Origin of the sequence: Rhizobium sp. AG207R (assembly GCF_027109195.1) — a bacterium.
Lineage (GTDB): Bacteria > Pseudomonadota > Alphaproteobacteria > Rhizobiales > Rhizobiaceae > Rhizobium > Rhizobium dioscoreae.
Map to the genome: position 1 here is coordinate 57121 of NZ_JAEPVT010000009.1, position 56073 is coordinate 113193.

Sequence of the window (56073 nt, forward strand, 5' to 3'; positions counted from 1 at the left end):
AGCAGCATGTGGAGCACGAGGCGGAAGCGCCCGATGTAGACGATCGTCGGCTGAGCGAGGCCGAGCGGATTGCCGAAGCGCTGGTCTTCGCCTCAGCGCAGCCGGTTTCCGAGGCCTTCATTGCGGAGCGCGTGGCGCGTGGGGTCGAAATTCCCGCCATCATGCAGAAACTCAAGGCCGATTACGCCATGCGCGGCGTCAATCTCGTCCAGGTGGATGGCGCCTGGGCCTTTCGCACGGCTGCGGATCTCTCCTTCGTGATCCGGCGTGACGAGAGCGAGGTGCGCAAGCTGTCGCGTGCGGCGCTGGAGGTGCTGGCCATTATCGCTTACCATCAGCCTGTCACACGCGCCGAGATCGAGGATATCAGAGGCGTGCAGACCTCCAAGGGCACGCTTGACGTTCTTATGGAGTCTGGTTGGGTCCGCTTCCGTGGCCGTCGCCGCACGCCGGGGCGACCGGTGACCCTTGGCACGACGCGCGATTTCCTCGATCATTTCGGTCTCGAAGAGCTGCGCGATCTGCCCGGTCTCGAAGAGTTGAAGGGGGCGGGGTTGTTGTCAGGCCGGATTCCGGCCAATTTCAACATTCCCTCGCCGTTGATGAGCGACGAGTTGACCGAAGACGAAGATCCGATCACGCAGATGGATCTGGAGGAACTCGGCATCCTGCCGCCGAGCGGCGCAAGCTCCAGCGATTGAGCGTTGGCCGGCTCGTTCAAGGGGTTGCAACCCTATCTGCGGATTTTCGCGAAACTGCCGGCAAAGTCTCTCTTTCGCCATCAGCGGGTGCGAATATAACAATCATCCTCTCGGCTTGGAGACGCTTGATCGCCCGCATCGGCGCTTGTCATCCCGATATGCGTGGATGCATTGCATTTTGGTGTTTGAAAAACATCCGCAAACGTCTTACATCGAAAAGACACTGTAATTGGGAGTTAAAGCAATGGGTTCTCTAAGCATATGGCACTGGCTCATCGTCCTGGCCATCGCGCTGTTGTTGTTCGGCCGTGGAAAGATCCCGGAGCTGATGGGTGATGTCGCCAAGGGCATCAAGAGCTTCAAGAAGGGCATGAACGACGACGAAGATACGTCGACATCCGCGTCGACGGCGTCCCGTACGGTCGAGCATAAGGCTGACGAAACGAAGTAATCATGTCGGGCAGGCGCAAGCTGAAAGGCTTGCCGTTAGCCCAGGAGCCTTTGCATGTTCGATATAGGCTGGTCCGAGCTGGTGGTTATTGGCGTCGTGGCCTTGGTGGTGATCGGCCCCAAGGAGTTGCCGTCGACATTGCGGACCATCGGTAAGATGACGGCGCGGGCCAGGAAGGTCGCTGGCGAATTCCGCGCTCAGTTCGACGAAGCCATGCGCGAGGCGGATCTGGATGATGTGCGCCAGACGATCGCCGATGCGCAGAAGCTCAATCCGGTCAATTCGTTGCGGGAAGCCATGAACCCGCTGCGAGAAATGGGCAATGAGATAAAGGCTGATCTGCAGCGTGCGGCAACACCGGACAAAGCAGCCCCGGCCGCGACACCATTGCCGTCCGAGCCGGTTTCGGGTGTGACGTCCGGCCTGCCGGAAGCACTTGCGGCCACATCCACAATGCCTGCCGTTTCGAGCAATCCGTCGCCAGCGGCGGCTCCAGAGGCGGTGGCAGCAGTCGTCCCTCAGCCGATGGCCGCTGTGAATGACGCAGTAGAGAAGCCGAAGGCCGCTCGTAAACCTCGCGCTAAAGCCCCGGCGAAGACCGAGGATGTTGCGGCTGCCGCCGTCCAGACGCCCGTCGTCACGGAAAAACCAAAGCGAGCCCCGCGCAAGGTCGCGGTCGCTGCTGCCGTAGAGAAGACGCCCCCAGCTCCCAGGAAGCGTCCGACCGCTACAGCCAGCAAGGCGACGCCTAAAACGCCCAAGAAGAAGGACCAGGCATGACGGGTGACATCGACGATAAGCCGCAACCGCTTATCGAACACCTTATGGAATTGCGCACACGGCTCATCTGGTCGCTCGTGGCTTTTTTCATTGCCTTCATTGGCTGTTTCGCAGTGGCGAAGCATCTCTTCAATTATCTGGTCTATCCTTATAAATGGGCCGTCGAATGGGCTCATCTCGATCTCGCGAAGTCAGAGCTGATCTACACCGCGCCACAGGAGTTCTTCTTCACCCAGGTGAAGGTCGCCATGTTCGGCGCCTTGGTAATTTCCTTCCCGATCATCGCTTCGCAGATCTACAAGTTCGTCGCGCCCGGCCTCTATAAGAACGAGCGTAATGCCTTTCTGCCGTTTTTGATCGCTTCGCCCGTACTTTTCCTCATGGGGGCAGCACTCGTCTATTTCTTCTTCACGCCCATGGTGATGTGGTTCTTCCTGAAGATGCAGCAGACGGGTGGCGACGGTCAGATCGGCATTGCGCTGATGCCGAAGGTCTCGGAATATCTGAGCCTCATCATGACGCTGGTCTTCTCTTTCGGGCTCGTCTTCCAGCTTCCCGTCATTACCACGCTGCTGGCACGTGTCGGCTTGCTGACGTCGGCCTGGCTCGCGGAAAAGCGCAAGTTTGCCATTGTTTTCGCCTTCATCGTCGCTGCTGTGCTGACGCCGCCGGACCCGATGTCCCAGATCGGCCTTGCACTGCCGACAATCCTTCTCTACGAGATTTCCATCTACGCGGCGCGACTCGTAGAACGCCAGCGTACCCGGCAAGCGCTCGAAGAGAGTGGCGGAAGTTCCGATATCGCCAAGACGGATTAACGTCCAGGCGGGGAGGCCTTCGCCTCGTTTCTCAGGTATTTGCCGGTTCGACCTCCGACCGAAGCCTCGGTCGGAGCTGTACTTATGTCAAACGACCTGGAACGAAGATGCTTGATATCAGATGGATTCGTGAGAATGCCGAGGCTTTTGATGCAGCGCTTGCCAAGCGCGGTGCGGAGCCTCTGTCGCAAAGCCTCATAGCGCTCGACGAGAAGCGCCGATCCGTCATTCAGTCCGTCCAGGATATGCAATCCCGCCGCAACGCCGCCTCCAAGGAGATCGGCGCGGCGATGGCGCAGAAAAACAGCGAGCTTGCCGAGAAGCTGAAGGCGGAGGTTGCCGACCTCAAGCTGTCGCTTCCGGCTGCGGAGGAAGAAGAGCGCACGCTGACGGCCGAGCTCAATGATGCGCTGTCACGCATTCCGAACATACCGCTCGAAGACGTGCCCGTCGGCAAGGACGAGCACGACAATGTCGTCAAGCATGTCTGGGGCGCCAAGCCGACCTGGAACCATCAGCCGAAAGAGCATTTCGAGATTGGCGAAGAACTCGGCTATATGGATTTCGAACGCGCGGCAAAACTGTCCGGCTCGCGCTTCACGGTGCTGACCTCGCAGCTTGCTCGTCTTGAACGCGCACTCGGTCAGTTCATGCTCGATCTGCACACAAGCGAGCACGGCTATACCGAAGTTAGCGCGCCGCTGATGGTACGCGACGAGACGATGTTCGGAACAGGTCAACTGCCGAAATTCGCAGAAGATTCGTTCAAGACCACGGACGGTCGCTGGCTGATCCCGACGGCTGAGGTTTCGCTGACCAATCTCGTCTCCGGCGAAATTCTCGATCAGGAGAAGCTGCCACTGCGCTTCACCGCACTCACGCCGTCCTTCCGTTCGGAAGCAGGCTCGGCCGGTCGCGATACCCGCGGCATGCTGCGCCAGCATCAGTTCTGGAAATGCGAGCTGGTGTCGATCACCGACGCCGAAAGCTCCATTGCCGAGCATGAGCGGATGACGGCTTGCGCAGAAGAAGTGCTGAAGCGCCTCGGCCTGCATTACCGCGTCATGACGCTTTCGACCGGAGACATGGGCTTTGGCGCGCGCAAGACCTATGATCTCGAAGTCTGGCTGCCGGGACAGGATACTTATCGAGAGATTTCCTCCTGCTCCGTCTGTGGTGATTTCCAGGCCCGGCGCATGAATGCGCGCTATCGCGGCAAGGACGACAAGAACACAAAGTTCGTTCACACGCTGAACGGCTCGGGAACGGCCGTCGGCCGCTGCCTGATCGCCGTGCTTGAGAATTATCTCAATGCTGACGGCTCGGTCACTATCCCCGACGTACTCCTGCCATATATGGGTGGTCTGAAGAGGATCGAAAAAGCAGCATAATCAGGTGGTGGGGCGATGCGTATTCTTTTGACCAATGATGACGGCATTCACGCCGAAGGTCTGGCGGCATTAGAGCGCATCGCCCTCACGCTGTCTGATGATGTCTGGGTCGTTGCGCCTGAGACGGATCAGAGCGGCCTTGCTCACTCATTAAGCCTTTCCGAACCGTTGCGCATGCGCAAGGTTTCCGACAGGCATTATGCGTTGCGGGGAACGCCGACCGATTGCGTCATCATGGCGATCCGCAAGGTTCTGGATATCAAGCCGGATCTCGTGCTCTCCGGCGTCAATTCCGGATCGAATGTCGCTGACGACGTCACCTATTCCGGCACCATCGCCGGAGCCATCGAGGGCACGCTGCAAGGCGTGCGCTCCTTTGCTTTGAGCCAGGCCTATCTCTATGAAAACGGCGCGCGCGTCGTGCCCTGGGAAGTGGCAGAAGCACATGCTCCGGCTTTGCTTAACAAGCTCATGAACGTCGATCTGTCTGACGGTACCTTCCTCAATCTGAATTTTCCGAATTGCCGCCCCGAAGAGGTCGACGGAGCGGAAGTGACCGCACAGGGCAATCTTGCCTTCAACGTGCAGGTCGAGGAGCGGGCCGATGGCCGCGGCTTCCCTTACTATTGGCTTCGCTTCGGTGAGCGGAGCGGCATCTTCCGTCCAGGGACCGATATTCAGGCGTTGAAACAAAATCGTATTTCGGTAACGCCTTTGAAACTCGATCTGACGGATTATTCGGCGCAAGACCGCGTGGCGCGGGCGCTCGGTATGGAGTAGCGGATTGACACCTCGTTTGGTGGAAAAGGAAGGCTTTGCGGCCGTGGTGTTGCGGCTGCGGGCGGAAGGCATATTGGACATCGATCTGATGACGGCGGTCGAGCAGACGCCGCGCCTGCCTTTCGTGCCGGCGCAATTTGCCGATGATGCCTATTCCAGCCGCACGATTCCGATCGATTGCGGTGCCTTCATGGAAGGCATCGATCTCGTAGTGCGTATTCTCCATGGCTTGAAGATCAAACCTGGCCATCGCGTTCTTGAGATCGGCACGGGAAGCGGTTTCACTGCTGCCGTCATGGGGCGGATCGTCGAGCGCGTGCTGACGGTCGATCGCTACAAGACGCTGACGACATCGGCGCAGCAGCGCATGGATACGCTCGGGCTGCGCAATGTCATCATCCGTCAGGCTGATGGCAGCGCCGGTTTGCCGGGCGAAGGCACCTTCGATCGCATCCTGGTGACGGCAGCTTTCACGACAATGCCGCGCTTTTATGCCGAACAGCTGGTGTCCGGCGGTTCGATGATAGCCCCGCTTATTATTGATGAGCGCACATGTCGCTTGGTGCGACTGACGAAGACGGGAAGCCGATTCGAGCGCGAAGAATTGTTCGACGTTCCCTATCAGCCCATCGTGCCGATGCTCGCCTCCTATCTTTGAGGCTCAATTCGGGCTGATGCCCCTATGAAACGGGCGCATTTGCGCCGTTTCATTCTCTATGGTTAGCAATTCCTCAAAAAAACACATGCCGCACCAGTGCTTTAACCGCATGGTAAGATTAACGCGCTTTAATCGACCCATAATCGGTTGCGTCTTAAGTGGGTCGAGTCATGGGTTTCAGTCTTTCTTCAAACGTCAGCAAATCGGCAGGGAAAGTCCTGGTGGCCATTCTTCTGGCGAGTACGGCCACAGCTTGTAGTTCGGACACGACCCGTTTCAGCGGTCTCTTCAATAAAACGGACAATGTAACGACCGGCTCGATCAATCGTCGCAGCCTGAATGGTCCGAACGGTGATCCCGTGCCGCGCGCAGACGTTGCTCAAGCAGGCGGTTACGGCCAGCAGGATTATTCGCAGCAGAGCGCACCGGTGACGCAACCTTACCCGAATTCGCCGGCTCGCTATAACCCGTCCTATTCTAGCGCACGGGCTTCGACCGCCCCCGTCGCAATTCAGCGCACCGATCTCGCTCCTCCGAGTGCTTCCGCCAGCAATTCTCGTCGGATGCCGCAGGCGGAATCTGAGGCAATGGCGCAGCCGTTCCCCGCATCTCGCAACAATAACGGCTCCCGCGCCGCGCCGGCACTTGCTCCCGACACCATGTCGACGGGCACGATCAAGACTGCCGCCGCGCAGCAGATGTCTCCCGGCTGGACCACGGTCAATGCTCCGAGCGTGACGCTGCATCAGGGTGAAAATATTGCGCTGTTGTCGCGCCGCTATGGCGTTCCGGAAAAGGAAATTCTGCGTGCGAATGGCCTGCGCAATGGCGCTGCCGCGCAGCCCGGCCAGCAGATCGTCATACCGACGATGAATGGGGCAGGTGTTTCAGGCCCGGCCAAGATGGCCGCTGAAGCGACTGATCTTTCCAAGGGCGGCAAGATGCCTGGTCCTGCCAAGGCGCCGCAGCAGGAAGCGCTCGCATTGCCCTCCGGCAACCAGATGCGCGGCAAGTCCCAAGCTGGCCTCGCTGACCCCAATAAGCTCGCAGCCGGTAATGGCAAGGGGCCGACGCCGAAGGGCACCTATGTCGTCAAGCCGGGTGACTCGCTGGCAAGAATCGCCAAGGAAAGCGGCGTGAGCGTCGCCGAACTGAAGCGTGCGAACAACATGCAGGCCGGCGATAGCATTCGCATCGGACAGGCACTCGCGTTGCCACACGGCTCCGTCGCCGCTGCAGACCCGGTCAAGACCGCCTCGATAGAGCCTCAGAAGGCTTCCGCCAAGCCGGGCGCGTTGCCTGTGGAGCCGAAGCAGGCCGCCGCAGACCCGATCGCCAAGCAGGCACCCAAGGCGGTTGCCCATACCGACGCGGCAGCTGATGCCCCTGCCAAGCCGAAGGAAGTTGCCTCCGCTTCGCCGAGCCAGTCCATCAACGATGCCGCAAAGTCGGATGCGCAGGCCGATGCGCCCGAGGCGACCGGTATTGGCAAATATCGCTGGCCGGTTCGCGGCGCTGTCGTCGCCGGCTATGGCGCCAACGTCAACGGCAGCCGCAACGACGGCATCGACATCTCCGTTCCCGAGGGCACGCCGATCAAGGCGGCCGAAAACGGCGTCGTCATCTATGCCGGCAATGGCTTGAAGGAACTCGGCAACACGGTTCTCGTCCGCCACGACGACGGTACCGTCACGGTCTACGGTCATGCGGACGCACTCAGCGTCACTCGCGGCCAGAAGGTCCAGCGTGGTCAGACGCTCGCGACGTCGGGCATGAGCGGCAATGTCAACCAGCCGCAGCTGCACTTCGAAGTCCGCAAGAATTCGGCTCCGGTCAACCCAATGACGTTCCTTGAATAGGTAGTGCGTCTCAAGGACTCTGCAAAAAGCCCGGTCACAGCCGGGCTTTTTGTCGTTTATGGCGAGTTGATCGAAGATCAATCACGCTCCAGCACGATGCGCAGCCGGCCGGCGAGATCCTGGATATATTGCCAGGCGACACGGCCGGAACGGGCGCCGCGGGTCGTTGCCCATTCCAAGGCTTCGTGATGCATCTGGGCGCGATCCAGATCAAACTTGAAGTGATCGGCATAGGCGTCGATCATCTGCAGATAGTCTTCCTGGCTGCACTTGTGGAAGCCGAGCCAGAGGCCGAAGCGATCGGAGAGCGATACCTTTTCCTCAACGGCTTCCGAGGGATTGATCGCGGTCGATTGCTCGTTTTCCATCATGTGGCGCGGCAGCAGGTGGCGACGGTTGGATGTGGCATAGAACAGCACATTATCAGGCCGACCTTCGACGCCGCCGTCCAATGCCGCCTTCAGCGACTTGTAGGCGGTATCGTCATGATCGAAGGAAAGGTCGTCGCAGAAGATGATGATGCGATGCGGCGTTGCCTTCAATATATCGAGCAGCACCGGCAGCGAGGAAATATCCTCGCGATGCACTTCGATCAGCTTCAGCGACACGCCGGTCGCCCGACGCACGTCTTCATGCACCGCCTTGACCAGCGAGGATTTGCCCATGCCGCGCGCGCCCCACAGTAGCACGTTGTTGGCGGCGAAACCTTCGGCAAAACGAAGCGTGTTCTCGTGCAGAATGTCGCGCACGTGATCGACGCCGCGGATGAGGGTCAGCGCCACACGGTTCGGCCGTGGCACCGGTTGCAGATGAAGTCGGGCAGGGGCCCAGACGAAGCAGTCGGCGGCATTCCAGTCATTGACGGCAGGGGCCGGGCCGGCCAGACGTTCGACAGCGTCGGCAAGGCGACGGACTTCGGCAAGGATCAGGGCGTTTTGGTCTTCAGTCACCGTTTCCTCCTGAATATTGAACAAGAAAGTCGTAAAATGCGCGCGCTGTCTTGCCGGGTATCATGCTCCTTTAGGGGCTGAAAGGCTAACAGACCGGGAAAACGGTACGGTTGACGGCTGTTTTTGTTGCATTCGCCATACGCGTAACTATATTCCGGCCACCTGACGCGGGGCCCGTTCCCGCTCGGAATTCAAGGGAGTTCTCGATGTTTATCACCAACGCATATGCGCAGAGCGCGACAGATTCGGCCGCGAGTGCCTTCGGCGGTTCCGGCTTTGAAATGATCATCCTGTTTGTGCCGCTGATGGTCGTTTGGTATTTCCTCCTCATCCGTCCGCAGCGCGCGCAGGCGAAGAAGCGTGACGAGATCCTGAAGAACATCCGCCGCGGCGATCAGATCGTCACCAGCGGCATCGTCGGCAAGGTCACCAAGGTCATCGACGAAAAGGAACTGGAAGTCGAGATCGCTGAAGGCGTGCGCATCCGCGTTGTCCGCAGCGCCATTTCCGAGGTTCGCGTCAAGGGCGAACCCGTCAAGGCGGACGCCGCGTAAGGCTCCTCCCGAGAGGCGGCGCCTGCCGCCGCTGCGCATCTTCGAAATTCGAGATCGACTTTCTTGAAGGACTGTGCACAAATTCAAGGTGTTACTGCGCCCTTTGCATTTTCCGTCGAAAGGGAGGGCGCGGTAGGGAAGCCCTAATTCGAGAGAGCGATGCTGCACGTCTCCTGGTGGAAGACCGCCCTGATCTGGTTCGTCGTTCTCTTGAGCGTGCTTCTGGCCGCTCCCAACCTGCTTGGTGAGCGCTCGCTTTCATCGTTTCCAGCATGGTGGGCACATCGAAAGATCGAGCTTGGCCTTGATCTTCGCGGCGGATCGCATCTGCTGCTTAAGATCGAACGGGGTGACGTCGACAAGGATCGCCTGGAAAGCATTGTCGGCGATATCGCCACCCGGTTGCGCACCGTCAATGTCGCCTATTCGGGCCTCACCGGCACCGGCCGAAAAATCCAGCTTCGCATCGGCGATCCCTCGCAGGTTCAGGCCGCTTTGACGGCATTGCGGCCGCTGACGGCGGGATCCGATCAGCCGTCCGTTGTTCTGTCTCAAGGTGACAATGGTGCGCTGACGCTCGATATCACCGATGCGGATATCAACAGCCATGTCTCATCGGCGATCGCACGCGCGATCAAGGTCATTCATGCCCGTATTGCGCAACTCGGTGTTGGAGAACCACTGATCCGCCGGCAGGGATCCGATCGTATCATCGTTCAGGTGCCCGACCTTGCCGATGCGCAGCGGCTGAAAAACCTTCTCGGCCAGCCCGCTAAGCTCAGCTTCCGCCTGATCGATCAGTCGATGTCGGTTCAGGACGCCATGGACAAGCAGCCGCCGGCCGGATCCGACGTGCTGTTTTCCGAAGATGATCCGCCCGTTGGCTATCTCGTACAGCGGCAGCCACTGCTCTCGAACGTCGATTTTTCCGATGCCGTCGCGGTCGTTGACAATCAGAAAGGCGAAGGCACCGTTTCCGTCAAGCTGACGCCGGAGGCAACTCACCGCTTCGCGCAATCGACGGCCAGCAATCTCGGCAAGATCATCGTCGTCGTGCTTGACGATCAGGTCATCTCCGCTGCCTCTCTGAAGACGGTCATCGCAACAGGCGAGATCGACGTTCCCGGAGATTTCACCGCCCAGGGCGCGCAGGATCTGACCGTCATGGTCAAGAGCGGTCCGCTGCCGGCAACCCTGACGACGGTCGAAGAGCGCACCATTCAGCCGGGCCTTGGCGGCGAAACGGCGCATTATGGTCTGATTGCCTGCATTGCGGCCGCCGTCTTCGTTGCGGCCCTGATGATCGGCTTCTACCGCCTGCTCGGCATCATCGCGACCATCTCGCTCGTCATCAACATGATCATGGTCGCGGCCCTCATGGGCCTGCTCGGCATTACGCTCACCCTGCCGGGTGTCGCTGCCATCGTCCTCATTATCGGCATTGGTCTCGATGCGCTGGTGCTGATCTACGAGCGCGTGCGCGAAGAGGAGAAGAAGACCCATCTTCTCGTCGATGCGCTGCGCCACGGCTTCAACCGGGCAGCTGCGACTGTCGCCGACGCCAATCTGACGGTTCTGATCGTCGCGGCCATTCTCTTTTATGCAAGCACCGGCGCGGTGCGCGGCTTTGCCGCCACGTTGATGGTGGGTGTCGTCACCACCTTCTTCACTTCCTGCTTCGTCACACGGTCGCTGGTGAATATGTGGATCTCGCGCCGCAAGCCGCGCACTTTGCTTGTTGGTGTGCGCAGCGGCATTTTCGACAATGCCAATATCCGCTTCATGGGCATCCGCCGCTATACTTTTACGGTCTCTGCGGCTCTTTCGGTCGTCACTCTCATTGCCTTCGCGACTGTCGGCATGCACCTCGGCATCGATTTTGCCGGCGGATCGATCATCGAGGTCCGGGCCAAACAGGGCGTTGCAGATCCCGTCGACATTCAAACCCGTCTTGACGCCGTCATTCCGGGCGACGTGCGCGTCGAACGGCTCGCCGATCGTCTTGGCGCAGTGGTTCGCGTTCATGCTCAGGAGGGCGGTGAAAACGCCGAACAATCCGCCGTCTCGCTCGTTCAGGACGAGCTGAGCAAGGATTACAATTTCGCCCGCGTCGAAGTGGTCGGTCCAGCCGTATCGGGCGAGATCACCACTACGGCTTCCCTTGCCGTCCTTGCGGCTCTGGCGGCAATCCTGATCTACATATGGGTACGGTTCGAATGGCAGTTTGCCGTCGGCGCGATCATTGCGACGCTGCACGATGTCATCCTGACGCTCGGCCTCTTCGTGCTATCAGGCATGGAATTCAACATGACGAGCATCGCCGCGATCCTCACCATCGTCGGCTATTCGCTGAACGACACGGTCGTCGTCTATGACCGCATGCGCGAGAATCTGAAGCGCTATTCACAGATGCCGCTGCCGATTCTGATCGATGCTTCCATCAATCAGACACTATCTCGTACCATTCTGACATCGGCGACGACGCTTTTGGCGCTGCTTGCCCTCTACATCTTCGGCGGCGAGGTGATCCGTGCCTTCACCTTCGTCCTGCTTTTCGGCGTCGCTGTCGGCACTTTCTCGTCGATTTATATTGCGGCGCCCGTGCTGATCCTGTTCAAGCTGCGGCCGGACAAGTTTCAGACCGGCGGCGAAAACAATGGACCCGCGGCCGGCAACATCCAGTCAGGCAAACCAGCGGTGTGATACAGTGGCTAAAGGTATAGAAATCCGAAACGCGCATTTCCCCGGACGCGCACCGATCGACGCTTACGGCAATGGCGGCTTTCGCTTCGCCGACATGTCGCATCGCGGTTCGCTGCTATGCCTGCCTTCGGGCATCTACGGCTGGGATATGCTGCAGGGCGATGCACTGACGCCGGATCGCTTCCAGAAGGTTCTCGATGAAGCCGCCGAGATCGAAGTGCTGCTCGTCGGCACCGGCATGGAGCTGCGACCGCTTCCCGCCGAGCTGAAGGCCGCCCTGCGTGGAAAGCAGATTTCCTCCGACCCGATGAGCACGGGGGCAGCGGTGCGCACCTTCAACATCATGCTTTCTGAATCGCGTGCCGTGGCCGCGGCGCTGATCGCCGTCTGACCTTCGGATCCAAGCGTATGACAACACCAGCTGCGCCTCGGAGCAACCGGGACATCTGCCTCGCCACGCTTCGCGACACCGATCGCGATCGCTATCTCGCCTGCCTGCTGGCCCCGGAGGATAAGCGCCCGGCACTTGCCGCGCTCTATGCCTTCAACGCCGAGCTGGCGCGCGTACGCGATCTCGTGCATGAGCCGCTGCCCGGCGAAGTGCGGATGCAATACTGGCGCGATCTCCTCGAAGGGCAGTCCCACGGCTCGAGCGAGGCCAATCCGCTAGCTTCCGAACTTCTCACCGCGATTGAAGAGTATCGCCTGCCGCGCCAGACGCTGATCGACATGATCGATGCGCGCATATTCGATCTCTACGATGACCCTATGGAAAGCCGCAGCAGTCTGGAAGGCTATGCCGGCGAGACGGCTTCGGCCGTCATCCAGCTTGCGAGCCTGGTCTTGTCCGCCGACGAGGCGAAGCGCTCGGCCGATGCCGCCGGCCATGCCGGTGTCGCGCAGGCAATTGCCGGTCTGCTGCTCCTAATGCCGCTGCACCGCCATCGCGGCCAGCTCTATCTACCGCTGGAGATCCTGGCGGCAACCGGGCTCGATCGCGACGGTTTTCTCGCCGGCGAGGACAAGCCACGCATTTCGGCGGCGATCGAGGCCTTCGCCGGTCTCGGTCGCGAGCATCTCGCCAAGGCGAGGGCGGCAGGCGCCATACCGCAGGCCATATTCCCAGCCTTTCTGCCTGTCACCTTGGCCGAGCCTGTGTTGCAGAAGACACAGAAGCTCGGAGCCGGCATCTTCGATCAATCGCTGGTGCTGCCGCAATGGCGCCGGCAGCTGCGCATGGCGATAGCGTCGATCACAAAGAAAATCTAAAATACACCAAGCTCGCGCAAGTCTCGGCGTCTATGGAGATGGCGGCACTTGATTTGCATTTCAGGGGGATCTGCCGTGGGTATTGTCGTCTGGTGCATACTGTTTGCGATTGTCATCTTCATTGCCTATTACGCGACGCGCATGGCATCGCAGAACAAGGAAGACGGCCTGCACGATACCGGCCTTGCGATTCTGGAATTCGGCCGCGCTTTTCCGACGGAGGCCATTCGCCAGCTGCAGACGACCGCCGACGGGCAGGCGGTCTTCGTGCGTCTGCATGACGACAAGGCGGGGTTCATGCGCAATGTGCGCAATCATTTCAGTGTTCATCTGATCGAGCCGGGCAGGGCGCGTGCCAAGATTTCGGCAACCGGACGCGGCTTGATCGTCGATTTTCTGGATGTGCCCCACCACAACGGCACATTCGAATTCAAGACACCTGCCGAAGCCGCGGAAGTGTCGCTCTGGCTGCTCGGCAATTATGTCGCCGGCGAGGACGCGAAGCTGGAGCACCACGCGCCGCCGGCAACAAGCTGAAGATCACGAAAGCGCTGAAGTCAGGCGCTTTCCGCGAACACGGGCGCTTGCACACCAAGCCATCCGGCGCAATCGGCAAGCGCACGCTTGGCGATGAGCTGGCGCTTCATGATGGTCTTGTCCTTGCCGCGAAAGCGCTTGACGCCTTCCGGCTTGACGATCGAACCCGGCTCCAGCTCCGGGAAAAGCCCGAAATTGATGTTCATCGGCTGGAAGGAGCGTTTGCCCGGCTCCTCGTCGGAGACGATGTGGCCGCCGGTGATGTGGTTCAGCAATGAGCCGAGCGCCGTGGTGGACGGCGGCAGCAGGGGTGCTTCGTCCTTGCGCTCCGCAGCGGCGAAGCGGCCGGCGAGCAGGCCGATGCTGGCGCTTTCGACATAACCTTCGCAGCCGGTGATCTGGCCGGCGAAACGCAGCCCCGGGCGCGACTTCAAGACCAGCGAGCGGTCGAGCAGGGTCGGGGAGTTGATGTAGGTATTGCGGTGCAGGCCGCCGAGGCGGGCGAATTCTGCATTTTCGAGGCCGGGAATCAGGCGGAAGATCTCCGCCTGCGCGCCGTATTTCAGCTTGGTCTGGAAACCGACCATGTTATAGAGCGTGCCGAGCGCATTATCCTGGCGCAGCTGTACGACGGCATAGGCCTTGACCGTGGGATTATGGGCATTGGTGAGCCCCATCGGCTTCATCGGCCCGTGGCGCAGTGTTTCGCGCCCGCGCTCCGCCATGACTTCGATCGGCAGGCAGCCGTCGAAATAGGGCGTGCCTTCCCATTCCTTGAAGCCGACGGCATCGCCGGCGATCAGCGCATCGACGAAGGCATTGTATTGGGCCTCGTCCATCGGGCAGTTGATATAATCCTTGCCGGTGCCGCCGGGGCCGACCTTGTCGTAGCGCGACTGATACCAGCAAATGTCCATGTTGATGCTGTCGCGATAGACGATCGGCGCGATGGCATCGAAGAAGGCGAGCGCATCGGCACCGGTTTCGGCCTGGATGGCGCTGGCAAGTCCGGGCGCGGTCAGTGGGCCGGTGGCGATGATCGCCTGATCCCATTCCCTTGGCGGCAGCCCCTGGATTTCTTCTCGGACGACGGTGATCAACGGATGATTTGCAATCGCGTGTGTTACGGCTGCCGAGAAGCCGTCCCGATCGACAGCAAGCGCTCCGCCGGCCGGTACCTGATGCTTATCCGCGCATGTCATGATAAGCGAACCCGCCATGCGCATTTCCGCATGGATGACGCCGACAGCATTGCTGGTGGCATCGTCGGAGCGGAACGAATTGGAGCACACCAACTCGGCAAGATCGTCCGTCTTGTGTGCTTCGGTGCCGCGCACGCCGCGCATTTCATGCAGAATGACCGGAACGCCGGCATTGGCGATCTGCCATGCGGCTTCCGAGCCGGCGAGGCCGCCACCGATGACGTGGATAGGGGAGTAAGAAGTGATCTGTGTCATGCGCGCGTCATTATCACGGGCAGGCCGGCGATCCAATGCTTTGCTAAAGCATGCCGCTCAAAACTGCGCAGCGGTCTTACGGCAAACTTAGTCTCTGGTCCGCCAGCTTAGTGCGAGCTACCTATCGAAAGGTCTTGAGGGCGGTTCTGCAAGAGTGATGCGGTTTCCGTCCGGGTCAATCAATTGGGCGATCTTTCCATAGTTGCCTTGCGATTCACCCGTGAGCTTTACGCCAAAGTCTTCGAGCAATTTGCGGGCTTCATCCATTTTCGGCACCACAATGGTTAGTCTGCCGTGCCCCGCATTCTCCCTATCATGGAAGATTTGAATGTTCGCGCCTGCGACATTGCGCCATTGGATCAACCCATCCATGGGACGATCGTCAGGTCCTCGGTCGAAAAGTTGAGTATAGAACGTTTCCGCCCTGTCCATGCTGGCCGTCGCGATCGCGGCGTAAACTCCTTGGATTTGCATTCTCCGCCTCCCTGCTAAAAGATCTCCACCTGTAAATGAGAGAGCGGCGGTTCCGTTCCAATACCGCGCGTGATGGCGGCAGGGGCTATCTTCGCCTGCTGTGCACGGGCTGCTGCGAGGCTGGGCGGGTGGCAGCATTGATGTCCGATAAGGGCGAGCGACTCGCCAGTGATCAACGGAAGCTCTGCGAGACGGTTAAATTGTACGGGGCTTCTAATCGCCAGAATCAAAAACGGCGCCAAAAGGCGCCGTCTTGAAGCAGTCTGCCCAGTCCGTTCCTATTAACGGAAAGAACGAGCAGCGATGTTGCGGATTTCGTAGCGGCTAACGCCGATGTCCGAAAGGGTCTGGCTGGAGAGGTTGCCAAGTTCGTTCAGAGTGCGGCGGTAGCTGATCCAGTTCTTTGCAATGCGAATCGGGTTCATGATCTTTTCCTCGGTATCTTGTTTGCGGGCGGTGTGATTACCGCCTCAGCGCTTGCACTCTATATAGGCGCGAAGAGGTTGATTGTGCAGTGCAAAGAAGATGCGTCTGCTATGCATTTGTGCAATATGACGCCCAAAAAGCAGTCGATGCTCAAAATTTGTGTGCTTTGCAGATAAGGAATAGCTCGCGGCGGATCGGTTATGCTGCGCTTGCTCAGTCGGAAGGCAAAAAAGAACGCCCGCCGCGGAGGTCCGCAACGGGCGTTGAGAGGCTTTCGCGAGTGGCGAAGCCTATCCGGCGATTAGCGGCCGGTGGCTTCGCGAGCAACGCGATGGATGTCGGCGCGGTCGATGCCGAGGTCGTGCAGTTCACGAGCGCTCATGCGGCCGAGTTCGTTAACGGTCTGACGATACTTGCGCCAGTTGTTGAAAGAGCGGGTCAGGTTCATTGTAGTCCCTTTCGAGGATCAAGGGATCGAGCAGTTCCGTGATTGGTTCCGTCGTCGATCTAATGGATTTAAATATATGCTGCGCCGCGAAAACTAAAAGCGCGAAAGCTTCATGCCACCTATGCATAAGGCGCAAGTCTTGTGGGGGCTTTGCCTAAGATGGTGGCTGCTTTGTGTGCATATCGCGGCCAAAGCTGGTCCGTCGCCGGAAGTCAATTCCGCGCCAGTGTCAGCCATTCCGAAGCGTTTGCCGGTAGCCGCCCGCTTTTAGCCACCTTTTCGCCAGCCCTGCTGTTTTGGAGGGGCCGATGTTGCCGCGAACTGCCGTGCGGCGGTTCAGAAGTGAGCTTGATACTCTTCCCATACTGGCAATTGCCGGCTGATGGCCGGCATGGGCATCCGTTCAGCATAAACCGATTTAGAGGGGATAAAAAATAACGCCCACCGCGGGAGGAGGATGCGGTGGGCGTCATTTGAGATGATTGACGACTGGGAGGAGGAGTGTCGTCAATCTATCGAAGCGCACTGGGAGGAGGAGTGTGCGGCTCCGAATATCGTGTCGGGATGCTATCCCCAGGCTTGGTCCGATCTGCATCGGTCCGGCGCGCCACCGCCGTCTTGTTGCTTGATAAATAGTATGACTTTTCGAATTTGTGCAGCGCAATAATTTCATGGGAGGCATGAGCTGCGCGCATATCTTTAATCGGTATCTCTTTACCGGCCGTGAGGATACTGCAGATCCCTTAATTCCGTATTAATATGGCACACATTCCTGTGAGCCGAAGCCTCTGCCAGAACCGCTCGGCTCGCATCGATTGGGCGGCGATTTGTGCTAACTCTGTCGCGAGCAGAATCGCAGCGAGGGGAGCCGGGCATGTACAGGGGCAGGCTGGAGCGGGATCTCAAGATCTGGACCGACAAGGGGCTGGTCGACGCGGGGACGGCGAAAGCCATCCTCAGCGAGTATGACGGTCGTCAGACGAGTTTCAGCGCCGGCCGGGTGCTAACCATCATCGCCGCCGTGCTTCTCGGCCTTGCCATCTTGCTGTTCATCTCCGCAAACTGGGAGGCTCTTCCGAGAATTGCCCGTCTGCTGGGGCTGGTTGCGATGATATGGGCCTTCTATCTCGCGGCGGCATATTTATTAGCTCAGGGTCGCTCCATCCTCGCCGCCGCAATGTTGATCCTCGGCACCTTGAGTTTCGGCGGCGCCATGGCGCTGGTTGGCCAGATGTACAATCTGTCCGGCGACGAACTCAGAATGATGCTCGTCTGGTACGCCGCGGCCTGCATTGTTGCGGCGTTGTTTCGTTCCTCGGCGCAGGTCGGGCTCGCCGGTTTTCTCGCCTGGGCATTTTGCGGCGTCTATCTCTGGGGCCATTTCGACGAATGGTATGGGATCATGCCCTGGATGCCGCCTCTGATGGCTGTGTTCCTGATCGCGCTTGTCCGCTATGCCGATGCGCCCATGGCTCGGCATCTGGCCTATCTCATGCTCGTCGGCTGGCTTACATGGCTATTTGGCCGTCATGAGGGATTGAATACCGCGATCCTGTTTGCCGCTCTCGGCATGGCGGCGTTTCTCGTCGTTAGTGTTCCCGCGTCGCCGCTGATGCCTTTTGCCCGCACAGCTGGTGCCGCGCCGGCCTTCTACACCTTTCTGATCGCATCGATCGGCTTCTTCCTGGTTCATGCCGAGATCAGCAACGGGTCCTTTGAGAACAATGTCTGGGTGGAAGACAAATTGCCGCTCGTCATCGTGGCGGCAGCGACACTGGCGAGTTGCGTGATCGCAATCGCGCTCAGTGGCCGCGACAACGGCGCGGTGCGCTATCTGGCCTATTTCGTCTTTTCCTGCGAGATTCTTTACCTCGCCAGCGAGACGATCGGCTCGATCATCGGCACGGCCGGGTTCTTCCTCGTTGCCGGCTTGCTGGTGGCGATTGCCGCCTGGCTGGTCATCCAGCTGGAACGGCGTTTTTCCGATAATCGCGGGCAGGGGACGCGGGCATGACCGATATCGCTGAGAGGAGTCTGAGCATGGGTTCCCGCCGCCTGTGGATTGCCGCTATCGTCGTTGCCGCTCTGCAGACGGCGGTTCTTGGCTACATGGTTGGCGAGCGGGCCTGGGGCTTGCGGAGCGGCGTCGAGATTCTTTTGAAGACTGCGCCAGTCGATCCGCGCGATCTTTTGCGCGGCGACTACGTGACCTTAAACTACGACATCTCGCGGGTTCCGTTCTCGACGATGGTTGAAGGACCGCCGAAAGCGAGCCGAAGTGGCGCGCTATTGTCCGTTCGCCTGAAGAAGCAGGACGACGGTTACTGGGGGATCGTCGAATCATCATTTGGAAAGCTCGATCCGAAGCCCGATACGGTCGTGCTCAAAAGCTTGCCTGTCGACTATGTTTTCTATGGCGATGCCGCCGACCCGTCGCAGGCGATTGTCGGGGTCGCTTATGGCATCGAGCGCTACTACGTGCCCGAAGGGCAGGGACACGATATCGAAAGCGCCCGCAACGCCAATCGCGTCGCCATTGCGGCGCGGGTGTCTTCGGATGGCGTTGCCCATATCAGAAGCCTGCTTCTAGACGGCAAATCCGTCTACGAGGAGCCGCTTTACTGACGATATCTGCGCTAATGGCTCCGATAAGCTTTAAGCGTTGTCGCGGAGCCGTCATTTTTCCTTTGCGTGGTTTAAAACGGGTGATATAGAGACGCCGCGCTCCGGAAGGCCCCATGGGCAGGCATCGCCATGCGGTTTTGGGAACGCGGGTATGGTGAAATTGGTAGACACGCCAGATTTAGGTTCTGGTGCCGCAAGGCGTGGGAGTTCAAGTCTCTCTACCCGCACCAACACTGTCTTGTGGACGGGGGGAGGCTCACGAAGCCTGTCTTCCGATATGCCGCAGGACGCGCATCTTGCCCAAAGCATCCCGCTTTCGATGAGGAAAGTGGATAAGATGTTTTGGCTCGTGACGGGATAGAGCTGCCTTTTGCGCGTTCATTCGAAGGCGCGGCGCTCTTGCAAGATGAAAGAGAATTGCATCCAAGCCACGCTCGGGATTTTCCGGCGTCGTGCTCATCGAAACGAACGGCAGGCTGGGCACGGCCGCCATGAATGAAGGTAGGACAATGCAGGTTATCGAAACGCTCGCTGAAGGGCTGAAGCGCGAAATCAAGGTGGTCATCCCGGCCAAGGACATGGAAGTGCGCATGAACGAGCGCCTGGCCGAGGTCAAGGACAAGGTCCGCATCAACGGCTTCCGTCCCGGCAAGGTTCCGGTCTCGCACCTGAAGAAGGTCTACGGCAAGTCGATCATGGCTGACCTCGTCAACGAAATCGTTCGCGACCAGCCGCCGGCGATCCTGACCGAGCGCGGCGAGAAGTCGGCCACCCAGCCGGAAATCGCGATGACGGAAGACCAGGACGAGGCAGAAAAGATCCTCTCCGCTCAGGCCGATTTCGAATTCACGCTGTCTTATGAAGTCATCCCGGCGATCGAACTGAAGCCGGTCAATGGCATCAAGGTTACCCGCGAAGTCGCTGAAATCAGTGAAGACGAAGTGACCGAGCAGATCCTCAAGATCGCTGAAAGCGCTCGTAGCTACGAGACCAAGAAGGGCAAGGCTGCCAACGGCGACCGCGTCACCATCGATTACCTCGGCAAGGTCGACGGCGTTGCCTTCGACGGCGGCAAGGACGAAGACGCACAGCTCGTTCTCGGCTCGAACCGCTTCATCCCGGGCTTCGAAGAGCAGCTCGTCGGCCTCAAGGCTGGCGATGAGAAGGTCATCACCGTAACTTTCCCGGCCGACTATCCGGCCAAGAACCTCGCTGGCAAGGAAGCCACCTTCGACATCAACGTCAAGGAAGTTGCAGCTCCCGGTGAAATCGAAATCAACGACGAACTCGCTTCCAAGCTCGGCATCGAATCCGCCGATCGCCTGAAGGAGATCGTTCGCGGTCAGATCGAAAGCCAGTACGGCTCTGTCACCCGCCAGAAAGTCAAGCGTCAGATCCTCGACCAGCTCGACGAAATGTATCAGTTCGACACGCCGCAGAAGCTCGTCGACGCCGAATTCGCCAGCATCTGGCGCCAGATCGAAACCGATCTCAGCGAATCTGGCAAGACCTTCGAAGACGAAGACACGACCGAAGAAAAGGCTCGCGAGGAATACCGCAAGCTCGCCGAGCGTCGCGTTCGCCTCGGCCTCGTTCTCTCCGAAATCGGCGAAAAGGCCGGCGTCGAAGTCAGCGAAGACGAACTGCAGCGCGCTCTCTACGCACAGCTCCAGCAGTTCCCGGGCCAGGAAAAGGAAATCCTCGAATTCTTCCGCAAGACGCCGGGCGCCTCCGCCAACCTGCGCGCCCCGATCTTCGAAGAAAAGGTCATCGACCATCTGCTGACCGAGGTCAACGTCACGGACAAGACCGTTTCCAAGGAAGCGCTGCTGGCTGACGACGAAGAAGAAGACAAGCCGGCTGCCAAGAAGGCCGCTCCGAAGAAGAAGGCTGCTGCCAAGGCTGAAGCAACCGAAGCTGCCGCTGAAGGCGAAGAAGCAGCGGCTCCGAAGAAGAAGGCCGCTCCGAAGAAGAAGGCTGCTGAAGACAGCGCCGAATAATCGTCTTTCTTCTGGACTGACATTGAGCCCTACCGGAAACGGTGGGGCTTTTGTTGTTTCGTCATAATGCTTCCTCTCCCCGCAAGCGGAGAGAGGGCTGGGGCGAGAGGCCCCAGGCTATCAGCAATCAGTTCGGCGCGATTATTCCTTACCCAAAGCGCGGCGAATGGCTGTCTCGACCGGGCTATAGGCATTATCCGGCCGTTCCAATCGATAGGGCTCAGCAAGGCCGATCGAAGGCTGCGCCATAAATCGCGGCGTGGCGCCTCGATGCTTCTGGGCGGCGTGGATTATGAAGGGATGGCAGATGTAGACCGTACCAGCCTTTCCCGTTGCCAGTGCGTGAGGGCGGTCGGCTCCCATCTGCTCGAGCATCATATGAGAACGCCCGTGCTCTCCGGCAGGCTCGAGATAGCGCGCCATATCCATGTGAGAGCTGACGCGGATGCGGGTCGGCGCATCGTCTTCGCCAACATCGGAAAACAGGAATAGCGTAAGCAGAGCGCGCCCTCGCGAGGTGACATTCACGCGCCAGGCGGAGAAGTCGCTTTGCTCATTCGGATCGCAATCGTCCCCAGGAAAGCTGAGGTCGACATGCCAGCCGGCGTCGCCGGGATCGTCCGGATGCGGGAAACGCACGGGGAAGGTCCCAAGCCCATCTCTTGGCAGCCATCGCCCACGCCCGACCAGTTGATCGAAAGCAGCGTGCAAAATGGGCATATTAGCGATGGCACGGAATGGCTCGCCGCCATAGCCTGGCAGCCTCACGACCGGAAATCTCCAACTTGCCGGATCGTGCTCGCGACATGGAATATCGCGCCACATGATGGCGCGGGCTTCGGCAGCCTGTTCCTGTGAAAACGCATCATCGATGCGTATAAAGCCATGTTCAATGAAATCGTTCACCTGCGCGTCGGAAAGCGCAGCCGGATACTGTTTTTGGGATGGCATGAAATCTCTCTCGATCATCGCGCCGTTTTTCACCCTTCCTGTGCGGGCATCACGGCTGTTTCGGCAAAGACCTACCCGCGGCCTCGCGGCCGTTGAGGCGGTCTCGTCTTCATTTGGCTGAAAGCCTAGGGATTAGCGGCTTATGAAGAAGACCGAAGCGATGTTGAGAATGTTCATCATGCCGGCAGAGTAGTGAGCTCCGCCGGCATGGTCAATATTGACCTATTAGAGTTCCGACTTGATATCGCCCATGCGGTTCCAGGCGTCGAGGCCGGCGATCTTGTAGGCTTCGGCAAGCGTCGGATAGTTGAAGGTGTTTTCGACGAAATATTCGACGGTGCCCTTAAGGTTCAGCACGGCCTGTCCGATGTGCACGAGCTCGGTGGCGCCTTCGCCGACGATGTGGACGCCGAGCAGGCGGCGGGTCTTCAGCGAGAAGATCATCTTCAAGAGGCCTGTGTCGAGGCCCATGATGTGGCCGCGCGACGTCTCGCGGAAGCGGGCGATGCCGCACTCATAGGGGATGTGCCGTTCCTTGACCTCTTCCTCCGAGAGGCCACAGGTGGAAATCTCCGGCACGGCATAGATGCCATAGGGGAAGTATTTCGGCGGCTCCTTGGCGATCGCGCCGACGGCGACGCGCGCGGCAATGCGGCCCTGTTCCATCGACGTGGAGGCAAGGCTCGGGAAACCGACGACATCGCCGGCGGCAAAGATATGCGGAACCTTGGTGGCGAAGGTTTCCGGATTGACGCTCAGGCGGCCGCGAGCATCGGCCTCAAGGCCGGCAGCGGCAAGATTAACGGTGTCGGTGGCACCCATGCGGCCGGCGGCGAAGAGCACCATGTCTGTCGTGATGCGGCGGCCATTGTCGAGCGTCAGCTCGACCTTGCCGTTCTGCCGCTCCACCTTCTCGGCCTTTTGACCGAGCAGCAGCTTCATGTTGCGATCGCGAAGCTGATAGGTGAAATCCTCGACGATCTCCTTGTCGATGAAATCGAGCATGGTGGATTTCGGATCGATCAGCGTCACCTGCGTGTCGAGCGCGCTGAAGATTGTGGCATATTCGATGCCGATGACGCCGGCGCCGATGACGACCATCGATCGCGGCAAATCCTCGATCTCGAGGAGTTCATCGCTATCGAGAACCGTCTTGCCGTCGAACGGCATGTAATCCGGACGGAAAGGTTTGGTGCCGACTGCAAGCAGTATGCTGGCGGCGGACACGGTGACGACCTCGCCATCATCCTTGACGATCTGCATCGTCTGCGGATCGACGAAGCTTGCCTTGCCTCTGATGTGCTGGACGCGATTGCGCGCGAATTGATGCTCAAGCACTTCGACCTCGTGGTCGAGGGTGATTAGCAGGCGGCGGCGGAGATCCTCCGCACTGATCTCCTGTTTGACGCGATAGGCGCGACCGTAGAAGCCGCGTTCGCGCCAACCCGAAAGGTTGAGCGCGGTTTCGCGCAGCGTCTTGGAGGGAATGGTCCCGGTGTGGACCGAGACGCCGCCGACCCGCTTGCCTTGCTCGACGACGAGTACCTTCTTGCCGAGCTTGGCAGCCTGAATAGCGCCTCTGCGGCCGGCGGGGCCGCTACCTACGACTAGGAGATCGAATTGGTCCATCGGGAAGCCTCGGATGACTGGAATGGGGAATCAATGTCGCAATGCAACATGCTCCGTCAACCGGTAGCGTCTCAATGTTACAGATTATCTAACGGGAAGTTTGGTGTTCACGAGGCCGAAAGACCGAGCCAGGGTTCCAGCTTCTCAAAAGTACGGTCCATGGCATAGGCACGCGTGAAGGAGAACGGTAGGTGACCATAGATGATCGACATCTGGCCCTCCGCGGTAGCCTCATTCGTCTTGGCAATGGCGGCAAGGTAAAGTGCCGAGGCCAGGCCAGTTCTGTCGGCTCCGGCCTGGCAATGAATGAGGATCGGCTTTGGCGCATTCCGCATGATCTCGACAAGCTGCGCCGCCTGCTCCTGTGTCAGCTCTCGGGCCGAAGACATATGGAAATCGATATGGTCGATGTTGAGCGCTTTCGCCTCGGCAACTTCGGTATCGTACCAATGGTGGCCGCTATTGTAGCCACGCAGGTTGATAATGGTCTTGATGCCGTATTGCTTCTGAAACTCGGCGATGTTGGTGGCCGAGGGCTGCGAAGAACGGTAAAGCTCGCCGGCAATGACCGGATGGAAGTTCGTCGTCCAGAGCATGTGAGCATAGAAGCCGCTGGCGGCCACCAGAAAAGCGCCTGCCGCGACAAGCGCGCCGCGACCGATAGAAAGGAGGCGATGAGCAAGCTTGGGCGACATCTTCGGCATTCGATCTCCAGATGGCCGGCGCATGGAAGCGGATAAGGCCAAATCAAACAACAGCTTCCACGGGCGGATCAGCCGACAGGAACGCGGCGATCCTTCTGCCAGATGATCCTGACGCCGAGCTGAAAAATGAAAGCGGAGATCGCCATGACGAATTCGGGATATTTCGCCATGATCGAATGGATGAGATTCGATAATGATCACGTACAATCAAAAACATACAATATAGATTTGAAGTATCGGATTATCGCATCTGCGACAATTTCAAATCAGCCGCAATGCGCGGAAGCTGACATGGCCGTTTTTTCCAATGATAACATGGTCGTGAACGGTGATGCCCAAAGGCTTGGCAGTGTCTATGATGGTCTTGGTCATGTCGATATCGGCACGCGAAGGTGTTGGATCTCCTGACGGGTGATTGTGGACTAGAATTACTGCGGAGGCGGAGAGTTCGAGCGCGCGCTTGACGACCTCGCGCGGATAGACCGGCGTATGATCGACCGTGCCGAAACCCTGCACCTCATCGGCGATCAAGGCGTTGCGCTTATCGAGAAACAGCAGGCGAAATTGCTCGCGTGCTTCATGCGCCATAGCGGCATGACAATAATCGATGAGCGCCTTCCAGGAGGAGAGCACCGGCTTACCCGTCAATTCGCTCTTCAGCATGCGCTGCGCGACGCTTGCCACGAGCTTCAGGTCGAGAGCGACGGTATCGCCAACGCCACTGACCTCCGTCAGCAGGTTGACCGGAGCGCCGAATACGCCGCCAAGCGTGCCAAAACGGGCGAGCAGGGCCTTCGCGATCGGTTTCGTGTCTCGGCGCGGGATCAGCCGGAAAAGCAGGAGTTCGAGGATTTCGTAGTCCGCCAATGCCGCGTCGCCGCCGTCGCGATAGCGATTGCGCAACCGTTCGCGGTGGCCATGATAATGGGCTTCGACGTTGGTTGTCGCGGATTTGGCTATCGGTGCGGATTTGGATGTCGAGGCGGGTTTGGCGACCTGTTGAGGGAAGAACAGCCGCTCGTCGAGTAGCGGCGCATCTTCCAACGCCTCCGTCTTCCCGCCTCTATCGAGGGGCATGTCACCATGTCCGTTAGAAGAAGCGGGACGTTTTGCCATGAATTATCCCTGCAGCGGCGGCAGGCCGGGGCGGTCTAGGCCGCCGGGCGACAGGGTGAAGATCTCGCAGCCCGTCGCAGTGACGCCGACCGTGTGTTCGTATTGTGCCGAGAGCGAGCGGTCGCGCGTGACGGCCGTCCAGCCGTCACCGAGCACCTTCACATGCGGCTTGCCGAGATTGATCATCGGCTCGATGGTGAAGATCATGCCTTCACGCAGTTCCGGGCCGTCATTGACCCGGCCATAATGCAGGATATTCGGCGAGTCATGGAAGAGGCTGCCGACGCCGTGGCCGCAGAAGTCGCGCACGACCGAGCAGCGCTCGCCTTCGGCATAGGTCTGGATCGCTTCGCCGATGGCGCCGGTGCGTGCACCCGGACGAACGGCGGCAATGCCGCGCATCAGAGATTCATAGGTGACTTCCAGCAGCCGCTCGGCCGAACGCTTGATTTCTCCGACCGGATACATGCGGCTGGAATCGCCGTGCCAGCCATCGAGCACATAGGTCACGTCGATATTGACGATATCGCCTTCGCGCAGCGGTTTGTCGTTGGGAATGCCATGGCAGACGACGTGGTTGATCGAGGTGCAGGAGGATTTCATGTAGCCGCGATAGTTCAGCGTCGCGGGATAGGCGCCGTGATCCATGCCGAATTCGAAAACGAAACGGTCGATGACATCGGTGGGCACGCCAGGCTTGACGATCGCGGCGAGTTCATCGAGGCAGCGGGCGGTCAGCTGGCACGCCTTGCGCATTCCGGCAAAGGCGTCCTCTCCGTAGATGCGGATAGCACCCGTATTTTTCGCCGGCGCCGTTGCCGCTTCGATGTAGTTCACCATAACTAGCCTTTGGTAGAGATCTTAAACTGTTCTAATGCAGCTATGCCGGGTTCGTCTATCGGGATCAACCCGGCAGGCGCGATTTCAGTCGGCGAAACCCTGCATTTCAGCGCATAGACCTCGACGCCACGCTTCAAAGCGCGATCATAGGCCGTGGCGTAGAACGGATCGAGATCGCCGCAGATGCGGAAGCGATGGCAATCGTTGCGCTGGATCACGAACAGCATGATGGCGCGATAGCCGGCCTCGGCCATATCGCCGAGTTCTTCCAGATGCTTGGCGCCGCGCGCCGTCGCCGTATCTGGGAATTCCGCAAGACCTGGCCGTCGCATGAAATGGACGTTTTTCACCTCGACATAGGTGGTTGTCCGCAAAGGGTCGGTCAAGAGCAGGTCGATACGCGAGTTGCGGCCGTAATTCTGCTCGCGCTTGATCATTGTATACTCACCGAGATCGGAGATTTGCCCAAGCGCGATCGCTTCCGCTGCAATGCGGTTCGGCATGGCGGTGTTGACACCGACGGTCGTGCGGTCTGCCTCGATCAATTCGAAGACATGGCGGTATTTTCGCTTCGCGCCCTCATGCTCTGAGAGCCATATGCGCGAGCCAGGTGTCGTAAGGCCGAGCATCGAGCCAGTATTGGGGCAGGAGCCGGTGACGAATGTCCCGTCTTCCAGCTCGGCATCGAAGAGGAAGCGCTTGTAGCGGGAAATCAGGCGGGCAGGGAGGAGAGGCGAAGGAAATTGCATAATCGGGTGACTTATGCCCGTTCCAGGACATAGCTGCCGGGTGCCTCTTCCAGCGCATTGAGGGCCTTGCCGCCGGGTTTGCGCGCAGCCGTCATGCGATGGTCTTGCGCGAGGATCCAGGCATGCCAATGCGGCCACCAGGAGCCAGGTGTCTCCTTTGCCCCGGCGAGCCAATCCTCATAGTCACCGCCGGTCGGGCCGCCGGTCCAGAACTGATATTTATGCTTGTCGGGCGGGTTGACGACTCCGGCAATGTGACCGGAGCCGGTCACCACGAATTCCACCGGACCGCCGAAATACTGGCTGCCGACGAAGACGGATTTGGCCGGCGCGATATGATCCTCCCGCGTCGCCAGATTGTAGACGGGGATGCGTACGTCCTTCAGCGACAATGTCTTGCCGTCGAGCACCATTTTGCCCTGGCTCAAGGCGTTGTTGAGGTAGCAGTTGCGCAGGTAGAACGAATGATTGGCCGCGGCCATGCGGGTCGAATCGGCATTCCAGAACAGGAGGTCGAAGGGTAGGGGTTCCTGCCCCTTCAGGTAATTATTGACGAAATAGGGCCAGATCAGTTCGGAGGCGCGCAGCATGTTGAAGGCCGTCGCCATCTTCGAACCTTCGAGATAGCCGAGCACGTTCATCTGCTCTTCGAGTGCTGCAATCTGCTCTTCGTCGACGAAAACCTTCAGGTCGCCGGCAAAGGTGAAATCGACCTGCGTCGTCAGGAAGGTTACCGTTCGGATACGCTTGTTCTTTTCCTTGGCGTGGAGGGCGAGCGTCGCCGCCAGCAGCGTGCCGCCGACGCAATATCCAACAGCATTGACTTCCTGTTCGCCCGTCGCCTTTTCGATGGTTTCGAGTGCGAAATCGATGCCTTCGCGGGCATAAGAGGTCCAATCCTTCGCCGCATGCCGATGATCGGGATTGACCCACGAAATCACGAAGACGGTGTGACCCTGCTCCACGCACCATTTGATGAAGGATTTCTGCGGGTTGAGATCGAGAATGTAGAATTTGTTGATCCAGGGCGGGCAGATCAGCAGCGGCCGCTTCAGCACCTTGTCTGTCGCCGGCTCATATTGGATCACCTGGCAGACATCGCTTTGCGCGATCACCTTGCCTGGCGTCAGCGCCATGTCGCGGCCGATGGCGAATTTCGTCATGTCGGTTTGACGCAGGCGCAACTCGCCATGGCCAAGGCTGATGTCCTCGGCCAGCATCTTCATGCCGCGCACCAGGTTCTCGGCATTGGAGGCGATAGTCTCGCGATAGACCTGCGGGTTGGTCGCGACAAAATTGGTTGGCGAAAAGGCGGCGGTGATCTGCTTCGTGTAGAATGCCGCTTTGTGGCGGGTGTGTTCATCCAGCCCTTCCGCGTCGCCGACCAGTTTTTCCGCCCAGTTCGACGTCAGAAGATAGGTCTGCTTCAAGAAATCGAAGAAGGGGTTCTTCTGCCAATCCTCGTCTGCGAAGCGCTTGTCCTTCACCGGTTCGGCTTCAGCCTCGGCGGACGAATCGCCGCTAAGGCGCTGCATGGTCTTCGTCCACAGACCAAAATAGCCGGAAAGCAGGTGAGTCTGCGCTTCCAGTGTCCGGCGGGGATCGGAAAGCCAGTATTCGCCGACTTTAGACAGCGTCTTGACCATGTCGGTGAAAGGATCGGCAACCGTATCGACCTTCTCACCGCGCTCGCGCGGTGCAAGCCAGGCCGAGGCTGCCTTGCCGAGATTTTCCAGCGCACGGGCAAAGTTGACGGCCATCGCTTCGGGATCCCTGACGATGTAAGGCTCGACTGACTTTGGATCAAAGCCGGGAAAGCCGCCATTACCTTCATTCTTGTCCCGCTTGCTGTCGGTCACGCATCATCCTCCCGGCGGCAGCTCGTGTCTTGTTTTCCATTTGTACATCTTGCGGGAAAAGGAATACAAGTCGAATGAAACGCAACCCTGCTCTTGCTTTGCTGCTGCGACAAATTTAACAGTCGCAACCCACAGCAAGGAATAGCGCAGGAAGACAATTATGGGCGGCGGCATGGTGGCAAGACTGAACCGGTATTCCGTACTCTGCAGTGCAATGTGCGGAATTCTCGCATTGACGCTCGCGGGCTGCTCGACACCCGAGGAAAAGGCGGCCTTCGCCAAGCGCAAGCAGCCGCCTCAGGCTGTCATCGTAAAACCCGCCAAGGGCACGCCGGTCGTGGAAACCAGCACGCAGCAATTTTACAAGGACGGCTATCCTTCCTTCAACGCGCCGCCGACCGCTGCAAACGTCCAAATCAATGATCAGCAGGCTGGCGATCTGGTCAAGCAGCTGACGGCACTCGGATCGCAGCGCAAAGCCGGCACGATCTCCGAGGCCGAATATCAGAGGCGTGTTGCCGAGATGCGCAAGCTCGCTGCCGAACATGGCCAGGATACGCTGCAGGAAATTCAGAAAGAGGGCAGCGCCCAGCCGGCCCCAACGCAGAATTAGCCTTGCGTTTCAGGCGATTTGGACGCAAAGCGTTCGGATAGGCCGAAATTGGATGTATCTGACCGGCGGATTGCATTTTGCGTGCATAAGCGCCCAAGATTCACCTTATCTTTCGAGATAGCATGAATACGGCGCCGCGAGTCCCAAGTTCGTATCGCGGCTGGCCGGGAGATCAACGAACTTCAGTGCGGTTTTGAGGGCCGCTGTCCCATGGGGAAAGAAATGGAAGAGTTTCATAAAGTCCGGCGTTTGCCGCCCTACGTTTTCGAACAGGTCAATCGTTTGAAAGCGAGCGCGCGAGCGGGCGGGGCGGACATTATCGACCTCGGCATGGGCAATCCAGATCTTCCGACCCCAAAGGCGATCGTCGACAAGCTGTGCGAAGTGGTTCAGGATCCGCGCACGCATCGCTATTCCTCCTCCAAGGGCATTCCGGGCCTTCGCCGCGCGCAGGCGGCCTATTACGCCCGCCGTTTCGGTGTGAAGCTCAATCCCGATACGCAGGTGGTTGCCACCCTCGGTTCGAAGGAAGGCTTCGCCAATATGGCGCAGGCGATCACGGCGCCGGGCGATGTGATCCTCTGCCCGAACCCGACCTATCCGATCCACGCCTTCGGCTTCCTGATGGCAGGCGGCGTCATCCGCTCGATTCCGGTCGAGCCGGATGACAGCTTCTTCCCGCCGCTGGAACGAGCCGTGCGCCACTCGATCCCGAAGCCGCTCGCGCTCATCCTGAACTATCCGTCGAACCCGACGGCCTATGTCGCGACGCTGGATTTCTATAAGGAAGTCGTCGCCTTCGCGAAGAAGCACGACATCATCGTGCTTTCGGATCTGGCCTATTCGGAAATCTACTTCGACGACGCGCCGCCGCCGTCGGTGCTGGAGGTTCCGGGCGCAATCGATGTGACGGTCGAGTTTACTTCGATGTCGAAGACCTTCTCCATGCCAGGCTGGCGCATGGGCTTTGCCGTCGGCAACGAGCGGCTGATTGCAGCGCTGACGCGCGTGAAGTCTTACCTCGATTACGGTGCCTTCACGCCGATCCAGGTGGCGGCAACTCACGCGCTGAACGGCGACGGTTCCGACATCGCCGAAGTGCGCAACATCTACAAGCGTCGCCGCGACGTTCTGGTCGACAGCTTCGGCAAAGCCGGCTTCGACGTGCCGCCGCCGGCCGCGACCATGTTCGCCTGGGCGAAGATCCCGGAAAAATTCCGTCATCTCGGCTCGCTTGAGTTCTCCAAGCTTTTGGTTGAGAAGGCTGACATCGCCGTTGCTCCGGGCATCGGTTTCGGCGAGCAGGGCGACGATTATGTCCGCATCGCGCTCGTTGAAAACGAACACCGCATCCGCCAGGCGGCGCGCAATCTGAAGCGCTTCCTCTCCACCGCGGATGAGACGATGCATAATGTTATTTCGCTGAACGCTCATCGTTCATAATATCGCGCGGCAGCCGTTCCCGCGGCTGCCGTCCCAAATACTGATCAGGAATTTTCCATGGCAGATGCCCTCAAAATCGGCATTGCGGGCTTAGGTACCGTTGGTGCCTCGCTCGTCCGCATCATTCAGAGCCGCGCTAACGAGCTTGCCGTTACCTGTGGTCGTCCCGTCAAGATCGTCGCCGTCACAGCGCGCGATCGCACGCGGGATCGCGGCATCGATCTGACGGGCATCGAATGGTTCGGCGGTCCTGTCGATCTAGCGCAGAAGGCCGATATCGACGTCTTCGTCGAGCTGATCGGCGGTTCCGAAGGCGCGGCCAACGCAGCGGTGCGCGCAGCGCTTGCCCGCGGCCTGCACGTCGTCACCGCCAATAAGGCGCTGCTCGCCTATCACGGTGTCGAGCTCGCACAAATCGCCGAAGAAAAGGGCGTCCTGCTCAACTTCGAAGCGGCCGTTGCCGGCGGCATTCCGGTCATCAAGGCCCTGCGCGAATCTCTGACGGGCAATACGATTTCTCGCGTCTATGGCATCATGAACGGCACCTGCAACTACATCCTGACCCGGATGGAGAAGGAAGGCCTGTCTTTCGCCGATTGCCTCAAGGAAGCACAGCGTCTCGGCTATGCCGAGGCTGATCCTGCCTTCGATATTGAAGGCAATGACACCGCCCACAAGCTTGCCATCCTGACGACGCTCGCCTTCGGCAACCGCATCGCGGCCGACGACATCTACCTCGAAGGGATCACCAACGTCTCCATCGAGGATATACGCGCTGCTGCCGATCTCGGATACCGCATCAAGCTGCTCGGTGTCGCCCAGCGCACCGAAAGCGGCATTGAACAGCGAGTGCACCCAACCATGGTGCCGCTCGATTCGGTCATCGCCCAGGTCGATGGCGTCACCAATGCCGTGGCGATCGAATCCGATATTCTCGGCGAATTGCTGATGGTCGGCCCCGGAGCCGGCGGCAACGCAACGGCTTCCTCTGTGCTCGGAGATATCGCCGATATCGCCAAGAGCCGCCCGGGCGAGCAGCGCGTGCCGGTGCTCGGTCATCCGGCCAAGGCGCTGGAGCCCTACCGCAAAGCGCAGATGCAGAGCCACGAAGGTGGCTATTTCATCCGCCTCACGGTTCTCGACCGCACCGGCGTTTTTGCGAGTGTCGCGACCCGCATGGCGGAAAACCACATTTCGCTCGAATCGATCGTCCAGCGTTCCAAGCAGCATCTGGCACCCTCCGATCACCAGACGATCATCCTCGTCACCCATGCGACGACGGAAGATTCGGTGCGCAAGGCGGTTGCGGCAATCAAGAACGAAGGCTATCTCGTCGGCGAACCGCAGGTCATCCGCATCGAGCGGCCGAAAGAATAGTCTGACCAGCGACGGCGTGCATCAAAGGGATGCCGCTCTTAAATTCCGGGAGAGATGGTGGAGCAACCGGTCGATCCAGTTCAGCGGGCATTTCTAGGTGTCGAGCGCTCGGTATCCGGCAATCGCTGGATATCCAGGCTCGATCAGGCCGGCCAGAACAGGGCGCTCGCCATTGCGCAGACCCATGGCCTGCCGGAGCTGATTGCCCGCGTGCTTGCCGGGCGCGGCGTCGGGCAGGACGAAGCCATGGCTTTCCTCGACCCGACGATCCGCGGCCTGATGCCAGACCCGCATCTGCTGACCGATTGCGAGAAGGCAGCACAGCGCCTCCTGCACGCCATCAGGAAGGGCGAGACAGTCGCGATCTTCGGCGACTACGATGTCGACGGCGCGGCCTCCTCGGCGCTGCTCTATCGCTTTCTCACCCATTTCGGCGTTCCGGCCAGCATCTATATTCCCGATCGCATCTTCGAAGGTTACGGGCCTAATCCCACAGCCATCAATCAGCTGATCGACAATGGCGCGACGCTGATCGTGACCGTCGATTGCGGTTCCACCAGCTTCGAATCGCTTGAAGCGGCGAGGGCGCGCAATATCGACGTCGTCGTCATCGATCACCACCAGGTGGCGCACGAGCTGCCGCATTGTCATGCCTTGGTCAATCCGAACCGTGAGGATGATCTTTCGGGGCAGGGCCATCTCTGTGCCGCTGGTGTGGTCTTCATGGTTCTGGTCGCGGCCTTGCGGCTGCTGCGCGAGACCGGCGATTCCCGCGTGCGTTCCATCGACCTGCTTGCCTGGCTCGATATCGTTGCGCTCGCGACCGTTTGCGATGTCGTGCCGCTGAAGGGCCTCAACCGCGCCTATGTGGTTAAGGGGCTTATTGCCGCCCGCCACCAGGGCAATCTCGGGCTTGCTGCCCTCTTTCGCAAGGCCGGCCTTAACGGTCCTGTCACGCCCTATCATTTCGGTTTCCTGATTGGTCCGCGCATCAATGCCGGCGGCCGCATCGGCGATGCGGCCCTTGGCGCACGCCTGCTGACGCTGGACGACGGCGGCGAAGCGGAAACCATCGCCGCGAAGCTCGATGAGCTCAATCGCGAGAGACAGGCCATGGAGGCCGCCATGCTGCAGGAGGCCGAGGCCGAGGCCCTGGCGGAGTACGGCAATGGCGACGGCGCCTCCGTCATCGTCACGGCGCGTGAGAACTGGCATCCGGGAATCGTCGGCCTCATTGCATCGCGCCTCAAGGACAAATTCCGCCGGCCGGCCTTCGCCATTGCCTTCGATCCGATGGGCAAGGGCACCGGCTCCGGCCGCTCCATCAATGGCTTCGACATGGGCCGCATGGTGCGCGCCGCCGTCGATGCCGGTCTGCTGGTCAAAGGCGGCGGCCATGCCATGGCGGCCGGCCTGACGGTGGAGAGGAATAACCTCGGAAAGCTGCGGGCCTTCTTCACGGAGAAGGCGGAGAAGCAGGTAGCCGGGCTCGTTGCCAACGAAACCTTGAAGATCGACGGTGCGCTCGGCGCCAGCGGCGCGACCGTGGAGCTGATCGACAGGCTCGAGACGGCCGGTCCCTATGGTTCGGGCCATCCACAGCCCGTCTTCGCGCTTCCGAGCCACCGCCTGCGCGATTCCCGCCTTGTCGGCCAATCGCATATCAAGATCACGCTGGAGGCGCAGGATGGCGGCCGGGTGGATGGCATTGCCTTCCGCGCGGCGGAGACGCCCTTGGGCGAGCTGCTGATGTCTTCCCGGGGCGCGCAGATCCATGTCGCCGGCACGCTCGGCGCCGATCACTGGCAGGGCAGCCGCCGCGTGCAGCTGCGCGTCACAGACGCGGCGAAAGCTCCGTAACGCAGATTACGCCCGATACGCGTCCCCATAATGGCGCTTAGCGAGCAAAATCATCAATTTAAGGGAAGAGACAGTGGCACGCCCTAGGGGAGTCGAACCCCTCTTTACAGAATGAAAATCTGTCGTCCTAACCGATAGACGAAGGGCGCGTGCTGTGGCGCCCTTATAGTCAGCACCTTTCATTCCCGCAAGCGGAAAAACGAGAAAAATCGCAGAAAAATCGATGATTAAGCAAAGATTTTTCGAGGTGCTTGTGGAAAACTTCGGGACACGCTTTTGGTACGCCCTAGGGGAGTCGAACCCCTCTTTACAGAATGAGAATCTGTCGTCCTAACCGATAGACGAAGGGCGCATGCTGCACGGCCTAGATAGGAATAGCCTATCGCGTCCGCAAGCGGTAGCTTAAATGAATTGAAGACGGGGGAGAAGAACAACAGTGGCACGCCCTAGGGGAGTCGAACCCCTCTTTACAGAATGAAAATCTGTCGTCCTAACCGATAGACGAAGGGCGCGTTCAGCTGTTGTGTGGCGCGCTTATAGCGGGGTGATTTCATTCCCGCAAGCGGCAATTTTGCTTTTTTGTGGAAAAAATGACAGATGGGTGAAGCCGCCGCCGGTGCTGAATAAGTGAGCCTTAACAGGCTCTTGCCGGCGATATCGAAGATTCTCTGGAAACGCGGGCTTTTTTATTGCCCATTTGCACCCGGCACGGGCTGCACCAGCAGCTTGCCGTTCTGCGGCTGGTTCTTCGATGCGATGAACTGCGCCAGAGCGGCGGCCTGTCTGCCGTTCAATTCGTGGACATTCGGATTCGGCGTTGCCGCAACACCCGACGCGGTCACCTGGGCAATCGGCTGCGGCGAACCCGAAGCCGGCGAGGTTGCATTGCGAATGACGGGTGGTGGCAGCATGTCGGCCGATGTGCGGCCGTTCGGCACGGCGGCGGTGTCCATCGTCTGCGGCGCCGTCGTCTGCATAGTCGCTGGTGGCGCACTGTAAACGCTGCGCATCATCGGCGTGATCGCCTGGCCGCCATCAGCTTGGGTTTTGGCAAGCGTCCCGTCCGGATTGACGGCGATCGGCGGCGGAGCGGAGAAGATGCTGCTTCTGTTCGCATTGACGGCCGTCGGCTGCGTGACGAGGCCGCCGATGCCGGTCTGCCCGTCCGCAGGCGGGGCTGCCGTAGGCGCAGGATAGAGTGCCTGGTTCTGCTGGGCGACGATCTGCTGACGTGTGCCATTGACGCTGTGGACCATCGGATCACGATAGGCGACATCGGCTTTGCGGCGCCGGGCATCGGCCTTGCTGTTCATATCGGCTGCCAGCTGTTCTGCCACGGTCAATGGCACGACAGGGGTAGCCTGCGAGGTCTCGATCGGCTTTTTGGCCGTGGTCGTGCAGCCCGCAATCATCACAAATGAGGCAAGAACGGCAATTGTGCTTGCTCGCTTCTTCCTGCCGTATAAAATCTCTTGATCGCACATAGGACGTTCCCTGCAAAAAAGGCTTGCATCGGAACGGCCTCCTGCGAGGGACGACGATACCGCGCGCCGACTGGGAACGATGACCGCGATATCCGATGCATGATGCTTCGAGTCGTCCAAGCATGCCGGAGGATGGGCATGGGCGGCAAGCGCGAAACGGATGGCTCCGCGCGTGCCGTAAGCCTCGCGAAAGCTTGGCTCCTACCAGGAGCCGGTGTTGGCCATGGAAGCCCAGGGCTCGGCCGAAGAAAGATTGGCGCCCTTCTGCAGGATTTCGATGGAGATGCCGTCCGGAGAACGCACGAAAGCCATGTGACCATCGCGGGGCGGGCGGTTGATCGTGATGCCGTTGTCCATCAGCTTTTGGCAGGTCGCATAGATATCGTCGACCTCATAGGCGAGGTGGCCGAAATTGCGTCCTCCGCTATATTCTTCCGGGTCCCAGTTGTAGGTCAGCTCCAGGCTGGGGGCACCGTTGCTGCGGGACGATTCGGCATCCTCGTCGGCCGCCAGGAAAACGAGCGTATAGCGGCCTTTTTCGTTTTCGTAGCGACGGGTTTCGGTAAGCCCGAATAGGGTGCTATAAAAATGCAACGAGGCGTCGAGATCGGTGACGCGGACCATCGTATGGAGATAACGCATTCTATTTCCTCTCTTAATGTTGAGCTGGGCGGATCTTTGGTCGGGGCACCAGCTTCGCGCAAGTCATTGGAGCAATAATCTTAGGGTGGGAATAAACGAAAACTAGGACTTGCGCTTTTCCGTTACCAAGATGTTAATCTTGATATCAGGGAATCAGTTAACCGTAACAGTGTGACGCGTAATCGAGGGCTGGCTAGGATGGGTGACAGAATTTCATCGAAGGGAGTTGTCGACTTCGAGGAGATGTCGGGCGATACCGTCGAGCTCATCGAAATCTCAGGCGTCGTCAAGTGGTTCGATGTCGCCAAGGGCTTCGGTTTTATCGTGCCTGACAATGGCATGCAGGACGTATTGCTGCATGTGACGTGTCTGCGCCGTGACGGTTATCAGACGATTCTCGAAGGAACCCGCATCGTCGCGCTGATCCAGCGCCGGGAGCGCGGCTACCAGGCTTTCAAGATCCTCTCCATGGATCAATCGACGGCCGTGCATCCCTCGCAGATGCCGCCCGTGCGCACGCATGTGCAGGTGACTGCGACGAGCGGCCTGGAGCGCGCGCTGGTCAAGTGGTTCAACCGCACCAAGGGCTTCGGCTTCCTGACACGTGGAGAAGGCACCGAGGATATCTTCGTGCATATGGAAACGCTGCGTCGCTTCGGTCTGGCCGAGCTGCGGCCGGGGCAGGTGGTGCTCGTCCGCTTCGGGCCTGGCGAAAAGGGCCTGATGGCGGCAGAAATTCACCCGGATGCGCCGAGCCCAGCGACACGGCCGCACTGATATGAACAAAGCCGGATTTCTTGAAATTTTGAAAAGCGCCATTTTGGCGCTTTTTCTCGTTGGGGCCATCGCCCCATCGTCTTTCGCGGCACAGACCGCAGGGCAACAGTCGATGGCTTTCGATTCCGAACCGCTTTCGATCGCATCGTCCAAAGGCCAGACGCATAAATTCACCGTGGAACTGGCTTTGACGCCGGCACAGCTCGAATTCGGCCTTATGTACCGCGACAAGATGCCCGCCGATCAGGGCATGCTGTTTGACTTCGGCACGACACGGCCTGTCATGATGTGGATGAAGAACACCGAGCTGCCGCTCGACATGCTCTTTCTGGATCAAAAGGGTGTCATTACCCATATTCAGGAAAACGCCGTGCCCTATTCCGAAGCGATCATCAGCTCCGGCGGGCCGGTTGCCTATGTCATCGAGCTGAACGCCGGTATTGTTCGCAAACTCGGCCTTGCCGTCGGCGATACGGTGACGAGCGCCACCATTTCGGCAAAGCTCGGCAAGTAAATTTTCATCGGGGAAGATGTGCTAAGCAGGATTTTATCTGTTGCAGCGGGCAGATGAACCGTGTATCTCCCCACTCGTTCCGCAGGACTAAGCGTTCGGCGGTACGCAAAATCAGCTCATGACCGCATTTTGGTCATGCTGACGGGTACGGAGTGTAGCGCAGTCTGGTAGCGCATCTGGTTTGGGACCAGAGGGTCGGGAGTTCGAATCTCTCCACTCCGACCATTTAAAATCCCCTCATTGATGTCGTTGAATTCGTCCTGGTGGCGGCTGCCTTTTTGCTTGAAAACAAAGGGATTCGCAGCTAAGCAAAAGTCGTGTTCGCGCGGCCCGCAGAGGATCGCGTCGCGGCAAGAGAAGCAAGTAAGCGGATCATTCCCGCTTGATTCGGAGGCGCTGCAGCAATGCCTGCCAAGATTTATCGTCCTGCAAAAACCGCCATGCAATCCGGCAAGGCCAAAACCAATATCTGGGTTCTGGAGTTCGATCAGGAAATGCCGCGCAAGATCGATCCGATCATGGGCTATACCTCGTCGGGCGATATGCGCCAGCAGCTCAAGCTGACCTTTGAGACGCAGGAACAGGCGGAAGATTACGCCAAGCGCAACGGCATCGACTACCGCGTCATCCCGCCAAAGGATCCCATCCGGCAGACGGTATCCTATTCCGACAACTTCCGCTTCAACCGCATCCAGCCCTGGACGCACTGAAACCAGGCACTTATTGAACGCCGGCCATTGAGTTTGGCGGCGGTTTCAGGCATGTGTTGCCCGCCGCGCAAAGCGCGGCAAGGCTCATGGCCCCTTAGCTCAGCTGGATAGAGCACTTGCCTTCTAAGCATGTGGTCGCAGGTTCGAATCCTGCAGGGGTCGCCATTTTCCCGAGAAGGAGAGATCTGATTTCGCGTGCGCGGCGCCGCTTTCCGTCATGCAGACTTCATTCTGGCTATCAGCATTCAGTTCGCCGCCATCGGCCAGCCGCCGGCAGCTTTTGGCCGCGTAGCGTCGACCGCCATCTGGATAAGGTCGTAGCCGTACATTGCTCCGGCCAACTTGATGACGATGATAGCGACGCTCAGAAGAGCTAATCCGCCGATGATCCTGTCGCTTTTTTTCACGGCCCGCTTCCCCGACGTCTCGTGAATTCCGCATTATTCGCGGTGATAAAGAATATATCTCGTTTTTTGCGAAGCGCTATAGGGCTTGCTAACGCTGCCAAAATTGTCAGGCAGCAATCAGGAGGAGACGGCCTGCGAGATCCGCGTCCTGACGCCGATTACGACTGCTGAACCCGGCCGCACATAAAAAACCCGCCGGCAGCGATGCAGCGGCGGGTCTTGTTCATTCAATCGATCCGTATCAGTGCAGGATCTGGCTGAGGAACAGCTTCGTGCGCTCATGCTGCGGATTGTCGAAGAATTCCTTCGGCGAATTCTGTTCGACGATCTGGCCCTGGTCCATGAAGATCACGCGGTTGGCGACCTGACGGGCAAAGCCCATTTCGTGGGTCACGCACAGCATGGTCATGCCTTCTTCAGCAAGGCCCACCATGGTGTCGAGCACTTCCTTGATCATTTCCGGATCGAGCGCTGAGGTTGGCTCGTCGAACAGCATGATCTTCGGGTTCATGCAGAGCGAGCGGGCGATTGCCACACGCTGCTGCTGACCGCCGGAAAGCTGGCCGGGATATTTCTTGGCCTGTTCGGGGATCTTGACGCGCTTGAGGAAGTGCATGGCGATCTCTTCCGCCTGCTTCTTCGGCATCTTGCGCACCCAGATCGGCGCCAGCGTGCAGTTTTCCAGAATGGTCAGGTGCGGGAAGAGGTTGAAGTGCTGGAACACCATGCCGACTTCGCGGCGCACCTCGTCGATCTTCTTCAGATCGTTGGTGAGTTCGACCCCGTCGACGATGATCTGGCCCTTCTGGTGTTCTTCCAGGCGGTTGATGCAGCGGATCATCGTCGATTTGCCCGAGCCGGATGGGCCGGCAATGACGATGCGCTCGCCGCGCATGACCTTCAGGTTGATATCGCGCAGCACATGGAAATCGCCATACCACTTGTTCATGTTGATCATGTCGACCGCGACCTCGGTCTCGGAGACGGTCATTTTCTTCGATTGGGCTTCAGCCATTTTGTAATTTCCCTCAATTTTATCGCTTGTGGCCGGTGTCGAGATGGCGTTCCACGAAACCTGAATAGCGCGACATGCCAAAGCAGAACAGCCAAAAAACGAATCCAGCGAATACAAGACCCGTTACGGGGGTCACCGCCGTCGCCCAAGAGGCATCCGAAAAGTTCTGACGAACGATACCGAGCAAGTCGAACATGCCGATGATCGCAACCAGCGACGTGTCCTTGAACATGCCGATATAGGTGTTGACGATGCCGGGAATGACCAGCTTGATCGCTTGCGGCAGAATGATCAGCCGCATCTTCTGCCAGTAGCCGAGGCCGAGCGAATCGGCGCCCTCGAACTGGCCCTTCGGTATCGCCTGCAGACCGCCGCGGATGACTTCGGCCATATAGGCCGAGGTGAAGATCGCGACACCGACCACGGCACGCAAAAGCTTATCGACAGTCCAGCCCTGCGGCATGAACAGCGGCAGCATATAGCTCGCCATGAACAGCACGGTGATCAACGGTACGCCGCGGATGATTTCGATGAAAGTCACACACAGCATGCGAAGGATGGGCAGTTTCGACCGGCGTCCCAGCGCAAGCACGATGCCGAACGGGAATGAGACTGCGATGGCGACGAAAGCGATCACCAGCGTTACCAGCAGGCCCCCCCATCGTTCCGTTTCCACCGTCTCAAGGCCGAAGCCTCCGTGGAGCAGGAAGAACGAAACAACTGGCAGCACGAAGAATGCCAGGATTGCGTTCAATCCCTTCCGGGGAACCGACGGTATCAGCAACGGAACGAAGCTGGCGATCATCAGGATGCAGACGAGGATCGGCCGCCAGCGCTCGTCCGGCGGATAAAGGCCGAACATGAAGATGGCGAATTTTGCGCGGACAAAGGCCCAGCACGCGGCGTTCCAGCCATCCGGCTGCGTTCCGCCCTGAACAGTGGTAGCGCAGAAGGTGCGGTCGGTCCCGCTCCAGACCGCATTTAGGAATAGCCAATTGATCAGGTGCGGGATCACCCAGGCAAGGAAGGTGATGGCAAGCACGGTGAGGACAATGTCCTTGGGCGTGGCAAACAGGTTCTTTTTCAACCAGTGCCACGCGCCTCTTTCACTGGCGGGTGCCGGCTGCGCTGTGAGAAGCGCCTTACTGACGAAGTGTTGATCTACGCTGGACATTCTATCTCTCCACCAGAGCCATCTTGGCGTTGAACCAGTTCATGAACAGCGATGTCACGATGCTCAAGGCGAGATAGATGATCATCCAGATGATGACGACTTCGACGGCTCGGCCGGACTGATTGAGGATCACGCCGCCGACGGCGACGAGATCGGCATAGCCGATGGCGATGGCAAGCGACGAGTTCTTGATCAGATTGAGATATTGGCTCGTCAGCGGCGGAATGATGATGCGCATGGCCTGCGGTATGACGATCAGCCGGTTGATGGCCGACGCCCGAAGGCCAAGTGCGCCCGCTGCTTCCGATTGACCCTTTGGCACGCCACGAATACCGGCGCGTACGATCTCGGCAATGTAGGATGCGGTATAAAGGGATAGTGCAAGCAGAAGCGCAAGGAACTCCGGACTTATGACCGTGCCACCCGTCAGGTTGAATTTGCCGGCAATGGGATAGTCGAAGGAAAGCGGCATGCCCGTTACCAGGAAGACCAGCAACGGCAGGCCGATCAGGATGCCGATCGACACCCAGATCGTATGGAATTGCTGACCGGTTGCCGCCTGACGCCTGTGCGCCCAGCGCGCCACGAAAAATACGACGGCTATGGCGATGAGAAAGGCAATGCCGACGGCCCACATGCCCGCGCCGAAGATCGGGCTCGGAAAGGCGAGGCCGCGATTGCTGAGATAGCTGAAGAATGGCAGGTGCACGGCATCGCGCGCCTGCGGCAGCAGCACCAGAACACCGCTATACCAGAAGAAGATGACGAGCAGAGGCGGGATGTTCCGGAAGATCTCGACATAGGCCTGGGAAAGTTTCGCAATCAGCCAATTATGCGAAAGCCTGCCGATGCCAATGAGGAAGCCAACGATAGTCGCCGCGACGATGCCGACCACCGAAATCAGGAGTGTGTTCAGTACGCCGACGAGAAGGGCGGTGGCATTGGTCGAATCGCTGGAGTAGGGAATCAGCGCTTGCCCCAGGTTAAAGCCAGCGCGTCCTTCGAGAAAGCCGAAGCCGAACGAGCGGTTCAATGCGCGCAGATTGTCGATGGTGTTCGTGACAACAAACCAGCAAAGTCCCGCGAGAATGATGATCGTGAGCGCCTGATAGAAGGCACCCCGAACTTTGGGGTCGTATAGCGCCGCCGATAGTGCCGAGCGCCCGCCTTCAGGCGAGTTTACAGTAATTGCCATATAGAATTTTTCCCCAATGTGCCTGTTTCAGGCTTGTTTTCTTGAGGGGAGAGAGGCGAAGCCGCCTCTCTCTTAAAGCTAGGCTCTTTGCGACTTAGCGCACCGGCGGTGCGTACTGAATGCCGCCCTTGCTCCACAGAGCATTGAGACCACGAGCGATCTTCAGCGGGCTGCCTGCGCCGATGTTGCGGTCGAAGACTTCGCCGTAATTGCCGACGCCCTTGATGATGTTATAGGCCCAGTCGTTGGTCAGGCCGAGGTCGGTGCCGATCGTAGAACCCTGTTCTGCGCCGAGGAAGCGCTTGATGTCCGGATTGGCCGAGTTCTTCATCTCGTCGACGTTCTTCTGGGTGATGCCGAATTCTTCGGCGTTCACGAGCGCGTAGGCCGTCCAGCTGACGATGTTGAACCACTGATCGTCACCCTGGCGAACGGCCGGGCCGAGCGGCTCCTTGGAGATGATTTCGGGCAGAACGACGTTGTCGTCCGGGTTCTTCAGCGTCAGGCGCAGTGCATAGAGACCAGACTGGTCGGTGGTGTAGACATCGCAACGGCCGGAATCATAGGCCGTGTTGACTTCTTCGAGCTTGTCGAAGACGACCGGATTGTATTGCAGGTTGTTGGTCTTGAAATAGTCTGCCAGGTTCAGCTCGGTCGTCGTGCCGGACTGGACGCAAACTGCCGCGCCGGAAAGTTCGAGCGCCGATTTTACGTTCAGCTCCTTGCGAACCATGAAGCCCTGGCCGTCATAATAGGTGACCGGACGGAATTTTAGGCCGAGTGCGGTGTCGCGGTTGATGGTCCAGGTGGTGTTACGGGAAAGCACGTCGATTTCGCCGGACTGCAGCGCGGTGAAGCGGTCCTTGGCGCTGAGAGGCGTGTACTTCACCTTGGTCGGATCGCCGAAGACAGCTGAAGCGACAGCCTTGCAGAAGTCGATGTCGAAACCGGCCCAGTTACCGGATGCGTCCGGCTGTGCAAAGCCGAGAAGGCCGGTATTCACGCCGCACTGGACGAAGCCCTTGGCCTTTACGTCGCTCAGCGTCGAAGCCGAAGCGCCGGACGCGGTGTAAGCCAAGGCTGCGACTCCGAGGAATGCGGAGAGAGCAATCTTTTTCATTTTCCCTACCTTTGTCTATTTGTTTTATAGTTAAACTGTATCGCGTCCGAAGCAGGTTCCTGGAGAACCGTGTTCCTTCCCTTTCTCGGTGCGAGTGGCGCTATCACAGTCGCAAATGGTGTAGCGGTCAAGAGATCGCCCCAATTATTGCGGTTTTATTCGGCATTTTTGCTTCTCGGGGGCGAAAAATGGGCATTTGGCGCCAAAATGAGCGGCATTTTGCCAAAAATCTGCGCGAAAACTGGGTTTTGGCCGTCATTTTTGTTATTTTAGCCTTCTAATAATGTATGGCGTTGGAATGATCGGGGTTGACCCCACTGGACTTGGCCGCCACAAATCCAGCTTCCAACAGCGCCAAAGGCATATCCTGACATGAAAGACAAAGACACAAACCTGCCGAACGCCGGCATCAACACGCGCTTGTCCCATATCGGCAATTCGCCGTTCGACTATCACGGCTTCGTCAATCCACCTGTCGTGCGTGCCTCGACGGTGCTGTTTCCCAATGCGCGCGTGATGGAGACGCATGACCAGAAATATACCTACGGCACACGCGGCACGCCCACGACGGATGCGCTATGCGAAGCAATGAACGCGCTAGAAGGTTCGGCGGGAACGATCATCGTACCTTCCGGGCTTGCTGCGGTCACCGTGCCGCTTCTCGCCTATCTCTCCGCAGGCGATCACGCGCTGATCGTTGATTCGGTTTACGGCCCCACGCGCTTCTTCTGCGATACCATGCTGAAGCGCCTCGGCGTCGAGGTCGATTATTACGATCCGTCGATTGGCGCCGATATCGAGCGATTGATCAAGCCGAACACCAAGCTGGTCCATACGGAATCGCCGGGGTCAAACACCTTCGAAGTGCAGGATATCCCCGCAATCTCGGCAGCGGCTCATCGTCACGGCTGCGTCGTGACCGTGGACAACACCTGGGCAACGCCGCTCTATTTCAAGCCGCTCGACCATGGCGTCGACGTTTCCATTCATGCGGTGACGAAATACCCCGCCGGTCACTCCGACATTTTGATGGGCACGGTTTCCGCCAACGAGACGCATTGGAAGCGGTTGCTGGACGCTCACGGTCAGCTCGGCCTTTGTGGGGCGCCCGACGACGCTTATCAGGTGCTGCGCGGCTTGCGTACCATGGGCGTACGCCTGGATCGGCATCAGGAAAGCGCGCTTGCTATCGCCCGGTGGCTCGAAGATAGGGAGGAGGTCGCGCGCGTCTTGCATCCGGCCTTGCCGAGTTTCCCCAGCCACGAACTCTGGAAGCGCGACTTCAAGGGCGCGAGCGGGATTTTCTCCTTCGTTCTGGCCGTCGACGATCCCCAGAAATTCAAGGCGAAGGCGCATGCCTTCCTCGATGCCTTGCGAATTTTCGCTCTCGGCTATTCCTGGGGCGGTTTTGAAAGTCTGGCCCTGCACGTCAACCTCAACGACCGTCGCGTCACCAAGGTCCCGACGGAGGGGCCGGTCATTCGCCTGCAGGTTGGTCTCGAAGACGTGCCGGATCTCAAGGCGGACATCGAAAAGGGCTTTGCCGCCGCCAAAGAGGTTTGATCAACCGATGGCGCGGTAGCCATAAATCCAGTCCATGTCCGCCGCGAGGCTTTGCGGCGGGCGGAGGGAGAGAACGAGGTCGCGCGCGATCCGGATCGGGCCGCGGGCATGATAGGCGAACTGATTGAAGGCGGCGCGTTGCCTCAGGCGCGCAATCCGTGGCGTCCGATGCTTTTCATAGAGTTCGAAGGCTTCCGCCGGCGAGCGCGCAGAAAGCAGCCCGCCAAGCTCGAAGGCATCCTCGATCGCCATGGCTGCGCCTTGCGCCGCAAAAGGCATCATCGCATGCGCGGCGTCTCCGATCAGGATCGTATCGCGACCATTATGCCACCGACCTTCCTTCATCTCGTAGAGCGGCCAGAAGCTTGTCTGCTCCTGTGCCTCCAGCATTGGCAGGATCGCACCGTTCCAGCCGGAAAAGCCGCGCAGCATCTGCTCGCGCTGCGCCTTGCTGCCAGTCGCACCCCAATCGCGGCTGGTGCTACTGCCGGAGACGATGGCGACGATATTGAAGGCGGCATTTTCCCGGATGGGATAGCAGACGAGGTGGCTGGAAGGGCCGAGGAATGCCGTGACGTTCGCCTTGTCCAGCAGGGTCGGGGCTGCGGCCTGCGGAATGGAGAAGCGCCAGGCAATATTCCCGGAGAAGAGCGGCGAGGGCGCATTGGGCACCATCGCATGCACTTTCGACCACACGCCGTCTGCGCCGATGACGAGATCGAATCCCCTTCCGGCGCTCTCTTCCAGTGTCTGCTTGTCCTTGATATCGATGTGCCGGCCGAGGTGCAGCCTGCATAAGTCATTGGCCGTTACCGCATTGAGGAGCGCCTTTTGCAGGGTCGCGCGATGCGCGGCACCATAGGGGGCACCCCATCGCTCTCGGGCAAATTTTCCACAGGGAATGGAGGCGACCGGCCGCAGCGACGAGCCAGATACGAGTCGGACTTCCTCGGGCTCCAGCCAAACCGGTCTGAGCGCGTCGAGCACGCCGAGCGTATCGAGGATGCGGGAGGCATTCGGCGAAATCTGCAGGCCCGCACCGACTTCGGTCAGCACCTCTGCCTGTTCGAAAATGTCGGAGGCAATCCCGTGTCTCGCCAGCGCCAGAGCCGCCGTCAATCCGGCTATTCCGGCGCCGATGATTGCGGCTGCTTTGATCGGCATTTTCTATGTCCGATCGGATGCTATGGCGTCAGGCCGCCTTGAAATGGAAGACGCAGCCGGCCGGATTCGTCTGATCCGCCTTCAGCGAAGGATTGTAGCGGAAGAGCGTCGAGCAGTAGGAGCAGACCTTCTCGCTCTCGTCGCCGAGGTCGATGAAGATGTGCGGATGATCATAGGGAACCGAAGCGCCAGTGCACATGAATTCCTTCACGCCGATTTCGATGACGCGATGTCCGCCGTCGTTCTGGAAATGGGGAATATTGTGGCCGGCCATGATGATCTCCGAATGCGTCTTGCCTTAAGCGGCATGATGGTTGCGCCAGACTTGGTCGCCCCTCTTTATAATCCTTCTTCCCGATTGTGTAGTGCGAAAGTCCGGCTTGAGGCAGAGATTTTCGCAGGCATAGGGTTCATTTGATATCGCCGATAAAATATGGTCCGGCGCCAACAGGACCCAGTTTGTGAAGACGACGCCATGAATCTCAATGCTCCCTCGATGTCCCATTTTATCAGAGACGGATTGAAGCTTGCCTTTTTTGATGATGGCGATCCGAGCGGCCCGCCAGTGCTGCTGATTCATGGCTTCGCTTCAACGGCGATTGCCAACTGGGTCAATCCGGGCTGGCTGAAGACGCTCGGCGAGGCAGGCTATCGCGTGATCGCCATCGACAACCGTGGCCACGGCTCGAGCGACAAGCTCTATGATGCCGATGTCTACCATCCGTGGATCATGGCAGAGGATGCCGTCGCCCTTCTCGATCATCTGGGCATCCCCGAGGCGCATGTCATGGGCTATTCCATGGGTGCGCGTGTTTCGACCTTTATGGCGATCGCTCATCCGGATCGCGTCCGCTCGCTGGTTCTCGGCGGTCTCGGCATCGGCATGGTCGAGGGCGTCGGCGATTGGGATCCAATTGCGGATGCACTGGTGGCACCATCGCTCGATGATGTCACCCATGCACGCGGGCGCATGTTCCGCGCCTTTGCCGAACAGACGAAAAGCGATCGGCAGGCGCTGGCCGCCTGCATCCAAGGCTCACGCGATCTGGCGTCAAGGGAGGATGTGGCAAGGATCGAGGCGCCGACTCTGATCGCCGTCGGCACCAAGGACGATATCGCCGGCTCGGGCCAGGAGCTGGCCGCATTGATGCCGAACGCCGAGGCCATCGACATACCGAACCGCGATCACATGCTCGCCGTCGGCGACAAGATCTTCAAAGCGGCGGTTCTCGAATTCTATCAGCGCCTCGGCCAGCGCTAAGTCACTTGCCGGTGAAGTGTGGTTTCCGTCGCTCTGCAAAGGCAACGCGGCCCTCGGCATAATCGGCGCTGTCGAACGTCTCGGCGCCGATCACTTCCGCTTCGCGCAGCAGATCGCCGTTCTGCTCGATGACGGCGCGGATCGCAAGTTTCGAGGCATGCAGCGCGATCGGTGCATTGGCGGCGATGGCATGGGCGAGGGCGGAGACTTCGCCATCGAATGCCTCTGCGTCGATTTCCTCCAGAAGAAAGCCGGCGGCAACCATCTTCTCGCCAGACATGGGTGCGCCGGTAAACAGCGTGACCTTGGCCATCTGCGCTCCGAGCGCGTTGACGATGTCCTGCACGGCGTCGGCGGGATAGGCGATGCCGAGGCGGACGGCGGGGACGCAGAATCGCGCGCCTCGTTCGGCTATGCGAAGATCGCAGGCCGCTGCCAAGCCGAAGCCGCCGCCATAGCAAATGCCGCGGATTGCGGCGATTGTCGGCACGCGGCAGTGACGGATAGCCTCGAAAGCCTGGCTGTTCAGCGCCTCATAGGCGACCGCGGTCTCGGAATTCTTGCGCACGCTGTCGAATTCGCTGATATCGGCGCCGGCTGAAAAATCCGCGCCCGCGCCGTGCAGAACAATGACATGCGCATGGGCTTCATCGGTCAGGATGCGCACGGCTTGCGGGAGGGCACGCCACATGGCAGCCGTCACGGCATTCTTTCTGCCAGGATTGCCGATGGCGATCGTACCGATCGCGTCGCTGCATGTCGCGCGAATGAGACCGCCGGCAAAGTCATGCTCGAAATTCATGCGCGATCAACCCATTTGTCTTGTCTGGCTTTTATTCTATATAATGCACCCCTGACAGAAAATCGGGAGACCGCCAATGGTCGCAGCAACGGATATTCGCCAGGTTGAAGGCTTGGGCGCAGTGAAGGTCATGGACCCGATCTGGGACAGCATGCGCGAGGAAGCACGCGCCGCTGCCGAAAAGGATCCCCTCCTTGCCGCCTTCCTCTATTCGACGATCATCAACCATCGTTCGCTGGAAGAATGCGTCATCTATCGCATCTGCGAGCGCCTCGACCATCCGGATATGCAGGCTATTCTCCTGAGGCAGACTTTTGAGGAAATGCTCGCCGACTGGCCGGAATGGGGATCGATTCTGCGTGTCGATATCCAGGCAGTCTATGATCGCGATCCCGCTTGCTTGCGGTTCCTGGAGCCTGTCCTCTATTTCAAGGGTTTCCATGCGTTACAGACACATCGGTTGGCGCACTGGCTGCATAATCGCGGTCGCCGCGATTTCGCGCTTTATCTGCAGAGTCGCTCCTCCAGCGTCTTCCAGACCGATATCAACCCGGCGGCGCGCATCGGCAAGGGCATATTCCTTGATCATGCGACCGGCCTCGTCGTGGGCGAGACGGCCGTCATCGGCGACAACGTCTCCATCCTGCATGGGGTCACGCTCGGCGGTACCGGCAAGGAAGGCAGCGACCGCCATCCGAAGATCGCCCACGGCGTCCTGATCGGTGCGGGGGCCAAGATTCTCGGCAATATCCAGGTCGGCCATTGCTCGCGCATTGCCGCCGGCTCCGTGGTGCTGAAGGAGGTGCCCGCCAAGACGACCGTTGCCGGCGTTCCGGCCAAGGTGGTCGGAGAAGCAGGGTGCTCCGAGCCCTCTCGCTCGATGGATCAGCTGCTCGCCGAGCAATTGATCGTTGACCAGATCATGGGTGCAGGAATCTAGGAAATTCCAGTCCGATTTTCCGAGGCTTGCGCTGTCGCCGGATAGCTATGCGCGGTTCCGGTCTTTACACCGCCGCTTTTCCTATGCAAGAAGCGGCCAACAGAGATCCTCACGGAGAAGCATTGTGAAGCCCGAAGAAATCAAGAAGCTCGACGCCTATTTCAAGCGCACGTTCAACCCGCAGGTCGTGGTGAAGGCCCGCCCGCGCAAGAACGATTCTGCGGAAGTCTACCTCGGCGAAGAGTTTCTGGGTGTCGTCTATATCGACGACGAAGATGGCGACCGCTCCTATAATTTCTCGATGGCTATTCTGGACGTCGATCTCTGATTATATCGATCTCGTATAGTGATCGAATATTTGGGCCGTATTTCATTGAAATGCGGCCTTTTTCTTTGACGTTTGTCAATTTGATCATTCCGCTGCCGTTCTGATCTCTTTCGGCTTCTTTCTGTCCAAATGCCAATATTTTAATCAAAGCCTGTGGTTGCAGGGGGGATGATATATATTAGGAAAAACAGAATGATGCGGCGCACTCATCACTATCGACACCGCGCCGTCATCCAAAATGCAACCGAAAGGTGATATTGCGTCGCACAAGACTACTTGACTAATTGTGCGCCGCATTTAACCTTTATCCCTGTAAACCGGCCGCCGGCCGGCCAACAAGGGACGGAGAAGCATGTTCAATTTCGATGAAGCGAACAAGAAGGGCAAGGAAGCCATGGACACGGCGCTGAAGAGCTATTCCGATGTCACCAAGGGCTTTCAGGCGATTGCTGCCGAAGCCGCTGAATACTCCAAGAAGTCTTTCCAGGATGGTGTTGCACACTTCGAAACGCTCGCCGGCGTCAAGAGCTTCGAAGCTGCCTTCGAACTGCAGAGCAGCTATGTGAAGTCTTCCTATGAAAACTTCATTGCCGAAGCCACTAAGCTCGGCGAAATGTATGCCGATCTCGCCAAGGTGGCCTACAAGCCTTACGAAGCGCCCGTCGCGGCTGCAACGAAGGCTGCCAGCAAGGCAGCGGCAACGGCGACCGCCGCTTAAACTTTCGCCGAAAGGCAAAATTTCCGGAAGGACCGGCTGCGCGACGCGCGGCCGGTCTTTTGCGTTTTGGCGCACCGGACCCGACATGGCGATATGCAGCGACTTTTTTGACCGCAGCCCCCTTTGTCAGCGAATTGTGATTGCAGTGTCCCGCAAGGGGCTTAAAATCACGCCAATATGAACTAAGTTAGAGGTTCGGATATCCGGCCCGACCAAGTGAAGAATCCAATCCAGTGCCAAGTCGGAATGCGATAGCTTCTGCCGGATGATTTGAGGAATGAATGAAATGATCGCTGAGCCGATCCGGATGCAAAACAATAGCGAAAGGAACGGGGACAACGGAAATCGCGGGACCTCGGTGATTACGCGCACCAAGCCCAAAACCAAGAAACCCAATCTATACCGCGTGCTGCTTCTGAATGATGACTATACGCCCATGGACTTTGTGATCCATATCCTGGAGCGTTTCTTTCAAAAGGATCTCGAAAGTGCCACCCGCATCATGCTTCATGTCCACAACCACGGCGTGGGCGAGTGCGGGATATATACATATGAAGTAGCCGAAACGAAGGTGAGCCAGGTGATGGACTTTGCCCGGCAGCACCAGCATCCGCTGCAATGTGTTATGGAAAAGAAGTGAGGATCTGAACGTGCCAACATTTTCGCCTAGTCTTGAGAAGGCGCTGCATCAGGCACTGACCTACGCGAACGAGCGGCATCACGAGTATGCCACGCTGGAACATCTGCTTTTGGCGCTGGTAGACGACGCCGATGCCGCAGCTGTCATGGGCGCGTGCAATGTTGATCTCGACGCGCTCCGTAAGACTCTGACTGAATACGTCGATAATGAACTCTCCAACCTGGTCACGGGCTACGATGAGGACTCGAAGCCGACTTCCGGCTTCCAGCGTGTCATCCAGCGCGCCGTGATCCATGTGCAATCTTCCGGCCGCGAGGAAGTGACGGGCGCCAACGTCCTCGTCGCGATTTTCGCGGAGCGGGAAAGCCATGCTGCCTTCTTCCTGCAGGAGCAGGAAATGACCCGCTATGACGCGGTCAACTATATCTCTCACGGCATCGGCAAGCGCCCGGGTTCCTCCCAGACCCGCACGCCGCGCGGCGCCGAGGAAAGCGAATCCGAAAGCAAGCCGACCTCCCGCGGCGAGCAGGAGGAGGGTAATGGCAAGAAGCAGCAGGACGCCCTGAAGGCCTATTGCGTCAACCTCAATGAGAAGGCCAAGAACGGCAAGATCGATCCGTTGATCGGTCGTAACTCCGAGGTCAATCGCACCATCCAGGTGCTGTGCCGCCGCTCGAAGAACAATCCGCTCTATGTCGGCGACCCTGGCGTGGGCAAGACGGCGATTGCCGAAGGTCTTGCCAAGCGCATCGTTGAGGGCAAGGTTCCCGAAGCGCTGGCCGATGCGACGATCTTTTCGCTCGATATGGGCACGCTGCTTGCCGGCACCCGTTATCGCGGCGACTTCGAGGAACGCCTGAAGCAGGTCGTCAAGGAGCTCGAGGAGTATCCGGGCGCCGTGCTGTTCATCGATGAGATCCACACCGTCATCGGTGCGGGCGCCACCTCCGGCGGCGCGATGGATGCGTCGAACCTGCTGAAGCCGGCCCTTTCCTCGGGTGCGATCCGTTGCATCGGTTCGACCACCTACAAGGAATACCGCCAGTTCTTCGAGAAGGACCGGGCGCTCGTCCGCCGCTTCCAGAAGATCGACGTCAACGAGCCGAGCATTGAGGATGCCATCGAAATCATGAAGGGCCTGAAGCCCTATTTCGAAGAGTATCACCACCTGCGCTACTCGAACGACGCCATCAAGACGGCTGTCGAGCTGTCGGCTCGCTATATCTCCGACCGCAAGCTGCCGGATAAGGCGATCGACGTGATCGACGAGACGGGTGCCGCCCAGATGCTGCTGCCGCCGTCCAAGCGCCGCAAGCTGATCACCGAAAAGGAGATCGAAGCGACGATTGCGACCATGGCCCGCATTCCGCCGAAGACGGTGTCCAAGGATGACGAGATGGTTCTCGCCAACCTCGAACAGGAACTGCGTTCGGTCGTCTACGGCCAGGATACGGCGATCGAAGCACTTTCGACCTCGATCAAGCTGGCACGTGCGGGCCTGCGCGAACCGAACAAGCCGATCGGCTGCTACGTCTTCTCCGGCCCCACCGGCGTCGGCAAGACCGAAGTCGCCAAGCAGCTTGCCTCGTCGCTCGGCGTCGAACTGCTGCGCTTCGACATGTCGGAATATATGGAGCGTCACACGGTTTCCCGTCTGCTCGGTGCACCTCCCGGCTATGTCGGCTTCGACCAGGGTGGCCTGCTGACCGACGGCGTCGATCAGCATCCGCACAGCGTGGTTCTGCTCGACGAAATCGAGAAGGCGCATCCGGATATCTTCAATATCCTGCTGCAGGTCATGGACCATGGCGCGCTGACCGACCACAACGGCAAGAAGATCGATTTCCGCAACGTCATCCTGATCATGACGACCAATGCGGGCGCTTCGGAAATGGCCAAGGCCGCCATCGGCTTCGGCTCGTCCAAGCGTACGGGCGAGGATGAAGAGGCGCTGAATCGCCTGTTCACACCGGAATTCCGCAACCGTCTGGATGCGGTCATTCCCTTCGCGCCGTTGCCGACGACCGTTATCCACAAGGTCGTGCAGAAGTTCATCATGCAGCTGGAAGCGCAGCTTTCCGAACGGAACGTGACCTTCGACCTGCACGAGGACGCCATCGCCTGGCTGTCCGAGAAGGGTTACGACGACAAGATGGGCGCCCGTCCGCTGGCGCGCGTCATCCAGGAAAACATCAAGAAGCCGCTGGCGAACGAAATCCTCTTCGGCAAGCTGAAGAAGGGCGGCGTGGTCAACGTCACAGTCGGCAAGAAGGAGGACGGCTCGACCGGCATCTTGCTCGAGGCGATCGCCGACACCGCTCCGATCCGGCCGAAGCCGGAAGCCGAAGTAGGTGATGTGCCGGCTGAGGTGGAAGAGGATGACGGCGACGTCACCGTCAAGGCCAGAAGCCGCGTCGGCAGGGCTGCGACGGCAGCCGACAGCCGCCGCTCGGCCAAGGCCTCGCCTTCGAGCGAAAGCGGCGAGTCTGACGGCAAGTCACCGCGCAAGGGCGGAGGCACGGTTCCGAAGGTTCCGCGCAAGTAATCACCGATCGGTGATTTGAGGAAAAATGAAACGGCTGCATTGGAGACAATGCAGCTGTTTTTATATGGTTATAAGGAATACCTCATAAATGAGATGAGGTTGCCGGGATCAAGCCAAGGCTTCCATGATCTTTCTAGCGTTTTCCGCCAATACAGCGCCGTCTTCCATCTTGCCCGAATGCGGCTTCAACGCCACGCCCTCAAGGCGCGGGATAACGTGGAAATGCAGATGGAAAACGGTCTGCCCCGCAGGCGGCTCGTTAAACTGCGCGATATAGACGCCGTCGGCATCAAAGGCTTCCCGAACGGCGACAGCGATCTTCTGCACCACAGTGATTGCCTGCTGCAATGCAGCCGGGTCGGCATCAAAAATATTGCGCGAGGGTGCCTTCGGCACGACAAGCGTATGGCCAGGCGACTGCGGCATCACATCCATGAAGGCGACCGTGTGCTCATCCTCGTAGACGCGATAGGAAGGAATATCGCCCTTCAGGATCTTTGCGAAGATATTATTGTCGTCATAGGCGGGGATGGTCATCCGGTATCTCCTCGTCTTGCGTTTATGGTTATCCCATACGGCTAGATATCTTGCCGTTCGCCTTTGCGGAAGGGGCTGTGCTCGGTGAGAATTTCACTCATCTCCTCTACCTGTTCCCGCTCATGCTTCAGATAGTCCGCAACGGCGCGCCGCAGGCCCTGATGGCCAATGTAATGCGCCGAATGCGTGATCACCGGAAGATAGCCGCGCGCCAGCTTGTGCTCGCCCTGCGCCCCGGCTTCCACCCGCTTCAGCCCCTTGCTCAGCGCAAAATCGATTGCCTGGTGATAACAGACCTCGAAATGCAGGAAGGGATGATCCTCGATGCAGCCCCAATGGCGGCCGTAAAGCGTTTCGCCCCCGATGAAGTTGATGGCGCCCGCGATATAACGTCCTTCGCGCTTGGCCATGACGAGCAGAATGTCGTCGGGCATGCGCTCGCCGATCAGCGAATAGAATTTTCGGGTGAGATAGGGGCGGCCCCATTTGCGGCTGCCGGTATCCATGTAGAAGGCAAAGAACTGGTCCCATATGCCTTCCGTCAGGTCGCTGCCGGTCAGCCAGTCGATGGTGATACCACGCTCGACCGCCGCGCGCCGTTCCTTCTTAAGCGCCTTGCGTTTACGCGATGCCAGCGTCTCCAGAAAGGCGTCGTGATCGGCATAGCCCTCGTTGATAAAGTGAAATTGCTGATCGGTACGATGCAGATAGCCGTCGCCTTCGAAGACCGAGGCTTCCTCTTCAGGCAGAAAGGTGATGTGCGCTGAGGAGACGCCGAGCTGCCGGGTGACTTCCTTCAGGCTTTCGGCGAGCGCCGGCTGCAGCACGTTTCGATCCTGCCCCTCGGCCACCAGCAGCCGCGGCCCGGTGGCGGGCGTGAAGGGAATGGAGCATTGCAGTTTCGGATAATAGCGTCCGCCGGCACGCTCGAAGGCATCGGCCCAGCCATGGTCGAAGACATATTCGCCCTGGCTATGGCTCTTGAGGTAGCCGGCGACGGCACCAAGCAATTCGCCGCTTTCGGTTTCCAGCAGCAGGTGATTGCCGAGCCAGCCGGTCTTGTCGGTGGCGGAACCGGACTCCTCAAGCGATGAGAGGAAGGCGTGCGAGACAAAGGGATTGTAGGGCAGGACGCTGCCGGTTCTGGACGCTCCGGCCAGCTTCGACCAGCTCTCCGGGGCGATATTCTTGAAGGATCGTTCGACTCGAATGGATAATTCGTCTGTCATCAAACTCTTGCGCTTGAAAGGAAAGAAGGGGCTCTCACCGCCGCGCCATCCGCCCGAAGGTCGCACTGTCGGCGCAGCGGCAATTTGGGTATGCGCAAAGCCTCTTCTTCAATCGATGCCGATTTACGAGGCCAGGCGCGGATCAAAACCTTCGAAGGTCATCTGGTCTGCATTGGCAAATGTATGTTTGCGGGCCGCTTCGTCGCGCACGGTCCAGGTGATGACCGGAATACCGCGCTGGCGTTGCGCCGTAACAAAGGGGTTCGGCAGGTGGCCGTAGAAGTACGAGATGAAGTCTAGCCCAAGATGCATGGCTTCGTCATGCTGAAAAAACGTCTCAGGCTTGTTTCCTTCAGCCGTCAGTCCGACAGGGTAGGGCGCTTCCAGCGCCTTGAGGTCCTTGAGCAGCCAATGATCGAAGCTCATCAGCGCCACATGCCCCTTGTAGCCTTCCAGCACTTCGAGCACGGATTCGGCAAAGCCATCGTCATCGCCTTCGCGCCCTTTCAGCTCCAGCACGAGCGGCACCTTGCCGTCGCAGAGCCGCAGGAGCTGCTTCAGCGTCGGGATCTTGTCCTTGGTACCGCCGACCGACAGCAGCCCGAGCTCGGCCGAGGTGCGTTCGCGCACTTCGCCCGGCAGATTGCAGACGCGCTGGAGGTCGTCGTCATGAAAGACCACCGGAACGCCGTCGGAGGCGTAGTGCAGGTCGCACTCGATGGCAAAGCCCGCCTCGATGGCGCGGCTGAAGGCGGAGAGTGTATTTTCCCAGACTTCCTTGTTCATGTCATGATAGCCGCGGTGAGCGACTGGACGCTCGGTCAACCAGGCAAGCTTGCTCATTATGCAATTTCCAGAATGGCATCGATTTCAACGGCGGCATTGAGCGGCAGGGCGGCCATGCCGACGGCGGCGCGGGCATGCTTGCCGGCTTCGCCAAGCACGTTTGCCAGAAGATTGGATGCGCCGTTGATCACAAGGTGTTGTTCGACGAAATCGGGCGTCGAGGCGACGAAGCCGTTGAGCTTGATCAGCCGCTTGATCCGGCCGAGATCGCCGCCGAGGGCAGCTTTCGCCTGGGCGAGAATATTGATGGCACAAAGCTCGGCCGCCCGCTGCCCGCCGGCAACATCGACATCCTTGCCGAGATGACCCGTGACGCCGATCTTGCCGTTTTCCATCGGCAGCTGTCCCGACAGGTAGAGAAGATTGCCGCTGATGACATAGGGAACGTAGTTGGCGGCCGGTGCTGCAGCTTGCGGCAGAACGATGCCGAGTTCCTTCAG

The 56073-nt window shown here is 59.2% G+C and carries 56 protein-coding genes and 6 tRNA genes (1 of these 62 only partly in view); 33 read left to right on the forward strand and 29 right to left on the reverse strand.

The window, feature by feature from the left end; all coding sequences use genetic code 11:
- Positions 1–8: 8 nt before the first annotated feature.
- From scpB to JJQ51_RS21520, 8 genes are all read left to right on the forward strand, one after another.
- On the forward strand, positions 9–701 hold the full coding sequence (gene scpB / locus JJQ51_RS21485; protein ID WP_246661078.1) for an SMC-Scp complex subunit ScpB: 693 nt from the start codon (positions 9–11) through the stop codon (positions 699–701).
- Between the two features lie 244 nt (positions 702–945).
- Complete coding sequence (locus tag JJQ51_RS21490; protein WP_069611973.1) at positions 946–1152, forward strand: twin-arginine translocase TatA/TatE family subunit; 207 nt, start codon at positions 946–948, stop codon at positions 1150–1152.
- Between the two features lie 54 nt (positions 1153–1206).
- Entirely contained in the window at positions 1207–1932 is a 726-nt protein-coding gene (tatB, locus tag JJQ51_RS21495) for a Sec-independent protein translocase protein TatB (protein ID WP_113352623.1), read from the forward strand.
- Positions 1929–2750, forward strand: a complete 822-nt coding sequence (tatC, locus tag JJQ51_RS21500) for a twin-arginine translocase subunit TatC (protein WP_113333673.1) — start codon at positions 1929–1931, stop codon at positions 2748–2750. Before tatB ends, tatC begins: the two co-directional genes overlap by 4 nt.
- A gap of 107 nt (positions 2751–2857) precedes the next feature.
- Entirely contained in the window at positions 2858–4141 is a 1284-nt protein-coding gene (gene serS / locus JJQ51_RS21505; RefSeq protein ID WP_113333674.1) for a serine--tRNA ligase, read from the forward strand.
- Between the two features lie 15 nt (positions 4142–4156).
- Complete coding sequence (gene surE, locus JJQ51_RS21510; protein WP_069611977.1) at positions 4157–4921, forward strand: 5'/3'-nucleotidase SurE; 765 nt, start codon at positions 4157–4159, stop codon at positions 4919–4921.
- Between the two features lie 4 nt (positions 4922–4925).
- On the forward strand, positions 4926–5579 hold the full coding sequence (locus tag JJQ51_RS21515; protein WP_069611978.1) for a protein-L-isoaspartate(D-aspartate) O-methyltransferase: 654 nt from the start codon (positions 4926–4928) through the stop codon (positions 5577–5579).
- A gap of 170 nt (positions 5580–5749) precedes the next feature.
- Positions 5750–7438 carry a peptidoglycan DD-metalloendopeptidase family protein gene (locus tag JJQ51_RS21520; RefSeq protein WP_152096178.1) on the forward strand — a complete coding sequence of 563 codons (1689 nt, stop codon included), beginning with the start codon at positions 5750–5752 and terminating at the stop codon, positions 7436–7438.
- A 77-nt stretch (positions 7439–7515) separates the two neighbouring features.
- Here JJQ51_RS21520 and JJQ51_RS21525 read toward each other — a convergent pair whose 3' ends face one another.
- Positions 7516–8388, reverse strand: a complete 873-nt coding sequence (locus JJQ51_RS21525; protein WP_152096177.1) for an ATP-binding protein — start codon at positions 8386–8388, stop codon at positions 7516–7518.
- Positions 8389–8594: 206 nt separating this feature from the next.
- Here JJQ51_RS21525 and yajC point away from each other — a divergent pair, with 206 nt between their 5' ends.
- The 5 genes from yajC (at position 8595) to JJQ51_RS21550 (ending at position 13451) form a co-directional block, all read left to right on the forward strand.
- On the forward strand, positions 8595–8942 hold the full coding sequence (yajC, locus tag JJQ51_RS21530; protein ID WP_047634659.1) for a preprotein translocase subunit YajC: 348 nt from the start codon (positions 8595–8597) through the stop codon (positions 8940–8942).
- A 159-nt stretch (positions 8943–9101) separates the two neighbouring features.
- Positions 9102–11645: a protein translocase subunit SecDF gene (gene secDF, locus JJQ51_RS21535; RefSeq protein WP_152094222.1), complete on the forward strand. Its 2544-nt coding sequence runs from the start codon at positions 9102–9104 to the stop codon at positions 11643–11645.
- 4 nt (positions 11646–11649) lie between these two features.
- Entirely contained in the window at positions 11650–12036 is a 387-nt protein-coding gene (locus tag JJQ51_RS21540) for an Mth938-like domain-containing protein (RefSeq protein ID WP_069611981.1), read from the forward strand.
- A 17-nt stretch (positions 12037–12053) separates the two neighbouring features.
- Positions 12054–12914: a phytoene/squalene synthase family protein gene (locus JJQ51_RS21545; protein ID WP_152094221.1), complete on the forward strand. Its 861-nt coding sequence runs from the start codon at positions 12054–12056 to the stop codon at positions 12912–12914.
- 75 nt (positions 12915–12989) lie between these two features.
- On the forward strand, positions 12990–13451 hold the full coding sequence (locus tag JJQ51_RS21550; RefSeq protein WP_269245319.1) for a hypothetical protein: 462 nt from the start codon (positions 12990–12992) through the stop codon (positions 13449–13451).
- Positions 13452–13471: 20 nt separating this feature from the next.
- Here the strand turns inward: JJQ51_RS21550 and trmFO are convergent, their stop codons facing one another.
- The 4 genes from trmFO to JJQ51_RS21570 all read right to left on the reverse strand — a co-directional run bounded on the left by trmFO (position 13472) and on the right by JJQ51_RS21570 (position 16256).
- Positions 13472–14908 carry a methylenetetrahydrofolate--tRNA-(uracil(54)-C(5))-methyltransferase (FADH(2)-oxidizing) TrmFO gene (gene trmFO, locus JJQ51_RS21555; protein WP_269245320.1) on the reverse strand — a complete coding sequence of 479 codons (1437 nt, stop codon included), beginning with the start codon at positions 14906–14908 and terminating at the stop codon, positions 13472–13474.
- Between the two features lie 117 nt (positions 14909–15025).
- Positions 15026–15382 (reverse strand): VOC family protein, encoded by a 357-nt coding sequence (locus JJQ51_RS21560; RefSeq protein WP_269245321.1) that lies wholly within the window; start codon positions 15380–15382, stop codon positions 15026–15028.
- Positions 15383–15663: 281 nt separating this feature from the next.
- Complete coding sequence (locus JJQ51_RS21565; protein WP_069611985.1) at positions 15664–15807, reverse strand: DUF1127 domain-containing protein; 144 nt, start codon at positions 15805–15807, stop codon at positions 15664–15666.
- 302 nt (positions 15808–16109) lie between these two features.
- On the reverse strand, positions 16110–16256 hold the full coding sequence (locus JJQ51_RS21570) for a DUF1127 domain-containing protein (RefSeq protein ID WP_081615319.1): 147 nt from the start codon (positions 16254–16256) through the stop codon (positions 16110–16112).
- A gap of 874 nt (positions 16257–17130) precedes the next feature.
- Here JJQ51_RS21570 and JJQ51_RS21575 point away from each other — a divergent pair.
- The 4 genes from JJQ51_RS21575 (at position 17131) to tig (ending at position 20881) form a co-directional block, all read left to right on the forward strand.
- Positions 17131–18270: a DUF2157 domain-containing protein gene (locus JJQ51_RS21575; RefSeq protein WP_269245322.1), complete on the forward strand. Its 1140-nt coding sequence runs from the start codon at positions 17131–17133 to the stop codon at positions 18268–18270.
- Positions 18267–18881 carry a GDYXXLXY domain-containing protein gene (locus tag JJQ51_RS21580; protein ID WP_113333684.1) on the forward strand — a complete coding sequence of 205 codons (615 nt, stop codon included), beginning with the start codon at positions 18267–18269 and terminating at the stop codon, positions 18879–18881. Before JJQ51_RS21575 ends, JJQ51_RS21580 begins: the two co-directional genes overlap by 4 nt.
- A gap of 145 nt (positions 18882–19026) precedes the next feature.
- Positions 19027–19111 (forward strand) — tRNA-Leu (locus tag JJQ51_RS21585).
- Between the two features lie 279 nt (positions 19112–19390).
- Positions 19391–20881, forward strand: a complete 1491-nt coding sequence (gene tig, locus JJQ51_RS21590) for a trigger factor (RefSeq protein WP_113333686.1) — start codon at positions 19391–19393, stop codon at positions 20879–20881.
- Positions 20882–21022: 141 nt separating this feature from the next.
- Here tig and JJQ51_RS21595 read toward each other — a convergent pair whose 3' ends face one another.
- From JJQ51_RS21595 to JJQ51_RS21625, 7 genes are all read right to left on the reverse strand, one after another.
- Entirely contained in the window at positions 21023–21832 is an 810-nt protein-coding gene (locus JJQ51_RS21595; protein ID WP_113352685.1) for a phytanoyl-CoA dioxygenase, read from the reverse strand.
- Between the two features lie 225 nt (positions 21833–22057).
- A complete protein-coding gene (gene sthA / locus JJQ51_RS21600) occupies positions 22058–23461 on the reverse strand; it encodes a Si-specific NAD(P)(+) transhydrogenase (protein WP_113352613.1) in 1404 nt (467 codons plus the stop codon).
- A gap of 107 nt (positions 23462–23568) precedes the next feature.
- Positions 23569–24165, reverse strand: coding sequence for a dual specificity protein phosphatase family protein (locus JJQ51_RS21605; RefSeq protein WP_113333688.1), 597 nt, complete (start codon positions 24163–24165; stop codon positions 23569–23571).
- A 261-nt stretch (positions 24166–24426) separates the two neighbouring features.
- The gene (radC, locus tag JJQ51_RS21610; protein WP_233788711.1) at positions 24427–25242 is read right to left on the reverse strand and encodes a RadC family protein; all 816 of its coding nucleotides are present in this window, start codon (positions 25240–25242) and stop codon (positions 24427–24429) included.
- 42 nt (positions 25243–25284) lie between these two features.
- A complete protein-coding gene (gene map / locus JJQ51_RS21615) occupies positions 25285–26121 on the reverse strand; it encodes a type I methionyl aminopeptidase (RefSeq protein WP_106997750.1) in 837 nt (278 codons plus the stop codon).
- A gap of 2 nt (positions 26122–26123) precedes the next feature.
- Positions 26124–26870: a DNA/RNA nuclease SfsA gene (gene sfsA, locus JJQ51_RS21620; RefSeq protein ID WP_113352610.1), complete on the reverse strand. Its 747-nt coding sequence runs from the start codon at positions 26868–26870 to the stop codon at positions 26124–26126.
- A gap of 11 nt (positions 26871–26881) precedes the next feature.
- Positions 26882–28729, reverse strand: coding sequence for a PHA/PHB synthase family protein (locus JJQ51_RS21625; protein WP_113352609.1), 1848 nt, complete (start codon positions 28727–28729; stop codon positions 26882–26884).
- 160 nt (positions 28730–28889) lie between these two features.
- Between JJQ51_RS21625 and JJQ51_RS21630 the strand changes: the two genes are divergently transcribed.
- The 4 genes from JJQ51_RS21630 (at position 28890) to recJ (ending at position 34022) form a co-directional block, all read left to right on the forward strand.
- Complete coding sequence (locus JJQ51_RS21630) at positions 28890–29342, forward strand: hypothetical protein (protein WP_113352608.1); 453 nt, start codon at positions 28890–28892, stop codon at positions 29340–29342.
- A 222-nt stretch (positions 29343–29564) separates the two neighbouring features.
- Positions 29565–30785 (forward strand): LL-diaminopimelate aminotransferase, encoded by a 1221-nt coding sequence (locus JJQ51_RS21635; RefSeq protein WP_095434780.1) that lies wholly within the window; start codon positions 29565–29567, stop codon positions 30783–30785.
- A gap of 57 nt (positions 30786–30842) precedes the next feature.
- The gene (locus JJQ51_RS21640; protein ID WP_113333694.1) at positions 30843–32162 is read left to right on the forward strand and encodes a homoserine dehydrogenase; all 1320 of its coding nucleotides are present in this window, start codon (positions 30843–30845) and stop codon (positions 32160–32162) included.
- A 54-nt stretch (positions 32163–32216) separates the two neighbouring features.
- A complete protein-coding gene (gene recJ / locus JJQ51_RS21645; RefSeq protein ID WP_371865526.1) occupies positions 32217–34022 on the forward strand; it encodes a single-stranded-DNA-specific exonuclease RecJ in 1806 nt (601 codons plus the stop codon).
- Between the two features lie 74 nt (positions 34023–34096).
- On the opposite strand, the gene JJQ51_RS21650 is transcribed toward recJ, so the two are convergent.
- From JJQ51_RS21650 to JJQ51_RS21670, 5 genes are all read right to left on the reverse strand, one after another.
- Positions 34097–34171, reverse strand: a tRNA-Glu gene (locus JJQ51_RS21650).
- A 128-nt stretch (positions 34172–34299) separates the two neighbouring features.
- Positions 34300–34374: transfer RNA gene (locus JJQ51_RS21655), tRNA-Glu, on the reverse strand.
- A gap of 85 nt (positions 34375–34459) precedes the next feature.
- Positions 34460–34534, reverse strand: a tRNA-Glu gene (locus JJQ51_RS21660).
- A gap of 174 nt (positions 34535–34708) precedes the next feature.
- Complete coding sequence (locus JJQ51_RS21665) at positions 34709–35506, reverse strand: hypothetical protein (protein ID WP_269245323.1); 798 nt, start codon at positions 35504–35506, stop codon at positions 34709–34711.
- Positions 35507–35707: 201 nt separating this feature from the next.
- Entirely contained in the window at positions 35708–36148 is a 441-nt protein-coding gene (locus tag JJQ51_RS21670; RefSeq protein ID WP_113333696.1) for a VOC family protein, read from the reverse strand.
- 198 nt (positions 36149–36346) lie between these two features.
- Between JJQ51_RS21670 and JJQ51_RS21675 the strand changes: the two genes are divergently transcribed.
- The 5 genes from JJQ51_RS21675 (at position 36347) to JJQ51_RS21695 (ending at position 38314) form a co-directional block, all read left to right on the forward strand.
- Complete coding sequence (locus JJQ51_RS21675; RefSeq protein WP_112721378.1) at positions 36347–36925, forward strand: cold-shock protein; 579 nt, start codon at positions 36347–36349, stop codon at positions 36923–36925.
- A 1-nt stretch (position 36926) separates the two neighbouring features.
- Positions 36927–37439 carry a DUF192 domain-containing protein gene (locus tag JJQ51_RS21680; RefSeq protein ID WP_269245324.1) on the forward strand — a complete coding sequence of 171 codons (513 nt, stop codon included), beginning with the start codon at positions 36927–36929 and terminating at the stop codon, positions 37437–37439.
- 148 nt (positions 37440–37587) lie between these two features.
- Positions 37588–37664: transfer RNA gene (locus JJQ51_RS21685), tRNA-Pro, on the forward strand.
- A gap of 179 nt (positions 37665–37843) precedes the next feature.
- Positions 37844–38149 carry an ETC complex I subunit gene (locus JJQ51_RS21690; protein ID WP_069612065.1) on the forward strand — a complete coding sequence of 102 codons (306 nt, stop codon included), beginning with the start codon at positions 37844–37846 and terminating at the stop codon, positions 38147–38149.
- Between the two features lie 88 nt (positions 38150–38237).
- Positions 38238–38314 (forward strand) — tRNA-Arg (locus tag JJQ51_RS21695).
- Between the two features lie 80 nt (positions 38315–38394).
- Here the strand turns inward: JJQ51_RS21695 and JJQ51_RS21700 are convergent.
- The 5 genes from JJQ51_RS21700 to JJQ51_RS21720 all read right to left on the reverse strand — a co-directional run bounded on the left by JJQ51_RS21700 (position 38395) and on the right by JJQ51_RS21720 (position 43060).
- Positions 38395–38556, reverse strand: a complete 162-nt coding sequence (locus tag JJQ51_RS21700) for a hypothetical protein (RefSeq protein ID WP_173002538.1) — start codon at positions 38554–38556, stop codon at positions 38395–38397.
- A gap of 241 nt (positions 38557–38797) precedes the next feature.
- On the reverse strand, positions 38798–39571 hold the full coding sequence (locus tag JJQ51_RS21705) for an amino acid ABC transporter ATP-binding protein (protein WP_095434785.1): 774 nt from the start codon (positions 39569–39571) through the stop codon (positions 38798–38800).
- A 19-nt stretch (positions 39572–39590) separates the two neighbouring features.
- Positions 39591–40745, reverse strand: coding sequence for an amino acid ABC transporter permease (locus tag JJQ51_RS21710; protein ID WP_113333698.1), 1155 nt, complete (start codon positions 40743–40745; stop codon positions 39591–39593).
- A 1-nt stretch (position 40746) separates the two neighbouring features.
- Positions 40747–41940, reverse strand: a complete 1194-nt coding sequence (locus JJQ51_RS21715) for an amino acid ABC transporter permease (protein WP_069612068.1) — start codon at positions 41938–41940, stop codon at positions 40747–40749.
- Positions 41941–42034: 94 nt separating this feature from the next.
- Positions 42035–43060: an amino acid ABC transporter substrate-binding protein gene (locus JJQ51_RS21720; RefSeq protein WP_095434788.1), complete on the reverse strand. Its 1026-nt coding sequence runs from the start codon at positions 43058–43060 to the stop codon at positions 42035–42037.
- Positions 43061–43432: 372 nt separating this feature from the next.
- On the opposite strand from JJQ51_RS21720, the gene JJQ51_RS21725 reads away from it, so the two are divergent.
- Positions 43433–44623, forward strand: a complete 1191-nt coding sequence (locus JJQ51_RS21725; RefSeq protein WP_269245325.1) for a cystathionine beta-lyase — start codon at positions 43433–43435, stop codon at positions 44621–44623.
- Here JJQ51_RS21725 and JJQ51_RS21730 read toward each other — a convergent pair whose 3' ends face one another.
- Entirely contained in the window at positions 44624–45787 is a 1164-nt protein-coding gene (locus tag JJQ51_RS21730; RefSeq protein ID WP_269245326.1) for an FAD-dependent monooxygenase, read from the reverse strand.
- 28 nt (positions 45788–45815) lie between these two features.
- Positions 45816–46061, reverse strand: coding sequence for a zinc-finger domain-containing protein (locus tag JJQ51_RS21735; RefSeq protein ID WP_069612293.1), 246 nt, complete (start codon positions 46059–46061; stop codon positions 45816–45818).
- 201 nt (positions 46062–46262) lie between these two features.
- On the opposite strand from JJQ51_RS21735, the gene JJQ51_RS21740 reads away from it, so the two are divergent.
- The gene (locus JJQ51_RS21740; protein ID WP_152096174.1) at positions 46263–47048 is read left to right on the forward strand and encodes an alpha/beta fold hydrolase; all 786 of its coding nucleotides are present in this window, start codon (positions 46263–46265) and stop codon (positions 47046–47048) included.
- Between the two features lies 1 nt (position 47049).
- Here JJQ51_RS21740 and JJQ51_RS21745 read toward each other — a convergent pair whose 3' ends face one another.
- Positions 47050–47850 carry an enoyl-CoA hydratase-related protein gene (locus tag JJQ51_RS21745; protein WP_145631286.1) on the reverse strand — a complete coding sequence of 267 codons (801 nt, stop codon included), beginning with the start codon at positions 47848–47850 and terminating at the stop codon, positions 47050–47052.
- A gap of 76 nt (positions 47851–47926) precedes the next feature.
- Here JJQ51_RS21745 and cysE point away from each other — a divergent pair, with 76 nt between their 5' ends.
- From cysE to clpA, 5 genes are all read left to right on the forward strand, one after another.
- Positions 47927–48790, forward strand: a complete 864-nt coding sequence (gene cysE, locus JJQ51_RS21750) for a serine O-acetyltransferase (protein ID WP_113333704.1) — start codon at positions 47927–47929, stop codon at positions 48788–48790.
- Positions 48791–48914: 124 nt separating this feature from the next.
- Positions 48915–49118 carry a DUF3126 family protein gene (locus JJQ51_RS21755; RefSeq protein WP_015339784.1) on the forward strand — a complete coding sequence of 68 codons (204 nt, stop codon included), beginning with the start codon at positions 48915–48917 and terminating at the stop codon, positions 49116–49118.
- Between the two features lie 352 nt (positions 49119–49470).
- The gene (locus JJQ51_RS21760) at positions 49471–49836 is read left to right on the forward strand and encodes a phasin family protein (RefSeq protein WP_069612075.1); all 366 of its coding nucleotides are present in this window, start codon (positions 49471–49473) and stop codon (positions 49834–49836) included.
- A 286-nt stretch (positions 49837–50122) separates the two neighbouring features.
- Positions 50123–50476 (forward strand): ATP-dependent Clp protease adapter ClpS, encoded by a 354-nt coding sequence (gene clpS / locus JJQ51_RS21765; protein ID WP_069612294.1) that lies wholly within the window; start codon positions 50123–50125, stop codon positions 50474–50476.
- Between the two features lie 10 nt (positions 50477–50486).
- Complete coding sequence (clpA, locus tag JJQ51_RS21770; RefSeq protein ID WP_113352601.1) at positions 50487–53021, forward strand: ATP-dependent Clp protease ATP-binding subunit ClpA; 2535 nt, start codon at positions 50487–50489, stop codon at positions 53019–53021.
- A gap of 108 nt (positions 53022–53129) precedes the next feature.
- Here clpA and JJQ51_RS21775 read toward each other — a convergent pair whose 3' ends face one another.
- The 4 genes from JJQ51_RS21775 to JJQ51_RS21790 all read right to left on the reverse strand — a co-directional run.
- Positions 53130–53558 (reverse strand): HIT family protein, encoded by a 429-nt coding sequence (locus tag JJQ51_RS21775; protein ID WP_113352600.1) that lies wholly within the window; start codon positions 53556–53558, stop codon positions 53130–53132.
- A 41-nt stretch (positions 53559–53599) separates the two neighbouring features.
- The gene (locus tag JJQ51_RS21780) at positions 53600–54787 is read right to left on the reverse strand and encodes a GNAT family N-acetyltransferase (protein ID WP_113352599.1); all 1188 of its coding nucleotides are present in this window, start codon (positions 54785–54787) and stop codon (positions 53600–53602) included.
- 123 nt (positions 54788–54910) lie between these two features.
- A complete protein-coding gene (locus JJQ51_RS21785; RefSeq protein ID WP_112721370.1) occupies positions 54911–55630 on the reverse strand; it encodes a glycerophosphodiester phosphodiesterase in 720 nt (239 codons plus the stop codon).
- Positions 55630–56073: the 3' portion of a RidA family protein gene (locus JJQ51_RS21790; protein WP_092715564.1), read on the reverse strand. The gene runs 24 nt beyond the window's last position; 444 of the gene's 468 nt are visible here — the last part of the coding sequence; the start codon falls outside the window, past its right edge; its stop codon occupies positions 55630–55632. Before JJQ51_RS21790 ends, JJQ51_RS21785 begins: the two co-directional genes overlap by 1 nt.

Coding starts and splice junctions, on each gene's coding strand:
- JJQ51_RS21490 (WP_069611973.1), top strand. CDS start 946: ATGGGTTCTCTAAGCATATGGCACTGGCTCATCGTCCTGGCCATCGCG.
- tatB (WP_113352623.1), top strand. CDS start 1,207: ATGTTCGATATAGGCTGGTCCGAGCTGGTGGTTATTGGCGTCGTGGCC.
- tatC (WP_113333673.1), top strand. CDS start 1,929: ATGACGGGTGACATCGACGATAAGCCGCAACCGCTTATCGAACACCTT.
- serS (WP_113333674.1), top strand. CDS start 2,858: ATGCTTGATATCAGATGGATTCGTGAGAATGCCGAGGCTTTTGATGCA.
- surE (WP_069611977.1), top strand. CDS start 4,157: ATGCGTATTCTTTTGACCAATGATGACGGCATTCACGCCGAAGGTCTG.
- JJQ51_RS21520 (WP_152096178.1), top strand. CDS start 5,750: ATGGGTTTCAGTCTTTCTTCAAACGTCAGCAAATCGGCAGGGAAAGTC.
- yajC (WP_047634659.1), top strand. CDS start 8,595: ATGTTTATCACCAACGCATATGCGCAGAGCGCGACAGATTCGGCCGCG.
- secDF (WP_152094222.1), top strand. CDS start 9,102: ATGCTGCACGTCTCCTGGTGGAAGACCGCCCTGATCTGGTTCGTCGTT.
- JJQ51_RS21545 (WP_152094221.1), top strand. CDS start 12,054: ATGACAACACCAGCTGCGCCTCGGAGCAACCGGGACATCTGCCTCGCC.
- trmFO (WP_269245320.1), bottom strand. CDS start 14,908: ATGACACAGATCACTTCTTACTCCCCTATCCACGTCATCGGTGGCGGC.
- JJQ51_RS21560 (WP_269245321.1), bottom strand. CDS start 15,382: ATGCAAATCCAAGGAGTTTACGCCGCGATCGCGACGGCCAGCATGGAC.
- JJQ51_RS21565 (WP_069611985.1), bottom strand. CDS start 15,807: ATGAACCCGATTCGCATTGCAAAGAACTGGATCAGCTACCGCCGCACT.
- JJQ51_RS21570 (WP_081615319.1), bottom strand. CDS start 16,256: ATGAACCTGACCCGCTCTTTCAACAACTGGCGCAAGTATCGTCAGACC.
- JJQ51_RS21575 (WP_269245322.1), top strand. CDS start 17,131: ATGTACAGGGGCAGGCTGGAGCGGGATCTCAAGATCTGGACCGACAAG.
- JJQ51_RS21580 (WP_113333684.1), top strand. CDS start 18,267: ATGACCGATATCGCTGAGAGGAGTCTGAGCATGGGTTCCCGCCGCCTG.
- tig (WP_113333686.1), top strand. CDS start 19,391: ATGCAGGTTATCGAAACGCTCGCTGAAGGGCTGAAGCGCGAAATCAAG.
- JJQ51_RS21595 (WP_113352685.1), bottom strand. CDS start 21,832: ATGCCATCCCAAAAACAGTATCCGGCTGCGCTTTCCGACGCGCAGGTG.
- sthA (WP_113352613.1), bottom strand. CDS start 23,461: ATGGACCAATTCGATCTCCTAGTCGTAGGTAGCGGCCCCGCCGGCCGC.
- JJQ51_RS21605 (WP_113333688.1), bottom strand. CDS start 24,165: ATGCCGAAGATGTCGCCCAAGCTTGCTCATCGCCTCCTTTCTATCGGT.
- radC (WP_233788711.1), bottom strand. CDS start 25,242: ATGCCCCTCGATAGAGGCGGGAAGACGGAGGCGTTGGAAGATGCGCCG.
- map (WP_106997750.1), bottom strand. CDS start 26,121: ATGGTGAACTACATCGAAGCGGCAACGGCGCCGGCGAAAAATACGGGT.
- sfsA (WP_113352610.1), bottom strand. CDS start 26,870: ATGCAATTTCCTTCGCCTCTCCTCCCTGCCCGCCTGATTTCCCGCTAC.
- JJQ51_RS21630 (WP_113352608.1), top strand. CDS start 28,890: ATGGGCGGCGGCATGGTGGCAAGACTGAACCGGTATTCCGTACTCTGC.
- JJQ51_RS21635 (WP_095434780.1), top strand. CDS start 29,565: ATGGAAGAGTTTCATAAAGTCCGGCGTTTGCCGCCCTACGTTTTCGAA.
- JJQ51_RS21640 (WP_113333694.1), top strand. CDS start 30,843: ATGGCAGATGCCCTCAAAATCGGCATTGCGGGCTTAGGTACCGTTGGT.
- recJ (WP_371865526.1), top strand. CDS start 32,217: ATGGTGGAGCAACCGGTCGATCCAGTTCAGCGGGCATTTCTAGGTGTC.
- JJQ51_RS21665 (WP_269245323.1), bottom strand. CDS start 35,506: ATGTGCGATCAAGAGATTTTATACGGCAGGAAGAAGCGAGCAAGCACA.
- JJQ51_RS21670 (WP_113333696.1), bottom strand. CDS start 36,148: ATGCGTTATCTCCATACGATGGTCCGCGTCACCGATCTCGACGCCTCG.
- JJQ51_RS21675 (WP_112721378.1), top strand. CDS start 36,347: ATGGGTGACAGAATTTCATCGAAGGGAGTTGTCGACTTCGAGGAGATG.
- JJQ51_RS21680 (WP_269245324.1), top strand. CDS start 36,927: ATGAACAAAGCCGGATTTCTTGAAATTTTGAAAAGCGCCATTTTGGCG.
- JJQ51_RS21690 (WP_069612065.1), top strand. CDS start 37,844: ATGCCTGCCAAGATTTATCGTCCTGCAAAAACCGCCATGCAATCCGGC.
- JJQ51_RS21705 (WP_095434785.1), bottom strand. CDS start 39,571: ATGGCTGAAGCCCAATCGAAGAAAATGACCGTCTCCGAGACCGAGGTC.
- JJQ51_RS21710 (WP_113333698.1), bottom strand. CDS start 40,745: ATGTCCAGCGTAGATCAACACTTCGTCAGTAAGGCGCTTCTCACAGCG.
- JJQ51_RS21715 (WP_069612068.1), bottom strand. CDS start 41,940: ATGGCAATTACTGTAAACTCGCCTGAAGGCGGGCGCTCGGCACTATCG.
- JJQ51_RS21720 (WP_095434788.1), bottom strand. CDS start 43,060: ATGAAAAAGATTGCTCTCTCCGCATTCCTCGGAGTCGCAGCCTTGGCT.
- JJQ51_RS21725 (WP_269245325.1), top strand. CDS start 43,433: ATGAAAGACAAAGACACAAACCTGCCGAACGCCGGCATCAACACGCGC.
- JJQ51_RS21730 (WP_269245326.1), bottom strand. CDS start 45,787: ATGCCGATCAAAGCAGCCGCAATCATCGGCGCCGGAATAGCCGGATTG.
- JJQ51_RS21735 (WP_069612293.1), bottom strand. CDS start 46,061: ATGGCCGGCCACAATATTCCCCATTTCCAGAACGACGGCGGACATCGC.
- JJQ51_RS21740 (WP_152096174.1), top strand. CDS start 46,263: ATGAATCTCAATGCTCCCTCGATGTCCCATTTTATCAGAGACGGATTG.
- JJQ51_RS21745 (WP_145631286.1), bottom strand. CDS start 47,850: ATGAATTTCGAGCATGACTTTGCCGGCGGTCTCATTCGCGCGACATGC.
- cysE (WP_113333704.1), top strand. CDS start 47,927: ATGGTCGCAGCAACGGATATTCGCCAGGTTGAAGGCTTGGGCGCAGTG.
- JJQ51_RS21760 (WP_069612075.1), top strand. CDS start 49,471: ATGTTCAATTTCGATGAAGCGAACAAGAAGGGCAAGGAAGCCATGGAC.
- clpS (WP_069612294.1), top strand. CDS start 50,123: ATGATCGCTGAGCCGATCCGGATGCAAAACAATAGCGAAAGGAACGGG.
- JJQ51_RS21775 (WP_113352600.1), bottom strand. CDS start 53,558: ATGACCATCCCCGCCTATGACGACAATAATATCTTCGCAAAGATCCTG.
- JJQ51_RS21780 (WP_113352599.1), bottom strand. CDS start 54,787: ATGACAGACGAATTATCCATTCGAGTCGAACGATCCTTCAAGAATATC.
- JJQ51_RS21785 (WP_112721370.1), bottom strand. CDS start 55,630: ATGAGCAAGCTTGCCTGGTTGACCGAGCGTCCAGTCGCTCACCGCGGC.